This window comes from Mesorhizobium sp. M1027 (assembly GCF_040318745.1).
Classification (GTDB): Bacteria; Pseudomonadota; Alphaproteobacteria; order Rhizobiales; family Rhizobiaceae; genus Mesorhizobium.
In genome coordinates this window covers 1-57,671 of the sequence record NZ_JAMYMW010000013.1, presented here as the reverse complement: position 1 = coordinate 57,671, position 57,671 = coordinate 1, and the positions used below count along the sequence as shown (strand labels likewise).

Genomic DNA, 57,671 nt, shown 5'->3' with positions numbered 1-57,671 from the left:
GGCAGGCGCGTCGCGAAGGCGCTGCGTGCCATCGCCGAAATCGACGAAATCGTGCTGCCTGACGGCCTCGACTGCGATGAGGCAACGATCCAGATGGTCAGGGAGAAGACGCGTCACGCCGAAGGCGTCGTGGCCGTCGGGTCCGGCGTCCTCAACGACAGCTGCAAGCATGCAACCTTCCTCGACCAGCGGCCCTATGCCGTCTTCGGCACAGCGGCCTCGATGAATGGCTATGGCGCCTCGACAGCGTCGGTGACGTTGGCTTCGGGACTCAAGATCTCGCTGCCCTCGCATGCTCCGCGAGGCATCTTCCTGGACCTTGGCGTGTCGGCGGCAGCACCCAGTTGGCTCAGCGCCGCCGGGCTTGGCGACAGCCTCTGCCGCTCCACCGCCCAGATCGATTGGTGGGCTTCGCATCGGCTGTTCGGCACTTACTATTCCGAGGTGCCTTATCTGCTTCAGGCGGGCGATGAGGAACCGATGCTGGCCCATGCGCCTGGCCTTGCCAGGCACGACATCACCGCCGTCGGGCATCTCCAGCGCGTCCTGACGCTGTGCTCGATGGGCGTGTGCTTTGCCGGCGTTTCCCATCCCGGGTCCATGGGGGAGCACCAGATCTCCCATTGGGTCGACATGTTCGCGCAAGCACATCATCCAGGCACCACGCACGGCCAGCAGGTCGGGGTTGCCTCGCTGGTCATGGCGCGGCTGCAAGCGCAGCTGCTGGACATGGAAGAGCCGCCGCAGGCAAAGCCAACCGTCATCGACGAGGCGGCGATGCTGGCCCGCTATGGAGCGCAGCTTGGACCACTTTGCATTGCCGAGATGAGGAAGACAGCACTCGACGCCAGCCAGACGGAAATCTTCAACCGGAAACTCGCGGAAATCTGGCCGGCCCTGCGCCAGGAGGTTCGGCCAATGGCAATGCCGGTTGCCCGCATGGAGGCAGCCCTCAAGGCTGCGGGGGGGCCGGTCACCGGCGCGGAACTAGGCCTGCCGCGCGCGCTTTGGCACGATGCCATTCGCTATTCGCGAGAAATCCGCGGCCGCTGGTCCTTCGTCAATCTGGCCGCCGATGCAGGACTCCTGGAAGAATTTCTGGAGAGCGAATGGTGAGAGCGCATCCGATCGCCAATGGCTCGCATGGCGAAAATGGGCTCCAACCGGCAAGGGCAATCGAAGGGTAGCAATTTATGGCATCTGTCACCATCAGCAACATAAAGAAGGACTATGGTGCCCTCTCTATTATCGATGGACTCGATCTCTCGATCGAAGATGGCCAGTTCGTCGTTCTGTTGGGACCGTCCGGCTGCGGCAAGTCCACGTTGTTGCGCATGATAGCCGGTCTCGAGCCCATCACATCCGGTGAGATCGCCATAGGCGACAGGGTCGTCAACACGCTTCATCCCAAAGACCGCAACATCGCGATGGTCTTCCAGAATTACGCGCTTTATGCGCACATGACCGTCTTCGACAACATGGCCTTTTCCATGCAGTTGAAGAAGCGCCCAACCGAAGAAATCAAACAGAAGGTCGGGTGGGCGGCATCGATCCTCAATCTGACTCCCTATCTGGAACGGTACCCCCGCCAGCTTTCGGGCGGTCAGCGGCAGCGTGTCGCCATGGGCCGCGCCATCGTGCGGGATCCAACTGTGTTCTTGTTCGACGAGCCGCTGTCCAACCTCGATGCCAAGCTGCGCGTGCAGATGCGCACCGAAATCAAGGAGCTCCACCAGCGGCTGAAGACCACCACGGTCTATGTTACGCATGACCAGATCGAGGCCATGACCATGGCCGATGTCATCGTCATCATGCGCGACGGCCGTATCGAGCAGATCGGGCGCCCGCTCGATGTCTACGATCACCCGGCAAACCTGTTCGTCGCTTCTTTCATCGGCTCGCCCGCAATGAACATGTTGCATGGCGAGGTGGCATCCGAGCGCGACGCCTGGGTGGTGCGGACCGACGAGTTATCCCTCCCGCTGCCGCCAGGGGCTGCGGTCCGGCCCGGCCAAAAGGTGATCTACGGCATTCGCCCCGAACATCTTCGACCCGTGGCCGACGGGCGCGGCATTCCGGCCACGATTACGGTTGTCGAGCCGACCGGCCCCGAAATCCACATCTTTGCCAGCATGGGCAACACCGCGATCTGCTCGGTGCTGCATGACCGCATGGAGGTCTCTCCTGGAGCTGTAATCCATCTGGAACCGGCGCCTGAGCGAATCCACCTGTTCGACCAAGGCAGCGGCGAGCGACTGGACAAGGGAAGAAGCTGAATGGCCCAGGTCGTTATCCTCGGCGCCGGCGTCATGGGCTCTGCCATGACGCTTCCGGCCGCTCACGCGGGTAACCGCATCACTCTTGTCGGCACCCATCTCGACGAGGAGATCGTCGACTCGGTGGCCAGCACCGGTCGTCATCCGCGCCTCAACACCACACTGCCTGATGTGGTGGCCGCCAAGTCCTGGACCGAATTCGGGGCAGCGATGAACGATGGACCCGATCTGCTTGTACTCGGCGTCTCGTCGGCCGGCATTCCTTGGGCGGTCGAGCGCATTGCAGAAAGCATCAAGTTGCCGGTGCCGATACTGATGATTACGAAAGGACTTGCAGCAAGCGACGAAGGCGTGGAAATCCTGCCACATCTGCTTGCCCGCGAGATCGAGCAACGCACCGGCTTGTCTGTCCCGGTGATGGCCGTTGGCGGACCGTGCATTGCCGGCGAACTGGCGGCACAGCGCGATACGTCTGTGATCGTTGCCGGACACGATACCGACCAGGTGGCCGCGGCCTCCCGCCTTCTGCGCGCGCCTTTCTATCATGCGCGATCGTCATCCGATCTCGTCGGCGTCGAGATCTGCGCCGCTTTCAAGAATTTCTACACACTCGCCGTTGGGGCTCCCGTCGGAATGCTGGAGCGCGACGGCAAGGCGCCCAATGGTGCGCTCATGCACAATCTTGCCTCGTCACTTTTCTCGCAGTCCCTCGCGGAGATGGCGATTCTGGTCGATGCTCTGGGCGGAAAAATCGAAACAGTGCTGGGGCTGGCAGGCTCCGGCGATCTTTATGTGACCTGCCAGGCGGGCCGTAACGGTCGCATGGGGCGCCTGCTTGGCCGCGGCCTGCCCTATTCCGTGGCGAAGCGCGAACATATGAGTTCGGACACGGTCGAGGGAGCGCAACTGGCGCTGGACCTTGGTCCGACTTTGAAGAATATGATGGCCCGGGGTGTACTTCCCCATGATCGCCTGCCGCTGACGAGGGCCATCATCGACGCGGTTTGTCACGATGCTCCGCTGGTTTTGTCCTTCGACCGCTATCATCGAGGCTAGCGGAGCCGGGGAAACTCGATTGATGCCTCATATCGATGAGCACATGGCTCGGCCGAGCCCGCTCTGGACCCGCTGCCGCGGAGTGGACAGGATGATCTGATGGAGAAACCCGCACGAAAGAAGCGCGACGGCCGCCAAGCTGTAACGAGTTCGGTCACGGCTGATCGTGAGGAAGGGCTGCTCGTGCGCGCCGCCTGGCTTGCTTACGTCGGTGACCTCACGCAGGCGCAAATTGCCAAGTCTCTTGGCCTGACCCGCCTTCGCGTCAACCGGATGCTGGCGCATGCGCGCCAGCGGGGGATCGTTCAGATTCGCATCAATTCGAAGGTGGCGAACTGCATCGAGCTGGAGCACCGGCTGCGGGACGCCTATGGTGTCTCGGATCCAATCGTGGTTCCGACACCACCCGATCCTGCGCTGGTGCCACAGGTCATCGCAGCCGCCGCCGGTGAGGCCCTGTCGCTCAGAATCCGCGACGGGATATCGGTGGGCGTGGGATGGGGACGGACGCTCCAGCTTAGTCTGCGGTCAGTGACCGTACGCCCGGTCAAAGGAATGTCGGTCGTTTCCCTGCTTGGTGGGCTCACGCGCGGATCGGCGATCAACATCTATGAGATCGCTTCGCGGCTCGCGGCGCTTTTCGATGCGGAATGCTTCTACATCGCAGCACCGGTGTTCACGGACACGGAGGCCACGCGCGATCTGCTTATGCGCCAGTCCATTCTGGAAGACGCCTTCACCCATGCCCGCGACGTTGACGCCGCTTTCGTTTCGGTGGGCGCGGTGCACAAGGACGCCACCATCTTTCGGATCGGACTGGTAGGCGATGATGATCTCAAATCGCTCCGCGAAGCGGGAGCCGTCGGCGATATTTGCGGCCACTGGATCGGCGCCGACGGACAACTCGTCGATCACCCGCTGAACAATCGCGTTATCGGCCTCGCGCCGGAACATCTGCGCGACATCGACACTGTGATCCTCCCCTCCGGTGGCCTCGACAAGGTTCCGGTGCTGCGCGCCGTGTTGCGTCTGGGAGTCGTCGATGTGCTGATCACCGACGAGAAAACCGCTGAGGCGATCCTTGCGCAAAAGCCGTAGCGCAGACTGACCTCTACCAGCAGCGCGGCTCGCGACTGATCGCTTCTTCGCGTCACAGAACCTCGTGGATTTCCTCGATCGAAGTCTCGCCGATCCGCTTGTCGAGAACGATCTCTCCACGCGCCATGGCCACGACCCGGTCGCAGCATTCGAAAACATGATGCATGTTGTGGCTGATGAAGACGCTGGTGATGTTCTGGGCCTTGAGCGCGCGAACGAAGCCAATCACCTTTCGCGTCTCCTTCACCGAAAGATGATTGGTCGGCTCGTCGAGAATCATGACTTTCGACTTGAAGTGCATGGCCCGGGCGATCGCCACGCCTTGGCGCTGGCCGCCCGACAGTTCGCCGACCAGCGCGTCCGGCGACCTCAGATGCAGATCGACGTCGGCGATCGCCTTGACACTTTCATCACGCATGCGCTTCTGGTCCAGGATGCCGATGCCGAAAACCGAGCCCTTCACCGGCTCGCGTCCGATAAAAACGTTGCGGGCGATGGTCATGGTCGGCACCATCGAATTGTACTGGTAGATCGTCTCGATGCCGCGATCCATGGCGTCGCGCGGATTCGAGAATCGGACCGGTTCACCTTCGATCCTGATCTCGCCGCCATCGGGCTTTTGGGTGCCTGACAGGATGTTGATCAACGTCGATTTGCCGGCGCCGTTGTCGCCGACAAGGCCGAGCGCCTCGTCTGGATAAATGTCCAGAGTGACGTTCTTCAAGGCGTGGACGCCGGAATACCATTTCTGGAGTCCCTTGATCGCGATGATGGGTGCCGCCATGATCAGGTCTCCACCTTCATTGCCCTGCCCCGCTTTCGCAGCCAGGCATTCACGACGACCGCGAAGATAGTCAGGAAGCCGATTGCCATCTTGAACCAGTTGGCGTCAACCTGGCTCAGCACCAGTCCGTTGTCGATGACGCGGATAAGGGCAGCCCCTATGATGCCGCCGAAGATAGTGCCGATGCCGCCAGCCAGCGAGGCGCCACCGATGACGGCAGCCGATACGGCTTGCAACTCCAGCCCCTCGCCGATCGAGGGCAGCGGCGCGCCGAGCCGCATCACCTGAATGGTGCCGGCAAAGCCGGCGAGCACAGAACAGATCATGAAGCAGGCGACCTTCACCCGGGCCGTCGGGATGCCCATCGATTGCGCGGCAGGCAGAAAGCCGCCGGTGGCGCGCACCCAGTTGCCGAAATTCGTGCGCGACAGAAGCACCGTCGCCAGGATTGCCACGGCGACAAACCAGAAGAACGACATGCGAAAGAGGTCGCCCGGCCCCACATAGATCGTAAACAGCCATTTGGGCAGAGCGTTGGCCGGGATGACAGGAGGGAAGCCGCCGGAGATTACCACCGTCAGCGAACGCGCGATGAACAGCATGCCAAGCGTGGTGATGAAGCTTGGTATCGCGAAACGAATCGTTATGAACCCGTTGAAGAAGCCGATCAGGGCGGCGATCGCGAGGCCGGCGGCAAAGGCCGGCGCGAACGGCACGCCGGCCGCCAGCATCACCGCCATCGTCATCGGTGTCAGCGCAAAGACCGAGCCCACGGAAAGATCAAACTCGCCGCATATCATCAGCAGGGTCACGCCGATCGCGACCAGCCCCATTTCAGGCAGCAGCCCAAGCATTCCACGCACGTTCTGTGTGTTCAGAAATACGCCGTTCGAGCGTATCTGAAAGACGAGAAGGAGGAGGAGCAGGAACACGACCGCGGCAAGCTCCGGCTTCTCCAGATAAATCTTCATCAAGCGCTTCATCATTCGCTCCGGCTTGGGATTGTTTGCGCTGGCTTGCCGCATCGGCAAGGGGATGGCGGCAGTCTGTCTTCTACCGCCCTTGACCGGGAGATGCGGTGGCAGGATGAGGGGTGGAGCTAAAACGCCCAAAGGCCACGCGGCCTGCCCCCCACCCTTGCCCCTCCCGTAAAGAACGAGGAGAGGACGCCGGCTTCGCCGCCTACCGCACGCCTTTTGCGGCCAGTTCCTTGAGCTTCGGCACGTCTTCCTTGACGATGATGCCCTTGCCGGTGTCGATGTCTGCCGGCAGCAAACCGACGTTCTTGGCGAGATAGGATTCCATCACCGGCATGAAGCCCTGCATGTAGGGCTGCTGGTCGACCTGGACCTGGATATAACCCGCTTCCATCTGTTGCAGGACTTCCGAGACGATATCGAAGCCGCCCATCAGCACCTTGCCCGGCTCGACGCCGCGATCGATCAGCACTTGGGCCACGTAGGCATGCCAAAGGCCGGTGTCGAAATACACCGTGGTGTCCGGGTGGGCAGACAGATAGGCGCCAACTCGATCGGCGACGACGGCGCCATCTGTGCCGGTGTCGAGCCGTTCGATGACTACTTCGCGTCCGCCATTCGCGGCCTTGTATTCCTCAAGGAACTTCATGACACCGGTAGCGCGCTGTTCCGACCAGTTCTGACCGGGCGCGGAGACGCCGACGAGCGCCCTGATCTTGCCTTCCTTGGGGAAGAACTCGGACATCTTCTTGCCGAGTTCGTAGCCGGCGGGAATGAAGCCCTGGCCGACGAAGGCCTGGCGGGCATTGCCGGCTGCACCCTCGGTGTCGTCGACGTTGGACGCGATCACCGTGACGCCGGCAGCGCGGGCGTCGGCGATGATCTGGTCGAAAGCATTGTTGTCGACGATCGAGGTGATCAGCGCGTCCGGTTTTGCCGCGAGCGCCGCCTGCATGTTGGCCGATTGTTGCTCGATCGAGCCTTCGGTCTGCGTGAAGACCATCTGGCAATTGGCCTGGATCTTGGCGCAGGCGTCGTCAAACCCCTTCTTCACCGCCTGCCAGAACGGGTTCGACGCCGACGAATGATGCGTGAAGACGATGTTCATCGGCTCCTGTGCGCGCGAGCCGATTGTCGAGCCTCCAGCCAGTACTGCTCCCAAGGCTGCCGAGATAAGTAGCTTCTTCATGGTTCTCCTCCTCCGTAGAAAGCTGCTTCAGGTTCATTTTCAGAGAGTCGATGCGTCAGTCACCCGTCGAAGCGCCGTGAAGGCGCGATCGATCTCCGGGTTCAGTTCCATGCCGAGGCCCGGTCCGGGAGGCACGGTGATCATGCCGTTCTTCACCTGCGGCAAAGCGGTCACAAGGTCGCGGTACCAGGTCTTGTAAAAGGCCCTGACACTTTCCTGGACAAGCGCGTTCGGCGCATTCAGCGACAGGTGGGTCGATGCGCCGAGCACCACTGGACCGGTGCAGTCGTGTGGCGCGACCGGCAGGTGCCATGCCTCAGCCATGGCAGCGATCTTGCGCGCCTCCGAGAGCCCGCCGCACCAGCTGATATCGAGCATGATGACACCGGCGGCTCCAGTTTCGAGAAGGTCGCGGAAGGCCCAGCGGGAACCGAGCGTCTCCGAAGCCGATATCGGCGCCAGCGAAGCCTCGGCATAGCGTTTCAGGCTGGACAGGCTGTCCATCCTGATCGGATCTTCGTGCCAGAAGGACTTGTAGGGGGCAAGCTCGCGAGCGATCTGCATGGCCGGCAGCAGCTGCCACATTGAATGGAATTCAACCATGATGTCCATCTTGTCGCCGACCGCATTGCGGATTTTCTCGAATGGCGCCAGCGCGGAATTCAAGTCGGGCTGCGATATATACTGGCCGCGCGTTTTCTCGGCGGCCATGTCGAACGGCCAGATCTTCATGGCCGTGATGCCTTCCTCCAATAACGAATGCGCCAGTTCGTCGGCGCGGTGAAGGAAGCCGTTCAGATCATCATAGGCGTCGCCGGGCTTATCGAGCCCGTAGTTGGCCGTCGTCTGGCCCGTGGCCTTCTTGATGTATTCGGGTCCGGCACAGGTGTTGTAGGTCCTGATCTCGTGCCTGGTGAACCCGCCGAGGAGCTGTGCGATCGGCTGACCCGTGGCCTTTCCAAACAGATCCCAAAGCGCGATGTCGAAAGCGGAATTGCCCCTGACTTCCGCGCCCGTCGATCGGAAACCGAGATAGCCGACAAGATCGGCGGCGAGCAGGTCGATCTGCAAGGGGTCGCGACCGATCACGCGCGGCGCGACATATTCGTGCAAATAGGTCTCGACGGTCTCGGCCATGAAGAAGGTCTCGCCCAGTCCCACGAGGTCTTCGTCCGTGTGAACCAGGACCCAGAGAAGGTTCGGCCGCTCCTTGAGCCGCAGCGTTTCCAGTTTCGCGATCTTCATTGTGCCCCCGTCCTCAGGCGATGCCGGCCGCCAGCAGGGCCTTGACGCTCTCGTCAAAATGCCTCGCCATCAGGTCGCGAGCAGACTGGGGATCACCGGTCTCGATAGCTTCGGCGAGCTCGATATGGATCTGGATCATCTCCAACTGCTCGGCATCCGAAGGGCGGCTGCGCCAGCCGATCGGCCAGGTCTGGCGCGATACGCGCTCGAACGCGCCTACGATGAGGCTAAAAACCGGATTCTTTGCCGCCTTGGCGATTTCGAGGTGAAAGGCGAGATCGTGCTCCATGACCTGTTCCGGTCGCTGGAAATTCTCGCGCATGGCAAGCGCGTGCGCCCTGATCCTTTCCACTTCGTCGGCGGTTCTGCGCAAAGCCGCCAGCATGGCGGTGCGGGTCTCGATCGTGCGGCGCACGTCGTAGATTTGCTGCACCGTGATCTGCTCGGTGTGGACGCCATGCTCGATCACCAGCGACATGGCGCCATAGTCCAGCTCGGCGACGGTAGCCCGCCTGCCTGCCCTGAGGTCGATAAGCCGCATCGCGGCGAGCGAGCTGAAGGCCTCGCGCACCACAGTACGCGAGACGCTCAATTGCCTCGAAAGCGCGGCCTCGCTGGGCAGCCGGTCGCCTGGTCCGAGTTCATGCGTGCGGATGTGGCGCGTGATCTCGCCGATCGTATTGCTGACCAGGCTCGCTGCGTCGGAATGTTTTGCGGCTACCACCGTGCTCACGCGATCTCCAGTTCAGAAGGCAAACCTGTATGGCAGGTTTTGCAGATGTGTTGATAGTACTTAGAAAAGCTGTATGTCAAGCTCAAGTCATTGCCGGGAGACCGTCGGCATCGTCGCCCGGAGAGCGGTGATCCCACGCTTGCATATCCGCTGCTCTTGATGCGACAGACGGCGGTCGGCCGGGTGCGGCGCGCCTGCATGATCGGACAGGCAATCATCTCGCTTGGGCAGGCTGGACAGTCTCATCGTGAACCCCGGCGGGCGCCCGACCATGCCGTCGGAAAATATCTCAGCGGACTATTCCCTGATATTTCGATCGACGCACCCCATATGGGTGGACAGAGTGTCACTTGAGGATTTGCCTATGCTGATTTCGCGTTGGGGACGGTTTGCAGTTTTGTTCGCCGGATTGTTCCTGGCATTTTCCATGGTCGCTGTGGATCACGCCGATGCGCGCCGTGGCGGCAGCTTCGGCAGTCGCGGCATGCGCACTTTCCAGCCGGTCCCGCCGACCAGAGTCGCGCCGCAACCGGCCGCACCGGTCGAGCGCTCGATGACGCCTAATGCGGCAACGAACAATGCGGCCCGTCAGCCGCAGGCATTCCAGCGCCCCGGCTTCTTCAACGGCCTCGGCGGATCAATGATGCGGGGGCTGCTTCTCGGCGGTTTGATCGGCGTTCTTCTGGGCCACGGTTTCGGCGGCTTGGCCGGCATGTTGGGTCTTTTGCTCCAAGTACTGCTGATCGGCGGCGTGATCATGCTGGCGATCCGCTTTTTCCGCTCGCAATCGGCATACAACCCAGCGCCCGCTACGGCCGGTGCCTCGCGGGGCATCGGGACCTTTGGGCGAAACGCAGCAGCTGGGCCCGAGCCGAGCAACGCTACAGCTTTCCCCATTCCAGGCATCGGGTCAGGATTTGGCGGAACGAGCCAAGGCAATCCTTCCCAAGCCAGTGCCGATGAGATCGCACTCACGCAAGCCGACCTCGACACGTTCCAGCAACGGCTGACGGAAGTTCAGGAGGCATTCGGGCGCGAAGATCATGCTGCTTTGCGCCGGTTGGCGACGCCCGAGATGGTCTCCTATCTGTCCGAGGAACTTGCCGACAATGCCAAAAAAGGCGTCAGGAACGACGTGTCGGACGTCAACCTATTGGAGGCCGATATTGCGGAAAGTTGGCGGGAGGGTGACCGCGACTACGCGACGGCTGCTTTGCGCTATGAGTCTCGCGACGTAACCCGCGATCGCATCAGCGGCAAGATCGTTGAGGGTCAAGCCGATCGGCCGACGGAGACAATCGAACTGTGGACCTTTGCGCGCCAGAACGGCGCTGAGTGGAAGCTCGCCGCGATCCAGCAGCCTGGCTGATGTGCTGGCCTGATCGAATGGCTGCCAGGAGACTTGTCCAGTTTTGCCAGCTGCGCGCTTGAAGGCCGGTCAGCCGAGGTGAAGCAGCGAGCTCTATCGGCCCAGCGGCAGCTTCGAAGTCGAAAGCAGTTCGGCCTCATCCATCACTCCGGCCGTAATTTGCAATGATGCGACGCGAGCGCTTCATGCTCTATTGGGCTAGATGTCAGCGGCTTTCTGGCCGCGTCTTACGGAACCGTTGGCAACGCGATCGTCGGCAATGTCGATGTGCGCTCCACCACCTTCGTCGCGGCGTTCGGTTAGAGCCCACCCTGCCTCATGTTCGAGGTTTGGAAGCGTCGGCACTGCGCGAGCTTCTTTCAAAAAAATGGTAGGGCCCGCCGCCAAGCGCGAAGCCATCGTGCATCTGCAGGCCACAATGGGAGTGTCGGAGCGGCGGGCCTGTTCCTCTGGCGGCCATCGAGGCGTCGTTAGCCGCACTTTCCGCGCACCCCTGTGCGCCGCCACCAATCTCGCGTAGACATGCCTGCCGGCATCCGGCGCTGCGACGTGAGAACCTCATGCGAATCCTGTTGCCTGTGTTCTTCCTCTGCCTGACCAGCCTGTCGCCCGCCCGAGCCGCGTCGGGCGATTGCGGCGATGCCGCCGCCCTGGTGCAGCAGGCCTATCCCAAGGCCCAAAAGAGCGCCGACGGCGCGTCGTTCACGCTTGTACCCCATACGAGCATCGCCTCAACGCTCCCGGAGAGCGATGCGCCATTCGGCCTGGCCTGCAAGATCTGGCCGGCTCATGACGACCTGCTTTTGGTCGCGGTACCGCTGATCGACAGTGCTAACGGCGACCACCTGCATGTCGGTGACATCGAGCTACTGGTGGTCGATAGAAAGAGCCTGCGGGTGCGCCAGCGCCTGCTCCAGCCTGGACTGATGACCGATGATGCCATCGCGATCCGTAAGGTGGAATTCGACACCGGCCGCTATGCACTGGCCCCTGAGGTCACCGCCTTCGGCCTGCGCATCGAAATGGCAAACCATTCGCAGGCTACTCCCTTCACTGAAACCGACCTGCGGCTCTATACCGTCGCCAGCGATGCGCTGCGCTTGGTGCTCGACGGCCTCGTGGTGGCTGGCCATGGCGGCGAAGGCGATGCCAGTTGCGCTGGATCGTTTCATTCCAGCCAGGTCAGCCTGGCGATGAGCCCGGCGCGCCACCACGGCTATCGAGACATCATTGCGGTCGAGCGGTCGAATACCGACAATCCCTCCCCCGACCAGAATGGCGAATGCCAGTCCCATCCCGGCAAGCCTGTGAAGCGGACCTACCGGCTGCGCTATGGCGGCAGCCGCTACGCGGTTCCCGCGGCACTCAAGGTGATGGGGTTGTGACGCCGCCGCACACGTCCCTGCCTTGGTTCGTCAATGGGATCAATTCCAGTTGAAAGGGTATCGACCGTTAATTCTCTCGTGGTAGGAGCCGCTCAAGGGGGCTCTTCCCAAAGGAGCTGATGATTTGTGGTGGTCAAGATTCAAAAGGGGTTTTGCAGGAACGTGGGACGACAGACTTGACGGGCTATTCTCCGCAAAGGTCGACTACGCCGGAAAATCCATTCTCGATGTTGGCTGCAATATGGGGGTTGTCGCCTATGAGATATCCAAGCTGAAACCCAGTTCGATCCATGGGATCGACATTGCCAAGCCGCATATCGAGACTGCAAAGATGTTGTTGAGCGGCTCCCCGGTACATGCCCGGTTCGATCGCCTGAATCTTGGCAGCCGGCGCCTCGGCAATATCCTTCTACCGAAATACGATATCGTCCTGCTGCTGGCCGTCTATCAGCACATGCAGCGCAACATCGGCCCAGGCAAGGCGCGAAGGGTGCTTTCCAATATTGTGAGGCGCACCTCAAACGTCGTTGCCCGCGTTCCGCCTGGAACGGATGGCGAATTCATCGAAACGCTTTCTGACGAGGGGTTCCAGGTCAAGAGCACTCACACATCGCCCCTTGGTAGTCATGTGCTCGTGCTTGAGAAACCTGCCTTCGGAAATCGACAGCCATAGAGATTTCGCATCGCCAGTGGCAATCTGCCCCACTAACATCCCATGTGTCAGCAGCGGCACAGACCCGCTGCTGGCTGCAACTCAGCGCGTTGGGCGCCGATTCGCCGGGAGAACATCTCGCGGCTGGACTTCGCGCCAATGCCGTTGACGTTGGAGAGTCGCGGCTGCGGTGTTCTCTGCCGCTGCCTTGACAGACAGGATGCCCCCGTTGGCGTAGGTGACGAATTTGGCCGCCATGGCGAGAGCATCGCCGTCCCGCCTCGGGTCAGCGCGCCGCCGGTGTCGAAATTCAGCCATATGCGCTATCAGCTCGCAGGCGCCCGTCCAGCGCTCTGGCTCAGGGCGCCGGGCGAGTGAACAGGGTTCGGAATAGCTCCTCAGCACGCCGCAGTCCTACATCTGTCAGAACCACTGACTTCGCCTTGTTTGCCGGATTCGCGATCAGCCCCTTCTGGTGCAAGCGATCCAGAGCATTCCAATCCAACCCCTTCCAGGCGCGCCTCTCTTCATGCAGCGTCAGCCAAAGCAGGCCCATAACGGCATCGTCGATCTTGTCGGTGTCGATCTCCATGCAAGCAGTTTAACACGCGAAAGCGCCGCTGCCACGATCCACACCGTAGGGTTATTCCTCGCAACGGTTCGACCGAGAATAAATGTTTCACCGAGGCGTCGCATGCGCGACGGTGTCATTTGGGGGGACGAGCCGGGATGGGATCCGAGTTCATCATGGTGGCTAAGCGGCCGTGGCAGCCCTTGCCACTGGCAAATGAAATGCGGATTGGCGAAATCCTCGCCGTCGCTCTGGTTGCGCTGCAGGCGAGCGGCTGACCGTCCAGCGTGCGCGTCATGCTGCCGGCAGCGCGCAGTACCGCGTCACCCCGCCGCGGTGTCCCATTCCATAATGCGACCGAAGCGCGGACACGTTTCGCGGGACGCTTTCTTTTCCGACGTGCTCTCCGACCGAAGTCTCGACCTTGCTAGAGGTGAATTTTTGACCCCTGAGCGGTTATCTCGGAGCGCATTCCGGCCACAACCGACGTTGCGACATCCCTTCACTGATTCACTGTCCGTCTGCGGCAGAATGCGAAATCCGCTGTGAGCGTCGGGGCTTAGCAACAACCGCTCAAGGTCGGTCCGACTTGCAGGGCTGACGTGTTTTCATCGAGCCAAGACTGACTCTGGTACCGTGCCGGGAATGAGCTATAGTTCACATACTAAGACGGCCGGGCGCTTGCACAATGGCTGGACTGGGCGAACAGATTGCGCGTCAGCAGCGCACCATGGGACCGCTCCTGGTGGCGGCAGTGGTCATCGGCCTTATCGGTCTGCCCGTCGCAGCCTGGCTCGACCTCCGAGACCTATCGGAACGGATGCTGCGCAGGCAAGCCAGCGAAATCAGCCGCATCATCGACGAAATGCGCGGATTCTACGGCAGCGACGTCGTGGGACGCGTGCTGCAAGCAAACGGCGCCGTGACTGCGACGCACAACTACCGGGACGTGCCGGGTGCGATCCCTATTCCAGCAACCCTCTCGATTGAACTCGGCAAGCGCATCAGCGTTCACGACGGGTCCGTCAAATATCGGTTCGTCTCGGATCTGCCCTTCAAAGGTCGCGCCCCCCACCAGCTCGATGTATTCGAGCGGAATGCAATCTTGGCTTTGCGCGCCAACCCGAAGGAGCCGATCATCGAAGTCTCGGGTTCACTGTTTGACCGGCAGGTCCGCGCCGCGGCCCCTGTTGTAATGGGACAAGTCTGCGTGACCTGCCATAACTCACACCCGGACAGCCCCAAGACGGATTGGAAGGTAGGGGATGTCCGAGGGATCCAGGAGATATCAGTCAATCAGCCTATCGCTGCGAACATCCTCACTTTCAAGTATCTGCTCGTATATTTCGCCTTCGCGGCGGCGGCGGGCCTGACGTTCATTCTCCTGCAGCGTCGGCAGTCCGCGTTGATTCAGGGCATCAACAAGGAGCTTTCGGAGGCAAACGACTTCCTGGCCGCGATTTCATTGAAGATCGCCAAATACCTTTCGCCTCAAATCTACAAAAGCATCTTCAGCGGCCAGAAGGACGTCACCATCGCGACCGAGCGCAAGAAGCTCACGATCTTTTTCTCCGACGTCAAGGATTTCACCGCGATCGTGGAACGGCTCCAGCCCGAGGACCTGACGCTTCTCCTCAATGAGTACTTCACCGAGATGTCGGCGATCGCCCTCAAACACGGCGGCACTGTGGACAAGTTCATCGGCGACGCGCTTCTTGTGTTCTTCGGCGACCCCGAGACGCAAGGCGTCGAGGAAGACGCGAGAGCCTGCTTGCGCATGGCTGTCGACATGCAGCGTCGGGTGGAGCAGTTGAACAGGGTGTGGCATGACCGCGGAGTTGAACGGCCCTTCCGAGCTCGCATGGGCATCAACACGGGCTATTGCAATGTTGGGAACTTCGGTTCCGACGATCGGATGGACTACACGATCATTGGGGCCGAAGCGAACTTGGCGGCCCGGCTGCAGTCGATTGCCGAGCCCGGCGGCATCTGCCTCAGCTATGAGACTTACGCGCTCGTGCGCGACCTTGTCCGGGCGCGTCCGTTGGCACCGATTGCGATGAAGGGGATTAGCCGGGAGGTTGTCCCCTACGAAGTCGAGGGCCTCCTGGGTGAACTGGCCCAGCGCCCTCAGGTCATCAGCGAGCACACGACTGGCCTCGACTTGTTCCTCGATGTTGAGGCAATCGACGAGAATGGGGTCGAGCGGGCGAAGAAAAGACTTTCGGAGGCGCTCCTAGCCTTATCCATCCGAAGCAAGCCCGCCGCATTTTAGGTTCTTGAGCGTGATCCAATCTGGGACCGTGGCCAGCCACATAAGTCGGGTTCGAAGCCGCCCTCATGCGCCGCCGGTATTGACGCACCCGGCTGGTATCACGAAAAATACGACGAGGCCCGCAAGGACTTGATCATGACTGGTCGTGCCATGCTGCAGACGCCTTTAGCTTGATGTGGTCGCTGACGTCGCCCCCAGGCCGGATGGGGAGCGTTATCGTGGTGTTTACACGCCTCGGTCAGCACCTGAGATCGCGGTCATAAGTCACTGTAACACATTCGCTTTCACACATGGGGCTGGAACTGCGCTTACGTCGCGACAAGTCGTGCGAGAGGAACGCTGACAGGTCTGACGCGTTCCTTTGGTTGCGCAGTCATCGTCTAGCCAGATCCAGCCGCCTTGCCGCTGGCGATAAAATGCGGGTTGGCGAAATCCTCGTCGTCGCTCTGGTTACGCTTGCCGTAGGCGAGCGGCGCACCATCCAGCGTGCGCGTCATTCCGCCGGCAGCGCGTAGCACCGCGTCACCCGCGGCCGTATCCCACTCCATAGTGCGGCCGAAGCGCGGATAGACGTCCGCCTCGGCGCCGGCGACAAGGCAGAATTTCAGCGACGAGCCGACCGAGACGATCTCGGCCGCGCCAAGCGCGCGGATATAGGCGTCGGTCTCCGGCGTGTTGTGGGAGCGGCTGGCAACGACGGTCAGCGGCATCATACCGGCCCTTGCCGAAATCGGTTGGCGATCGACGATCACATAGTTGTCATCAATCTTGATCGTTTCCGCTTTGCCCGGCCGGCCGGAAAAGAAGCGGCCGGTGCAAGGCGCGAAGACAACGCCGATCTCCGGCACGCCATCGCGAACCAGCGCTATGTTGACAGTGAAATCGGTCCTGCGGTTGACGAACTCCTTGGTGCCGTCGAGAGGATCGATCAGGAAGAAGGCGTCACCGAGATCCGGTGCCATGATGCCGGCCGAAGCTTCTTCCTCGGCCACGCACGGAATCTCGGGAAATGCGGCGCGCAGCCCGGCAAGAATAATCTTCTCGCTCTCGCGGTCAGCCTCCGTCACCGGCGAACTGTCCAACTTGCTGTCGACCGCACAGCCGGCACGAAAGACGCGCATCACCTCGCGTCCCGCCGCCAAGGCAAGGTGCTCGAAGACGGCGAGCATTGCTTCGTCGTCAGATACCGCCGCCGCTGTCATATTGGTCTTCGGCAATGTCCCGCTCGTTCAGCCAGTGTTCCAGGGCGTCCACCATCTCCTCGGCCGATCTGCCGAGTGTCTTGAGATGGATTTCGGGCTTTTCCGGCACCTCATAGGGTGAATCGACGCCGGTGAAATTCTTGATCTCGCCGTTCAACGCCCGCGCATAGAGGCCCTTCGGATCGCGCCTGGCACATTCCTCGAAAGGTGTGTCGACAAACACCTCGATGAATTCGCCATCGGCCATCAATTCGCGCGCCATGCGCCGCTCCGCGCTGAACGGCGAAATGAATGACACGATGACGATCAGCCCGGCGTCGGCCATCAGGCGCGCGACTTCGGCAACGCGGCGAATGTTCTCGACACGATCGGCGTCCGTGAAGCCGAGATCGCGGTTGAGTCCGTGACGGACGTTGTCGCCATCCAGAATGTAGGTATGACGGCCGGTGGCGAACAGTTTCTTTTCAAACAGATTGGCGATGGTCGACTTGCCCGAGCCCGAAAGCCCGGTGAACCAGAACACGGCCGGCCGCTGGTTCTTCATATCGGCACGCGCGCGCTTGCCGACATCGAGCGACTGCCAGTGGATGTTTTCGGCGCGGCGCAGCGAATGCAGGATCATGCCGGCACCGACCGTGGCATTGGTGATACGGTCGATCAGAATGAAGGCGCCGGTGGTGCGGTTTTCGGCAAACGGATCGAAGGCGATCGGCGACCGCGTCGAGATGTTGCAGATGCCGACTTCGTTCATTTCAAGCGACTTGGCCGCCTCATGGGCAAAGTCGTTGACGTTGACCCGGTACTTCAGGTCGGTGATGGTGGCACTGGTCTGGTCGGTTTCGGTGCGCAGAATGTAAGAGCGGCCGGGCAGCAGCGCATGTTCGTCGAACCAGACGATGTTTGCGGCGAACTGGTCGGCGACCTGCGGCCGCGCCGCCGGCGATACTAGCATATTGCCGCGCGAGACCTCGACCTCGTCGTCGAGGACAAGGGTGATGGCCTGGCCGGCAATAGCCTGCTGAAGATCGCCGCCATGCGAGACGATGCGCCTGACACGGGAGGACTTGCCGGATTTCGCGACGACCACCTCGTCGCCCGGCGCAACCGATCCGGACGCTATGGTGCCGGCGAAGCCGCGGAAATCGAGGTTGGGACGGTTCACATATTGGACAGGAAACCGGAACGGCAATTCGACCGCGGCCTCGTCGACCGAGACGATTTCGAGATGTTCGATCAGCGTCGGGCCGGAATACCAGTCTGTCCTAACGGAACGGCCCGTAACGTTGTCGCCGTAGCGGGCCGACATCGGGATGGGCACGATCGTCCGGAAACCGAGCTCACGTGAGAACTGCCCGTAATCAGCGACGATCCGTTCAAAAACTGCTTCGTCGAAGCCGACAAGATCGATCTTGTTGACGGCGAGCACAATGTGGCGGATGCCAAGCAGCGAGGCAATGATCGAATGCCGCCTGGTCTGGCGCAGTACGCCCTGGCGGGCATCGATCAGCACGATGGCGAGATCCGCCGTCGATGCACCTGTCGCCATGTTACGCGTGTACTGTTCGTGGCCGGGCGTGTCGGCGACGATGAACTTGCGCATCGGCGTGGCGAAGAAGCGATAGGCGACGTCGATGGTAATGCCTTGCTCGCGCTCGGCCTCGAGGCCGTCGACCAGCAGCGCGAAGTCGACGTCGTCGCCGGTGGTGCCGTGCTTGCGCGAATCGCGCTCGAGTGTGGCTAACTGATCCTCGAAAATCTGCTTGGTATCGGAAAGCAGGCGCCCGATCAGCGTCGACTTGCCGTCGTCGACCGAGCCGCAGGTCAGGAAGCGCAGCAGCGACTTTCGTTCCTGCGCCGCCAGATAGTCGCGGACGCCGTCGGTCGGGGCGAGGCTCTTGGCCATGATGTGGCGCATACTCAGAAATACCCCTCGCGCTTCTTCTTTTCCATCGAGCCGGCTTCGTCGCGGTCGATCAGGCGACCTTGCCGCTCGGACGTGCGCGCGGTGAGCATTTCGCCGACTATCGCCTCCAGAGTGTCGGCGTCCGAGTCGATCGCGCCGGTCAGCGGATAGCAGCCGAGCGTGCGGAACCGCACCATCCGGTTCTCCACTGTTTCGCCGGGCCGCAGCTGCATGCGCTCATCATCCCTCAGGATAAGCATGCCATCGCGCTCGACCACCGGCCGCTCCTTGGCCAGATACAGCGGCACGATCGGGATGTCTTCCTGGAGAATGTATTGCCAGATGTCGAGCTCGGTCCAGTTCGACAACGGGAACACCCGGATCGATTCACCGGCAGCGATGCGGGTGTTGAAAATCTTCCACATCTCCGGCCGCTGGTTCTTCGGATCCCAGGCATGCTGGGCGTTGCGGAACGAGAAGATGCGCTCCTTGGCGCGCGACTTCTCCTCATCGCGTCGCGCGCCGCCGAAGGCAGCGTCAAACCCGTATTTGTCGAGCGCCTGCCGCAGCGCCACCGTCTTCATCACATGCGTATGCGTGTTGGAGCCATGGTCGAACGGGTTGATGTTGTCGCGCACGCCGTCTTCATTGACATGGACCAGGAGGTCGAAGCCGAGCTTTTGCTGCATCTGGTCGCGAAAGGCGATCATCTCGCGGAATTTCCAGGTCGTGTCGACATGGAGAAAGGGAAAGGGCGGCTTGGCCGGATAGAACGCCTTCATAGCCAGGTGCATGAGCACGGACGAATCCTTGCCGACCGAATACAGCATTACCGGCTTGGCAAAGGCTGCGGCCACCTCGCGAAAAATATGGACGGATTCGGCCTCAAGCCGCTGAAGGTGCGTAAGTGCGATGTTCATGGACTGCGAGCGTTCTTTCGTACCGATCCACGGAAGGGGCAGACTGCACTTCCGGACAATCTATTCGTGCGGGCGTTCTAGCAGATCGTTCCTGTCCAGAACAATGCAAGACAAGCCGGCGGCGGATGGTTCGGGAATGAATTTTCCATACAGCCGATAAATTCGGGAAATTTCTGCTCAGCGAGCGATTGCACTTGGTAGAGGAAGGAAAATGTTGCCTGAGCCTCGGAACCCGAGAGCCAGGAACCGGCTCCCCTCACAGCGGTCCGCCACGTTCTGGCGACACCAGCCGTGGCAACGATGTCATTAAGACGAAGTGCCGATGGGGACAAGCAACTTGTCACCGTTGTGATCGATCTCCATCATCTCGCTCTTGCGGCTCAAGCGTTCCGCAAATCCTTTGTGGAAGATGATGGCGTTCATATAGGCAAAGGTCATCGCCAGCGCACCGGTTCGCAACGGATAGTCAACCAGCGAGTGAATGAGAAGAAAAGATACCGAGAGGAATGCCGCTTTCTGCAGTGGGTCACGGCGAACCCTAGCCAATGCAGCGAAAAGCAGTACGAAATAACCTGCCATCAGCAGGATAGCCAGAACTCCACCTTCGAAGGCTATTTCAAGATATTCATTATGGGCATGATTGACGTATTGCCTGAAAATCATGCCCTCCCTTTCGTATATCTGATAGGCCTTTTGAAAATTCCCAAATCCGACGCCCGTCGCCCAATTGTCCTTGATCCCCTCTATCGTCGTTCGGGCAAATTCTCCGCGCCCGAACGTCGGATCGATTGCCTCCACGTCGATCTTCGTCCACGCGCCTATTGTGTAGATCGAAAGCCCAACAAAAATAAGCAGAACGCTGAACCCGCTCGCCCTTGAACGAGCTGAGAGGAAGACCCCAGACAATACGGTGATCGCCAGCCCGATCAGAACACCGGCACGCGAACCGGCTGCTAAAAGCAGCAGCAAAAGTGTGACCAGTCCAAGCGACCCGGACAAAAGTCGCCCACGGAAGAGACCATGATAAACGACGAAGGGAATCGAGACAAAGAGCAAGGCCGCAAAATGATTCCGGTTCGCAAAAAGCCCGGCATTGATCGTAAAAGGCAACAGCCCGACAATAGCGACGTCGTCGGAGAGCGAATATTGAATCGCTCCCGCCAAACCATTGCAGATAACACCCATGAAGAAAAACGGAAGGAGCGCGCTGACCTGCTCGGCACGCAAACGCAATACGGCCAAAAAAAACGCTGCGGCGGCCAGCAGATAAAGCAGGCATTCGACCGTGCGGCCAACCCCAACGCTGATGAAGCGAAAACGGCTTTCTCCAACCCAGGGATGTCCGAGCAGCAGTTCCGGCCGCAACCCATTGAATATGGCTGCCGGCAATGGGACGATTTGCAAAACCGCCAGCGCCACGGTGAAGACCGGCAGCAACAGAACAGGCCGGGGGATTCTCTGGTCGGCGGTTTGCGAAAAGACGGCCGCCGCCGAAACTATCGCCGCGACCTCGATCAGAGTGTCTGTGTAAAGGCCGCTCGCAGTACCACCACCGATCAGCAGCGATACAAACAAGACCGTGCCGAGGAGATATTTATCCCATTCCGACGGCCGGTCGTTCAAGATGGAAGTCTCTCAACGCTCAATTTGTGCATTATCAAGGTGCCGACATATCGAAATCGCCAGCTCTCGGCAATGGCGGCGGTCTCCAGCCTCAACACTTGCATTCGACATGTGTCCGGACCAACCGAAAAATCTTGGCTCATGGTCTGGCGATTGAATGTGCCTTCGGGAATATTGAAGCGCGCGATTTCACTGCCGGGACATCTAATTGACCAGAATAATTCCTTCGGAAGCTTGAGATTTCTCGCTGATGCAACCAGGGAAATCCTATAGGATCCAGGAGGCAGCTCGATATACTGCTGCAGAGCGGAATTCTTCACCGGCGTGTTCAAGAACCGGACTGTCGCCCCGCCCTCACCCTCCACCGCATCCTGGGATGTCGCAAACGTCACCTCCAGGCCGGACTGATCATGGACCTGCCAATCAAACGGCCTGCCGCTGGGGATCGGTTCGAATGTGCTGTTGAAGACGTAGCCGGCTAACTTACGCTCCTGGTCAGACAAGGTGAAAAGAAACAGCCGATACGCTTGTTCAAATTCCCTTTGACGGATGTAACCGTTGATCACAATGGCTAACTCACCCAATTTCGGTCGCGCGTTCGGTCCAGTCAAATCGAGCAGCAGTCGGTTTGCGTAGTCGAGTCCCTTGGGATTATTGGCCAGTGCAACGAAGAGGCTGGGTCTCCAGGGCGTCTCCGCCGTAATAGCCGTCAGCATGGCCTGATATCCGTCGGGATTCGAAAGGATCGCCGGCAGGCCATCGGCGATCGCCGGAAATTGGTCTGGCCATCGTCGCAGCAATATGTCGATTTCGCCGACGGCCTTCGACAAATCGCTCATCTCCGTCGAATGGCCAATAGACCTCTGGAGCGCATGGATTTCCGTTTTGGATAACTTACGAGCCTGGTCGAACAACTCATAGGCTTCGTCTTTCTCGCCTTGTCGATATTTGATCTCGCCGATCAGGCTGTAGAGACGTGCGTCGGCCAAGTTGAAACGAAGCGCATCCTTGGCCTTAGCAAGCAAGGCTTCGAGATCCGGAGTGCCATTCGCATCGCTCAGATCATCGGTAATCTCGCTTATCAGCGCATCGACGTTCAGCGGATCCAGCGCTAGAGAAACGACTGGTGTTTCCGTTTCAAGTAGCCGACTTAGCCCGATCGACGAAGCCGCTAACACTAGAACGGATGCGACGAACCAAACGCTTGAACGCCGGAGATTTTGCATAAGCGGGCTGGTCTGCTCCATCATCCACTTTGCCCTCAATCTTCGCTGTATCCGCCCCATAGTCGTAATACTGGTAGTTCATGTACTTGTAGGCGTAGTTGTAGTCGAACTTGTTTACCGCGAATTTTGACATCGCGGCTCCAACAACGTTGGCACCAGCGGCTCGCATACGCTTCAACGCTGCCTTCGCAGACTTGCGTGTCACCTGATTGGTGGAGATGACCATCAATGTACCCTCGGCAAGCCGGCTGAGGATGGGCGCGTCCGAGAGGCCGACGATCGGCGGCGCGTCGATGATTACAACATCGAAGCGCTTCCCGAGATTGGTGATGATCAGAGCCATCTTCGGTGACGAGAGCAGATCCGCGGGATTTGGCGGAATCGTCCCAGAAGTCAAAACGGTGACGTTTGGATACTTTGTCGCCCTGAAAATGCTCGCCAGATCCTCTTTGCGGACAGTGTTGGTCAGCAAATTGCTCAGGCCGATTGTGTTGTCGAGACCGAACAGGCGATGAAGATTCGGTTTCCGAAGGTCCCCATCGACAATGAGAACCCTTGCACCGAGTGCTGCAAAGTCCTGCCCGAGCTTGAACGATGTCGTCGACTTGCCCTCCGCGGGCTCCGAACTTGTCACCAGCAATGAACGCGGTGCTCCTTCGGCGCCGGAGAACTGCAATGACGTTCGAAGCGAGCGGTAAGCCTCTGAGAGCCCGGATTTCTGATCGGTGATGCTGGCTATGAGTTCGCGGTCGTCGACGAGCGGCAATATGCCGAGCATCGGCAGCCCGAGTTCCTTTTCGATCTGCTCGGGATTGGTGAAGGTGTTGTTCAACAGCTCCATGATGTAAATTATCGTCGCGGTCAGGACAAGGAAAAGAAACAGCGCAATAGCAAGATTGATGCTGAGACGTGGAGAGTATGGGCGATCTGGGAGCGCAGCAAAATCAACGATGGCTGCACTCTGCGTCTTCAATTCCGAGCTGACGCCGACTTCGTTGAGCTTGGAAATAAGACTGTCGTATTGCGACCGGTTTGAATCAACCTCACGCTTCAAGATCGTGTACTTGATGTTCTTATCGTTGAACACGACCTGTTGCTTTTCCATTTCAGCAAGCTTGCTCTTGAGGTCAGCTTCCTTGTTCTGCGCCTCCTGATATTTCAAGCGTAGCGAATCCGTAATGGCCAGAACGCCATTGTTGTAGAGCCGCTGCAACTCTTTGATCTGTGCCTGAAGTTGCTGCATTTCAGGAAAGCCGGGCTTCAAAATACCCAGCTTCTGTTGGTACTGGCTCGTCAAGTCCGCAAGCTTGTCGCTCAGCTTCTGCAGGCCTTCGCTTTCCAAGACCGGCCCGAGGCTTGAGCCGCGGCCTTTATCGATCTGGTCCACCGCCCGTCCTGCATCGAGACGGTCCTGGATTGCTTTCGCAAGTGCCTCGTTCAGAGCCTCGATATTCGAGCCTATCAAGGACTTGTCGTCGCCGGTTACCGTGATGCCGGCATCCTTGGCGTAGGCTACCAGTTCCTCTTCCGATTTCTGGAGCTTCTGCTTCACCTGCAAGACTTGCTCCTGGATGAACTGGCGCGCCAGGTCGGACGTTTCACTGGTCTGGTCGAGGCGCTGATCTATAAAGCTTTGCGCGACCTGATTGGCGACATCGCTTGCGTATTTCGGGTTCTGATCGGCGAAAGTGATCGACAGCAGACTCGTGTTGGTGACCAGATTGACCGTGAGTTCATTCAGAATGCGCTTTATCGCGATCTCTTCACGTTCTTCGGGCGTCTTCTGTTCGATGGAAGGTGACTTGGAGATTCCGAAGGCACGATAAAAGATATTGGAGAGCGAGAAGTTCGGCGTAGGGAAGAGGAAGTCCGGTTTTTCGCTCAGACCCAATTGGAACACGACGCGCTGTGCCAATGCGCGGCTTTTGAGCTTTTCACGCGCGGTGAGAAAGGCCCGTACATCCGCATTTTCAGAAACGACCTCGATGTCCTGGAAGACCTTGGCGGAAGGCACCAGCACTTCCAATTGCGTCGTCGCCTGGTATTTTGGCGTCTGCATCATCGTGACGATGACGCCGGCGACAAGCCCGGCCGCCACCATCATGACGAACAGCCACCGATACTGGACGACGTAGAAGAACAGCTTGAGCGGATTGAATCCCTGTTCCTGCTCCGAATGGTCGCGGCCATAAGGGCTATAGTTGTGCCCACCGTCATAGTAGAGGTCGGCGGACACGGCCTGGCCATGTCCTGGACCTGCAATTTGGTGCTGCCTGTTGCGATCGAGCATGGCGCGAGGTGTTCCTAGATTTCGACTATATTCTGCTCGGCTGCGACCTATAACCCCGGGACCACGGCAATTCGGGCTGCACTTGAGGCTATGCCGAGCGCGTCCTTGAGATTGTTCACCGCTATCTTCGCGCTTGATGCGAAGACGACGACCTTGTCGCCACCGTAGATGCGCGGGTTACGGGCCTTGCCGGCACGAATGGCTTCCACATTGTAATTGGCGACCAGCGTATTCGTGCCGATGTTACGGTAGATGAAGACCTTCTTTGCGTCTCCTATCGGACTGAAATTTCCTGCCAGAGCGATTGCGTCCAGAAGCGAAGAATTGCTCGACACCGGATATATGCCGGCCTTGTTGACCTCTCCGTCAACGGTTATGCGTTGCCCAATCGATTCCTTTACGAAAACCGTCACGTCGGGCGACTGCAGATAATTGGAACCGTAGGCAGTTTCGATTTCCTGCTCTAGTTGGCGAACGGTTTTTCCTGCCGCGGTGACAGTCCCGATAAGCGGAAGCGAAATTTGTCCGCCGGCGTCGACTTGAACGGTTCTGTTTAGATTATCGACCTGGAACACATTGACCTCCAGCACATCGTTCGGAGACAAAGGCTGCTCGCTGCCGTTCTGGGTGTTTTGTGGCGCAGGCAGGTCTTTTACCACCTGCAGAGCGCCACCGCTACCAAGTGGCGTCGACGATGACGTCAATTGCAGCGCATCGACCGAACTCGACGAAGACGGTGTCGTCGACGAGGTACTCGTGCAGGCCGACATTGCTAAAGAAGCGAGCACGACGAATGTAGTGCCCACATGGCTTCTTGCGAAACGAAAAATGCCCATCATCACGCTGTCCCGCCCTTGAACAAGCGACCAAATCCTCCAAAACGGCCACTGTTGGCGGCGTTTGGCTTTTTCGGACGCGCTTTTCCAACCGGCTCGATGGGCCGGTTCGCCAATATTTCGCCTGGACGTTTCAACACCATGTTGCGGGCCTCGTCTTCCCCGCACCGCTTGGCAGCAGCAGTAACCGCCTGCGAAAGCCCAGGACGCCGGCGCGTAGCGCTATGAGTATCCGATGCGATGATATCCACCCTGCCTTCGTCAATCAGCTTTTCCGAATAGTAAAGCGCCGTACGTCCAAAAGCACCAACAATCGAATCCGCGGTAAGCTGGATGAGGCAGCCGACCGCATTCAATCTCTCGATAACGTCGTAATTCGTTTTGATCCAGGTCAAACGCTCCGGATGGGTAAGAATCGGGATAAAGCCGGCATTTATCAGGCGTAGAGCAAGATCCTCCATTCGTGGAGGTAGAACATGATGCGGCGGCTCGAACAGAAAATAGCGGGACCTGTTTAAGGTCGGCACGCTGCCCGCCGCCAATTGGTCCGGAAGATCCGGCGCTATGTGAACGTCTGCACCGACATAGAGAGCAAGTGGTATGGCGGCGTCGCACAGCGCCTGGTGTAACTCTTGAACCGCCCGAACGATGTTCGATGTTCCGTTTTCATATACGCCGGGCGTCACGTGCGGTGTGCAGGCCATGTGGGTCGTTCCGTCGGCCACCGCCAATCGAGCCATTTCCACCGATTCGGCAAGATTGGGTGAGCCGTCGTCGAGGCCAGGCAAGATATGGGAATGCAGATCGATCATGGGCGTTTGTGACTACAACGAAGCAACATGGCGGCGTCATCGCAAAAAACCGCTGATGCGTCACCCGCAGGGCTGCGAGCGACGCGCTTGTCAAGCTCATGCAATAGGATGAATGCCAGGTCCCAGCTACTGGCTGACAGAGTCGTCATCATGCAGGCCGATGATCACCGCCGCACCACCGACATCAGCGCCGCCCAACAGAACTGGAGCAAGGCAAGCCTTACGCCTGAGGTATCCAGCGCTCCGCTCATGCCGCCTACAACTGGATCTACTTTGATCGTCGCCACAATGTCGAGCCTGCAGTTCACGCCGACACGCCGCAAAACCGAAGACCTCGGCCCGGTCGCGTACAAATGCCCGGATGGACAGGCGCTCCGGTCCTCATCCCGTCATATCCGCCGGCCTCAGACATCCGCACGTCGCCTTAGGCCTAAGCCTCTCCGATCATTACACCAACGTTTAGCCCAAGGCACCCCTGTCAGCAACAACAGGCACGCAGCAGAAGCACTCTGCGCCTCCGCCGCCATTATCCCGCTATCTACAGCCAGCTCAGTTGCTGACGCCGTGACCTTCGTCCGCCGTTGCAGCCAGAACACCAGCCCCAAGAGCCATACCGCCAAAAATGAAGAGCGGCGTGTTGTTGTTTGTGTTAGCATTACCCGTCTGAGCGGTCTTCTCAGAACCGAGCACATTGAGGCAAATCTTGTTCTCGACGCGCGAGATATCGAGCGTCGAATTCGCCGGGACGCTCAGATTACAGCCACCGACCTGAACCGAAGCCGAGCCTTTGGCGCCAACCACGATACGGCTGCCGAAATCAAGCGCGCCGCCCGCTTGCGCCGGGCCATAGCCAGCCACCTGCGAGATCATTACGTCGCCATTGACGTGGCCGAGCGATCCAATCGGATTTGCGCCGTTATAGGCGGTTGCACAGGTGCACGACCCATCCTGCGCGAAAGACGACACCGGGGCGAAGCCGGCCAACACAACAACTCCGGCCAACGCACTTTTCAAAACTAGGTTCATCCGCATCAATCCTTCTGTCCCACGTTACCTGAGGCCCACCCAACCGCTAAGGTACTCAAAAGCGCGTAACAGCTTTCTGCGCCAATTCCAACCCATTTCGCAAATGCGAGATAATTTTTGGTTTCGGTGTGGTTGATTGAACACACCATTAGAATATCGAAATGTATCATCTTTACTGTCGGCCACAATAGAGCGCGTTTGCCAGCGAGCCGATCCGGCGTTCCTTGGGGCGCTGGCGTCAGCTTCGTTTCGACGGCTACGCCACGGGTCCGCAGGAGCTACGAGCCCGGCGCGTAAGACTTGTAGGTCGAGCCCGCCTGCGCGGGCTGCCCTCACAGAATGCCTGCCTCGACGAGCTTTGCAGCCCGATCCGTGCCGTCGGAGATGAGGCACTGCACTACGGCGGCGTCACGGAATTTCGGCGCGACATTGCCGTCGCACGGTGTCCCCAAGCCTACGGATTTGCATGTCAAGGCAAGTCCTTGATAGTCCCGGCGCACGGCCTCGGTGACCATTGCGCGCATTGAGGGGGCTTGGTAATGCGACGCCGCGCAGCACGATCTTGCGATCACCGACCCGCAGATCGTCGATTGATTGGACGGCGAGCTTGCCGTTGAACGATGTGAGCACCTGCAACCGGCTTCGGCGCCGGCGCGCGAATATTCGTTCCCTTGTTGATGACGATGAAAAGAAAGCCGCCCGCAAACGCCAGCGCTATGAACGCAAATACGGCCATCTTCCCGATCGACAATTCCCCACTGCCGATTCAGTTAATCAACGCGCGGCGGTTTTGGTCTTTTCAAACAAGGCAAGCAGTGCTGCCGCATAATCCCGTCGGCGGACCTGTTGCCGGCCTTGCAGCACGGTGACACTGTCGCGGACAACAGTCGGGCGTTGCCCGATTTCAAGGAGATGCTGCGCCAGGATTTCGGCGTTGTCCGGCGGGAAGAAGAGCGCGTCGGGAGCCTGCTCGCGATGCAGCCGGATGTCGGACAGCAACATGGGCGCGCCCAGCGACTTCGCCTCTTCAACGGTGGTCGACCATCCCTCGAAATGGGAGGGGTTTATCAGACAGTCCGTTGCACCTATCAGGGCGACGACGTCGTCATAGGGGATCAATCCGAGGTGTCGAAAATGGCTCTCAACCCTATACGTTTGCGCAAGGCCCATCAGACGCTTGAACAAGGTCGGGTCGCGTGGGTCCGTCGTGCGTCCGGTGAGGACTATCGGCGGCAACGAGCCCAACGCCCCAAGCCGGTCTATATGCCTTAACGCCTCGACGACCAGCCCGTGATTCTTGTGCATCCAAAACTGGTTAGGCAGGAAAAAGAAGCGCTCGGGCAGATCGTGCGCCCGGCGTGCAGCTTCGGTGCGCGTCATGACGGCGCCTGGATCGAGATCGATGGCGAAGCGCACCACGGCGGTCTTGCCGCGCGAGGCCGGGTAGAATGTTTCGCAGTCGGCGAGCGCGTCCTCGCTCGAGAGCATTATCGTGCGATTGCCGGACGTCTGCAGACGGAAGCCGAGATCTCTGCGCCACCAGGCTGGAAGCGGAAAGAGATGCGGCAGGCGACGGTGCTGAAAGTCAGGTATCCAGGAAATGACGGGCAGCGGAAACCGATTGCCGAACCACTGAGCGACCTCAAAGACAACATCGATGTCTTGTGCAACGACAATATCCGCGAATGCGCGATCACTTCCCCCAGCAAGTGCGATCAGCCCTCGCTTGCCAAGCCCGGCGCCCGTGACCCGGTCGTCGACGATAGCCGGCGCGGCCAACATGTGATCAAAGGATGCGCCTGCGCTCGCGTGCTGCTCGGGCGTCAAAAACAGCTTCGCCTGAACCTTACCGCCCAACTCGGAGGCGATGACGCTCAGCATATTGCGCAGATAGGACTCGCCGCCTGACCAGGATCCGCGGCCGATGAGCGTGAAGCCGACGGTGATCAAGGCGCGAAGCGTCGCAGACGGCCGACTGGTTCGGCGAGAATTTCGGCACGATACCAATCGACATAGCCGGCAATGCCCCTGCTGAGCGGCACCTGCAACTGGAGCCCGTCCGGGACGCCGGAGGGATCGGAGATCAAATTGACAGGGTCGCCGGGTCGGGACTCTCCAGAAAACGAGAGGCGATAGTTCCCTCCCCAGGCTTCCAGGACCATCCCGGCAATCGTGCTGACGGACGCGGCGGCGCCCGCACCGCCATTATAGACAGCGAAGCTTGCTGCATTGGCGGGCAAGACGCGATGGATCAATCGCACGACATCCGAGACATGGTGCCAATCGCGCATTTCCGCTCCGGTGCCACCAAGCACAATGTCGGTTTCGCCGGCCGCGAGCCTGCCGCAGAGGTCCCAGAGAAGTTGCTTGCGCAGCCCCTCGCCATAAACGGAGAAAAGCCGGGCTACCGAGACCGGCTGCCCGTATGACGCACAATGTGACCGGCCAAGCTCCTCAACCATGCGTTTGTGGTAGCCGTAGGGGGAGTAGGGATCGAGCGTGGCGTCGACCCTGATCGAGCCGATATGCCCGCCGCCATAGACCGCAGCGGAAGATGCAAGAACGACAGGTGCATCGGGTGCGTGACGGCGCAAGAAATCGAGGACACAAGCCGTGGAGCCGACGCTTTGTTCAAAGTCCTTCAGCGGCTCGGCGATCGACTGGCCAACCGTCGCACCGCCCGCAAGATGATATACGGCCGCCGGGCGACCATATGCGGCCAGAGCAGCGCCCATCGTTTCCGCGGTCACGCCGCCGGAAAAAAAAGCGCCGCCAGTTGCGATGGCGAAGCCAGGCGCTTCGCTTCGGCCGAAGCCGAGGACAAGGTGGCCTTGCTGGGCAAGAAATCGCGACAGATGCAGGCCGATGAAGCCGCCGGCGCCAGTCACCCAGACAGGCTTAGACTCTTTTGATTGCGTCAAGAAGTCAGTCCTTCCCGTGTTTGTGGCAAAGGAAAGAGACCAGGCGCCCAGGCCGACGATCAAGTGATGCCGCGACACTGGCGACTGCACCAAAAGGCACAGGCGAAAGTGCCAAGCGAACAAGCGGGGAAAACGGACCAAAGATCTTGGCGAGCCTCTCGCGAATCTCAGATGGTGTCATCGGGTCATAATTCACGACAGACTGGAACGAGATCAATTCGCGATCGATCATCAGCCCTGCCCCTTCGAGCGCAGCGCGGTAGTCTGCTAGCGTGAAGGCATTCTCCCCGCCGTAGAGATGATGCAACGGATGAGCGCGCAGAAACGGCTCCAGCTGTTCCGGTCCGGAAATCACATGGTCGCGCAACGACAGGAACGTCGCGCCATCGCGGGAGAGCCGCGCAACTTCGCTGCAGAAAGCCGGCAGGTCATGGGCATGATGAAGCACCTGCCGTGCGACGACCAAATCATAACCTGCGGCGGACAACGGGATCGCCTCACCGAAGGCTTCGATCACATCGATGTGCGTGCCGGTCTTTTCGGCAAGCGTCCGGATCGCAGCGGCACCTACCAGCGCACTTGGATCGGGCTCGACGGCGGTTACCGACCAGCCTTCGCGCGCCAGGGCATAGGAGAGGATACCGTTGCCAGCGCCGAGGTCGAGGGCACGGCCTGGCTTGCGCGGGATCATGCTGCGGACCTCGTCGAACTCCGCGCTTTCGCGATAGCGCTGTGCGGCCACGACCGGATCGTCGAAATAGGCAGCGCGGGCGAGCTCTTTCATCGAAGGCTCGCTCATGCACCAGCGGACGGCGTCTTCCCAAGTCATGGCCGCTTCAGGCATCGAGAGAAACCATATGCTGGATCATCTCCCTGATTTTCCGGCGACATCTGCGTGAGGTGGCGCGTTCTTGATCACAATGATCTCGCTCTCCCGCCAGATCAGATTGCCCACGACGGCCGCCGCCAAGGCATAGCTCGACGAGTGAGATAGCGCTTCGGTCATAAGCCCGCATGCTTCGCCCTTTCACCGTTCCAGGATAGTTTTCAGCGTCGGTGAGAAGCACGGCTCAAGCCTCTGTCACTTTTGCAGCAACGCGTCGATCACGCTTTGGTCAGGAGGTTGTTCTGAGCGTTCAGCTACGCTACCGTTTCCGGACTCGTCAAGTTCAGATCACGAGAATTCGAACCGAGTGAATTTCGACCACAAAACTCGCTGGCGAAACCGGATACCGAGCGGTGGCGACAATTCGCAAGCCTTCAGCTCGCCGCAATCTCGGGACCTTCCGGGAAAGGTTCGCCGGCAGGAAGCGCGGGCCTAGCCGTTCCGTCGGATGGACCGGTCGACTCAACCGTCGCCATGAGAGCCCCTCAATTGATAACCATAGATGACGAATGAAAGCGCGATTGAAGAGAGGCATTGGCGTCGCATGATTCCCAATGAAAAGTTCTCCCTGTCCCGTCGCCGTCTCGTGACAGGAACCTTGGCGCTTGGTGCCGCGACTGTCTTTGCTGCCGGGTCGACCGCCTCCCCCGTCGGTAATACCGGGTACCCCCGGGCCAGAAACACGACAGCGACCGGCGGCCTTGTCGTCTTCGGCGACGATGGTACGGACGTCGCCGCTTGCGTTCGCGCCATGGCCCGGATTGAATCCATGGGAGGTGGCACCCTAATGTTCCGCCGCAGGGCCTATAACTGGTCCTCGACGGACCTGAAAGCGCTGGGCCATCCGGGGATCGCGATACCGGCCAACTGCACCATCGACGGCAACGGATCGATCATCAACATTACCGGATCGGAACATACCTTCTACGTTTTTAGCGCTGTCGACGTCTCCAACGTCTCCGTCGCCGATCTGACCGTCATCGGCAATAGCATGTCGAACGGCTACAACAACGGCGCCTTCATGAAGTTCGCCCTTAGCCCGGCCGCAACGGCCAGCATCGATACGTTCACGATGGACACTGTCGAACTTCAGAATTTTAAGGCGCCGTGGTGGGTCTTCGTCTGCAATGAAAATCCTTCCAGTCTCGAGGTGCGGCATATACGCATCAACGGCGTGCGGGGCATTTCGCGGCCGGGCAACTCGCTCGACCCGGCGAACCGTGGCGCCAATTCAGCCGTCGTCAACATCAGCAGCGTGGCGTCCGAAGCCGCCGATGCAGCCCGGGCGATCGTTCGTGACGCCATCGTCACCGGCTTCTACGCCGAAGCGACGCACATCAAGCAAGGCATCATCTTCGACAACAATGTCCACGACAGCGAGATCCGCAGCGCCGTCGTCCACAATGCCGGACTGATGGGAGGCCATGACGACACCGGCTGCTACGCGCTGCAGATCTATGGCGCCAACAACCGCAACATACACGTCACGGATCCCGTTCTGATATCGCCGCGTGACAATGGCATCTACGCGGCCAACGGCTCCGGCCTGGTCATCCAGAACGCGGCGGTGCGCGGACAGACCAGCACCGCCGACTGGACATTACCCAAGGCCGGGATCTCAATAAACAGCGTCCGAAACGTCGTGATTTCAGGCGGAACGTTCAACAACAACGTGACGGACCTCTATCTCGGAATCCGCGGCAGTGGAGCCAATGTCCGTGTCGAGGGCGTGCAATGCGCCGGGGCGTCCAAGGCTGGTATCTTGTTGCAAGGCGCTAGCGCTGAGGTCGGCGGAGTGACTATCACCGGGGCGCGGGTCGCCGCTGATGCGACGGCGCATGCACTCCTTTCCCCAAACGACACTATTCACTGCGTCAACGACGTGCATATCGCCGATTGTAACTTCGCCACCAAATCCCTCACCGCTGTGGCTGTGTCCGCCTCACCCACGCCGGCTCGAAACTGGAGTTTCAGCAACGTGATTTGCACATCGCGTGGGACACCGTTCCAGGCCACTCAATTTGGCGGGCGGATGACGATCCAGCGTATGCGGCTGGTGCTGTTGGATGGCGGTACGGAGGGGTACAGTGCTTTCCGCTGCTTCGGCGCCGGCGCTATGATCGTGGACGGCTTGACCATCGCCGACCAAAAAGTCGGCAGCACGATGGACACGCGGGGTTTTATTGGATCGTTGACGAACATCCACGCTGAGAATTCCCACACCCACCCCGTCGCAGCCTCGGTGGGGACCGTCCGGCCGACATTCCGGGGCTTTCCAGGCGCCCGCATTCAGAATCTAGCGCCGGGTGCGGGAGGGCACCGAGAATGGCAGTGGCAGCACGGAGGATGGGTAGAGACGGGGTGAGCGAACATGTTCCCCTACTACCTATAGCAATCTGTCAGCAAGCCTCCTTGTCCTTCTGCCATGTGAGGCCGTACGAGTAGAACGATGGGGTTGCTCGTGCGCCGGCCAGCCGACCAGGGAACGCCAGCCAGGTCACCAGAAAAACAAGCCTCGCCAAGGGGATAAGAGCCTGGCCTTCATCAGGAAAGTCGGGACGGCATGGCGTGATCCCGATAGGCCACCCCCTGCTTGCGTGACGCGTGAGGCTGCGGCACGCCATAGGCTATCATCATAACCATAATCAGACCGCCGCCGGTAATGAGACTGGTGAAAAGGGACGAGTTCCCCAAGGACATAATAAACGGGATGGAGACGGTCGCCGCAAACGGCAGGCGGTCTGGCGTCACGACCTTGTTCGCAAAGCTGAGAAGGACGCCGAGGACGGCGCCCATCATGACCACACCCGCCATACCATAAGCTGCTACTCCGTCCGTGGCCCAGAAATTGGCGTTGGCATTGAATCCGGTTCCTCCAACAAGACTGGAGCCAACGACATATCCAAGCGGCGCCTTGTAGGGATAGTCAACGATCATGTTGATGATGTTGACATGCGACCAGTACGTCAGCGGACTGCGGGAAAACACATCCGCATACACGCCCGTCATCGCACCTTGAATGCCGAGAGTCCGCATATAAATCAAGGCGACGGCATCCAAGGCGGCCCCCACGGGCTTGTAATCGGTAGCGACAAGAATCGCAAATGCGGACGACGTCAGCGCGGCAAAGCCGAATGCAAGACGAGATGTTGAAATCTCACCTTTTCTGAGCACGAAAAAGTAAAAGCCGAACGTCACGAGCAGGATCACCAGCATCATCTTTCCGGCGAAGGCCATGAAGACTACGATCTGTCCTGCAAGCCCGATCGCTATCGCCCATCGCCGCGTTCGGTCGAACAGCCCGATCGCCAGCAGATAGGGGTTCATCGCATTCGACAACCACCCCGTCAGATAGAGTGCTAGTGTACTAGCCTGCACGGAGCCAAACTTGGCGCGCTGGTCGTAGATTTCGTCCATGCCGGAGAATGACATCATTCCCCTGTAAGTCGCGATATAGAAAGCAATGGCAGCCAGATAGAACGCGAGGAAGAAAAAGAAAAAAGTGGTTACCGAAACCTGACGAATGAGAGAATACGACTTGAAATGGAGTACCTTCGGGATATAGAGCACCAGGAAAAATGACGCAGCCACTGAAACAATCAACCATGAGGCGTCAAATGACGTATATCCTTGCCTTGCAACGATGAGAATCGAGGGGATAAAAATCGTCAGATATAGCATCCAGCAAAAAAAATCAGAATACCTCTTAATTGAAATCGGAAGAATTAAAGAAAATGCAGCTATTATGCAATAAGCAAGAACGGCATCATTTGCGCTGTAGACATAGCTAAATCCGAGATAAAAGAAACTGACAGATGCCCAATCGATATAGACATCCACAAACATGATGACGTAGACAGCCACCCAGAGCGGGACGAACATCCGCGCGTAGCTAATATTCTCCGATCTCAGGTATTCCAATTGCCCCGTCCTTATCGAGCTGATATGCGGCGTAGGTCCCGTATCGTCCAAGCCTTACCGCCGCCAAAAAGGTGCGTCCATAGCTAATTCGCCCTCCCGCCCCTCCTTCCTGGCGCTCGACCTGCTGCGCGGGGCATCGGCGCTGGTCGTCATGATGGCACATCTGCGGGGCTATTCGCTGCCCGCCTACGGCGCGCTGCCGGCCTCCGACCAGGGTCTGATCACTGCTTTGTTTTACGCCGTCACTCGTCCCGGACATCCGGCGGTGATGGTGTTTTTCGTGCTGAGCGGATTTCTCGTCGGCGGGCAAGTCATCCGCCATGTGCGGGACGGACGCTTCGATCTCCAGCGCTATGCCGTCGATCGGGCGACCCGGATATTCCTTCCGCTAATACCAGCCCTGTTGCTGACGGCCCTTGTCGCAATCAGCGTTGGCTCCGCCTTTCCGATCCAGGACGTTGTCGCGCATATCGCCGGCCTCAACGGCATCGTCGTCCCCACCGTACGGGCTAACGCACCGTTGTGGAGCCTTGCCTACGAGATCTGGTTCTATGTGCTGATGGGCTGTGCCGGATACGCGTTTTCGCGACGCTCTCTGCCCGCCTGGTCGTTCTTCGGGCTGGGCGCCGCCGCCTTGGTCTTCAGCGTCCTCGAAGCTCAATACTTGCTGTTTTGGCTGCTTGGAGCGCTCGTGGCCGCCTACCCGCCGCGATCATTGTGGGTCGCATATACCGGGGTAGTAGCCTTCATAGGCGGGATTTTTGTTTCGCAAATGATGTCGGATGGCGGGCCTTGGGCCGGATACGCAACAGGCCCGGCCGATGCGATCATGTGCGCCGGGCTCGCCGCACTCCTTCCGGCCCTCTGTCACGAGCAGGCGAATCGCATCCTCGAGCCCGCGGCGTGGCCGATCCGAAGCTTGAGCGCGATGTCCTACTCGCTCTACATCTTTCACTATCCGGTGCTCGTCTACCTGACCGCCAACTACATGCCCGCGGCACCAGGGTTGGGTGATGGAGCCATCACATCACTGGTCGTCAAGGGTGCCGTCTGCTTCGCAGTGTGTTTGGTTTTCTATCTGCTCTTCGAGCGAAGGACGGTCGCTTTCCGCAACCGGATCAACGGAACGGTTTCGGCCTAGCGTCAAAGCCTGTATCGGAGCTTGTCGACGCCCGAGAGAAACAGATTTCGCATCATTGCCGCCCACTCCGCCGACGGCCAAGATCGCAATGGATATGTGTGGGGCGCGCTGCTACAGGCCTACAGACGGTTCGGCGATCGAACCATCGCTATACCAGCTCGAGAAACCGCTCAAATTGGCGTTTCTTGCTGTACTCTTCACGAATTGCGCGATGCCCGGCCCAGCCGATCGCGTCCCAGCTTCCATCGTTCAACTGCCGTTCGATTCTTTCCGATGCGTCCTGCGGCTGCTCGTAGACGGCCATAGTTTCTCCGTCGCGCATGGGTGCTGGATAACTGCCGGAGTCGGAAACCAATAGAGCTCCGGCCCCCATGGTTTCGAAACAACGCATATTGCCACGGTCTGGGCCTGCCATGTCGATCGAGGCATTGACCACGACCTTGGCTCGTCCAAGCTGTTCGTACATTGCGCGCCCGAACACGGGAGGCGCACTGACGTTGCGGATCGCGGGCGGGCGGCGCACCGCTTTCAGAGGACCGAACCAGCCAAGCGGCGTCTCCGCAAGCGGCGTATACCGTGACAGATCCAAATGGAAAACAACGCGGCGGCGGCCGGCAAGACGTGCAACCGCTTCCAGTATCTGCCTTCTGCGTTGGTGATGGCGGCTGTAGCCGCCGAAGAAAAGAACATCGATGTCCCTGTTCCGATTCTCGGCCACACTGTCGAGTTCCGGATCGTGAGCTGGAATAAAGTGAGCCGTCGTGGCGCCCTGCTCTTCCCAGAGCTGCCGCATCGACGGAAAATTGCAAAGCACGAGATCATAGCCGGAAAAGTCAATCTTGCCTGGCGCGGCGCGCCAGGCAATCTTGCGTTTCACGTGCCCAGGCAAGCGGCTCACAAAAGCGGCATCGTAGCGGAATGGATCGAGATTGTAGAAGACATCCGTCTTGTGATGCTCGATCTGGGCAAGAAGGATGTCGGCCAGCGGCGTATCGTTGCCCAGGCCGTTTTCGCGTGCCCACGCCCGCTGCAGCGATTCGTCGTCGCCATTGGTAAAGAACGCCTCCGGACTGTGCTCAAGAATCGGCAACAGAATATGTGCCGCGCCGTAGCGATCGTTCAGAAACACGCCCCTCTGCTGCTCGAAGCTGCTGATCCCCGCCACGAGGCCAGTAAGGCGGGGCCTATAGCTTGAGGCAATCCCAGAATTCTGAAAAAGTCGCATGATTCCGTTCTTGCTATTGCGTGGGTTTTGTAGCGCTGATGACGAAGCCGGAACAGAAAATGCGCCAGTTCAGCAATGCGCAGAGATTCTCGAACAGAGCGACGGAAAGGTACGCGGGCAAGAAGAAGGCAAAATAGTCGCTGGCACGGTAGAACGACTTGGCGTCCACCTGCTCGAATCCCTGACTGCGAAACAGTTTTGTCATGTCCGAAGGGGAGCAATGGTCGAAAAACGCCGGATAGCCCGTAACGCCGACTGCCGCTGGCCTGAGGTATGGGATCAGCCATCTCTGCATAACGGGTCCGACGATCCGCAATGCCACCGAATAGGGATGCCACTTCGACGGGACATAGTGGTGCATTACGCCGCCCGGCCGGAGCGCCAAAAACATCGAGCGCGCCGCCGCCCTGTTGTCGGGTACGTGCTCCATCAAGGTGATCGAAATGAGCATGTCCGCTTCGACATCAACGGGCTGCTCGATCGACTGGACGACAAATTGGTCGTAGATGCGATAGCAGTCCGGTTTTTCCTCGATGTCGAGACCGATATAGGTGAAACTGGTACTTCGCTCCAGAAGCGGCCTGTCGATACCGCCGACCTCGAGGATGGCCGACGGCTTTAGGCGCGCAACATCCTCGGCAATGCGCCGCTCAAGCTCCGCCTTGTAAGACGGCGCACCGAAAACTCTGGGAAAGCGGCGTTCGAGCCATGCTGCGGCGTCCCTGTTCCAACCAATAAACGACCTGAGAATCACCGCACCCCTTGTCTGCAAACCGGTAAAGACCGGACATCGAAAATCATAGTGCTGTTACGGCTTGCAATGGCTACGTTAGTTCGCCTTGCTTTTCTCGTCGCATGAACTGGTCCTTCACGTGATTCACGAAGGCGTCAGGAAGGGACGCATTATCGCGGAAACTCGTTTCGCGGGTTGGATCGTCATTTACCACGACAATCGCTTGGTTTGGGTAGGTGATCCGCGGAACCTGCCCAAAAAAAGCAGCCCACAGGTTGAAGTTCGAGCCGGCTCCGATGATCGCACTTGCCTGAGCCATTTCCAGCATGTGCGTTACCGACTCCGCGTCATTCGCCCGGAGCACGTCCGGGAGACGAAGGAGTGGCACAAGCTCGGTATCGTCCCCATCGGAAAAGACACGGGCTGGCATGCTCGTGCCCAAGGCCTCACGAAGAGCAACAAGGCTGTCGCAGTACCAGTCGATCGGAAGCCGTTGATTATGGGTCTTGGCCTCCACTCGATTCACGTCGAAACGGGAGAAGTCGCCAAGGCGGACATGGACAGCCACGAAGGGCGCGGCCGACGCTTCCGGCAGGTACTTTTTGCGGGTAATCCTGCGAAAGGCGTCGTAGAGCACGCGCCCATGGCCGCGGACTTCATGGAAATGTTTTTCGAAGTTTGACGCCACGGTGTTCTTGAAGACAACGACTGTGTTTCTGCCGTCAAATGCCATTGACGCAGCTGTATCCGAGGGAATCTTGCGTGCCGCTGCGAGAAGCACGGTGCGCCACGGCTCGCCCACATAGCCGTGATTGGTGAAAAGCTTGAAATATTCGCGCCGGTCCCGCTCACGGCGCAAATAGGGACCTATGCGCGGGCGGAACCAGCGCGGTCCGAGCATCTGTGCATCGTTGTTTCGACACCATGTCTCACAACGCGCCCAGGCGAGCATGCTGTGACCAAGACCGAAACGGCCGATATCTGGATAGCCATAGAGATGTGCCATGAGCGTCTGCCTTCTCAGTGCCAAAACTCAGTCGATGTCCGGCAGACGGCGCCGAACCGATGGTTGAATTGCTCAGCGAAGACGGGGCTCACCCTCATTGTGTCGTTTTTCCGTTCTCTGTTGCCTGCAAGCTGACCATTCTCGTCGCACGATCAGCCAACACAAGGTGAATGGCATAGGTTACAGCGGTGGCAAGCGCGTACCAGACCATGACAGTGGTTGGATTGTCGACCCCTACCCAGCCGAGTCCGCCGAAGACACACAAGGTGAAAAGAAACCGGCATATTTCCCAAGTGAATTGAAGCGACTGGCGGTCAATAACGACAAGCGTCATGGTCAACGCCGTGGCGACGAAGCGCACATACGCGATTGGAAATCCAATCACACAGAGTTTGCCGGCCATGGTCCAATCCGCCCCGAAGACTAGCGGAACGAGGCTTGGCGAAAGTATCATCCCGAGCACTGTCGGCAACAGACCGATGGCAAGAAGCTGAAAGAGCGAACGTCGAAACGCCCTGTTCAAGCCCTGCTTGTCGGTACGATAGAGTGTTGACAACTCGCCAGTGAAGACCTGCGAAACGGCCACCGCGATGACGCCAACCGGCATCAAGATAAATCGCTCCAGGAGGGCGTACTGCCCCGCGACTTTCAGGTCGAACAGCGCAACAAAGGCGAATGGCGCGACCGCAGCGCTAAGAGATGACAAAAGTGTTCCCGGAAAAGTGAGGAGGCCAAATTTCTGGAAACGAATGGCCGTAAACCTCATCTCGGAAAAAGAGATTCGAGAAATCAGAGTTCGCCAGAGTTTGCCGCTCCCAAAGAGGACGGTGATTGCCCCGAAGGCTCTACCGAACACATCGGCAAGAACGAGACCAACTCCAATGAAAGGAAGAAAGGCAAATCCAAGCGCGCCAAATGAGAACCCCACCGATTGCAAGATCTTAGACCGTGCGCTTAGACCATAGTTACGCTCGCGGATTGGCAAGAAGGTGAGCATTTGGTAGATCCCCGCTACGGCCATCGCGACGGGTAAGAAGAAGATAATGCCGTGCAGAGATGGCAGGGCACCCGGGATCAACAAATTGGCAACGCCGGCAAGAAGAAGGGTCGTCATGCTGGTCAAGATGCAGAGCCGAAATGTCAATTTTAACAGATTTTCAAAAACCCTTCCCGGTCGCGCGCTCAAAATTGCAACCTCGTAGCGAAATGCGACAAACATAACCGCCACATTCAGTATCGAAATATAGATCTGATATCGGCCGAACGCTTCAGCATCATAGAGCCGCGTCAGGGCAGGAAGAGCAGCAACGGCAATGGCCTGCGCAATCACTGACCCCGACAGCACGGTCAGGATGCTTCGAAACATGCCAAATCGCCAATTGTAAAAATCGAGACAATTTTCCCCTGACACAAAACATGGCCGGCAAACGGCCGAACGGTCGCGGAGAGAAAATTTCCTAGGCCAGGCCGTTCCGTAACGAGGTTCAGGACATAAACTCCGATCGGCTTATTCTTGCGATTATCCATCGGTGGGGTTCTGCGCCTTGTGGATGTCGTTGGTTGGTTCGCGCACGGCCACGGTGTATCGCGAAACTCGGTGATCGCAAGTCTCGATGCATATACATCTCGGGGCGCACCCGCTAGGCACCCCGCGCCCATGGTGTTCAATGAGCTACAACGCCTCGACGACTCGCCACCGAGATTGCAGCCACCTAAGCGAGACTATCGTTGCCAGAGTGCGGCTTCGAGAAAAATTGTCCGAGTTTGCGCATTGGCTTTGCAACAAGCGCGTAGTCAAGAGGACCCGATCCGAGCCAGCGGCGGCGTGCCCGCAGCGCTTCCAGATTGTGCCCGATATGCGAGGCAAGGCTTCGCGTGCTGGCCCCGCCTACCATCATATCCACAAGCACGTGGCTAGTCGCAGCGATTCGGAAACCGTGGAGTTCAACGGCTCTCAACATCCAATCATAATCCGATGCCACTTTGAGGCTGAGGTCGAATGCACCTACCGCGTCCGCAACCCGTCGCTTGACGTAGAACGTTGGATGGGCCGGCATCCATCCGGTTCGAAAACCCTTGGTGGGTCGGGCCGCGGCACGCCAACGGCGTACCACGCGCTTGGTCAGATGGTCTTCGACAAAATCCAGGTCGCCATGCACGATGTCGGCCTGTTCGAGCCCTGCCGAGATCCGTCCCAGCGCGGTACTATCGTGGAAGCAATCGTCTGAATTCAGCACTCCAACCGCATCTCCGGTATAGAGGCGCAGCCCCTTGTTGAGCGCATCATACATCCCGCTGTCGGGCTCGCTGACCAGGCGGATCTGGTCCTGTGGGTACGATTGGACTATCCGCAGCGTATCGTCCGATGAATGGCCGTCGATGATCACCAGTTCTTTGTCGTAATGATTCTGGACTAGGAAGCTGTCAATCGTATGCCTGATCGTCGCCGCGGAGTTCCAACAGACGGTCAAGACCGAGATTTTCATATCAACCCGGTCCGACGCCACTTACTGTGCCGCAACGCGAATGCGATCCTCATCGAGGCGCCGATGTTCGGATTCCCGTCTTACCGTTTCGAGGTCGGACTGGACCATTTCCTGGACCATTGTCGCCAGCGACGTTGTTGCCTTCCACCCGAGAACGCGCTCCGCCTTCGAGGCGTCGCCGATCAGAAGTTCTACTTCGGTGGGTCTGAAATAGCGCGGGTCCACCTCGACCAGAATGGCGCCGGATTTCGCATCGATGCCTTTTTCATCTATGCCGGAACCAACCCACTGGATCTCGGTCCCAACCTCATTGAATGCAAGCTCGACGAAGCGACGGACCGAGTTCTTCACGCCGGTTGCAAGGACATAGTCGTCGGGTACGTCGTTCTGAAGAATTCTCCACATACCCTCGACATAGTCGCGGGCATGCCCCCAATCCCGCTCCGCTGACAGATTGCCGAGATAGAGTTTGTCTTGAAGGCCGAGGCTGATCGCGGCAGCTGCGCGCGTGATCTTGCGGGTGACGAAGGTCTCGCCGCGCATCGGGCTCTCGTGGTTGAAAAGGATGCCGTTGGAAGCATGGATGTTGTAGGCTTCGCGGTAATTCACTGTGATCCAGTAGGCATAGATCTTGGCAGCCGCATAGGGCGAGCGGGGATAAAAAGGCGTCGTCTCCCGTTGCGGGATCTCCTGCACCTTGCCGTAGAGCTCGGACGTCGATGCTTGATAGAAACGCGTCTTTTTTGTCAGGCCAAGCAGCCGGATCGCCTCGAGCAGACGCAACGTGCCGATCGCGTCGGCATTCGCCGTGTATTCCGCGGTCTCGAAGCTCACCTGGACATGCGATTGTGCGGCGAGATTATAAATCTCGTCTGGCTGCACTTCCTGGACGATGCGGATGAGGTTGGTGGCGTCGGTCATATCGCCGTAGTGCAGCGACAGCCTTACGTCCTTTTCGTGGGGATCCTGGTAGAGATTGTCGATGCGACCGGTGTTGAACGACGACGACCGCCGCTTGATACCATGGACATTGTAGCCCTTTGCCAAAAGAAGTTCCGCCAGATAGGCGCCATCCTGGCCGGTGATGCCGGTAATGAGTGCGGTTTTCCTAGTCATTGTGCTTCTCCGGGGTCGGTAAGACGATATTCTCAACGCTGATCAGCGTAGCTTTGGACATTACAAAATACCCACTTCAAAAACTGAAGATGTGAGGCTTGCGAGCGGCGGCTTGGTTACGTCGACTACTGATCTTTGTCGCCTTGTCAACGTGCGCCAAAGCCCGTCAGCATGGTTCGGATGGTACGAAACACGATCAGCACGTCGAGCCAAGGGGAGAAATTCTTGATATAGTAGAAGTCGTAGTGAAGCTTTTCCAAGACATCGTCAACAGCCGCGACGTGGCCTTGGTTGACTTGCGCCCATCCGGTAATGCCAGGCCGCACGATGTGCCGGTATCGATAGAATGGCAGCTCCGCCTCGTACCACTTCGAGAGCACGAGCGCTTCCGGCCGCGGACCGATCCAGCTCATCTCGCCGCGCAAGATGTTGAAGGCCTGCGGCAACTCGTCGATCCTGGATTTTCTCAAGAACTGCCCCAAACGGGTGATGCGTGCGTCGCCGGCCTTCGTAATGGCCGCTTCCTTCTCGTCGACAGCTATGTCGCCGAGCTTCATCGTTCGAAACTTGTAGACCTCATAGGGATGGCCTCTATAGCCCATTCGCTTCTGTCTAAATAGCGCCGGTCCAGGCGAATCGATCTTTACAGCGATCGCCACGAACAACAGCAATGGCGAGAAAACAACAAGTACCAACAATGCAGAGGCCCAGTCTATCGCCTGCTTTATTTTCAGGTAAGCCTGGTTTGGATTCAAGGAGCCTAGAGTATTTTCAGAAAGATGCTCGATCTCCACCCTGCCTGTGAGCGACTCGCTTATTTGCTTGACATGATAGACCGGCGTTCCCGAGAGCGCGCTATCGGCAATATACCGCTCCCATTCATCTGAAAGGTCGGCTCGAAGATCGGCCACCACGCCGCTTGCGTACTCGACGACCGTGTCAGGTGAATGAATTTTGTGCCAGCTAACGCCTGGTATGCTCTCCAGCCTGTTGACGTCTCCGCCGGGAATTATCGCCAGTCGGTGTGCGTCGAGCCGCCGGGTGGCCAAGCTCAAACCAAAATACCACAATGTCGATTGAATGAAGCTCGCCGCCGCCTGGAACCGGCTGTAATCGAACCTGAAGAAGAAGATCGTCGCGAACACCAGGCCGTAGGTCAGGGCGAAGGTTGGCAGGATGTAGCCAGCCGCTGCAACGCCCGGAAAATTGCCGATGCGCTTGTAAAAGAAATAACCGGTCGTGTGAGCAATAAATGCCGCAAAGATCGTGACCTGCAGGTTCGGTGTCCGGATCACCTCCTGATCGACTGACAGGCGGATCAGCGCCGGCAGCAAAATCGCGAATGTCAATCCGCCAAGCAGCTGAAAGCGCATCCGGAGCAGCAGATGTCGTTTGCTGGGTAAATGGATGGTGGTGGCGATCAATTTGAATCCCGCGAATCAACCCGGACGTTCACCTGACAACAAGCCGCTCTCGGCCGACGCTCGAATAGGCTATGCCTTCCCTAACGACGTCCTCGCCGCGGTAGACGTTTCGCAGGTCGACCATCACCGGCATCGCCATGAGTGCACGGAGCCGCTTGAGATCCAATGACCGAAACGCATTCCACTCGGTGACGATGACGATTGCGTGCGCGCCGTCGGCCACCGCGTAGGCGCTTTCCCCGAATTCAATGCCCTCGATCATTTTGCGCGCCTGCTCCATGCCGGCCGGATCATAGGCCTTGATTGCAGCGCCGGCATCCTTGAGGGCCTGGATGATGGCCAATGAGGGCGCATCGCGCATATCGTCGGTGTTCGGCTTGAACGTAAGGCCCAGGATACCGATGGTCTTGCCGCGAACCGAGCCGCCGCAGGCCTCGACCACCTTGCGCGCCATGGCCCGTTTGCGCTGGTCATTTATCGAGACCGTCGTTTCAATGAGCCGCACCGGGCTTGCCGCGTCCTGCGCGGTCTTGACCAGCGCCAGCGTATCTTTCGGGAAACAGGAACCGCCATAGCCCGGCCCGGCATGAAGGAACTTTGCGCCGATGCGGTTGTCCATGCCGATGCCGCGCGCGACGTCCTGCACATCGGCTCCCAACCGCTCGCAGAGATCGGCTATTTCGTTGATGAAGGTGATCTTCATGGCCAGAAACGCATTACCGGCATATTTGGTAAGCTCTGCCGTACGCCGGCTCGTGTAGAATATCGGCGCGACATTCAGCGAGAGCGGACGGTAGATCTCGCCCATGACGGCTTTGGCCCGGTCGGCATCGGTGCCGACAATGATGCGGTCGGGCCGCTTGAAGTCCTCGATCGCCGATCCCTCGCGAAGAAATTCCGGATTGGAGACCACCGCAAAATCGGCAGTGGGATTTTGCTCGCGGATGATCCGTTCCACCTCATCGCCGGTCCCGACGGGAACGGTCGATTTCGTCACCACGACCGTAAACCCCTTGAGCGCGCGACCAACTTCGGCGGCCGCGTCATAGACGAAGGACAGGTCGGCATGGCCATCGCCACGCCGCGATGGCGTGCCCACGGCAATGAAGACGACATCCGATTGAGAAATAGCATCCGCCAGATTGTCGTCGAAACGCAAGCGGCCTTGCGCAGTGTTGGTGGTGACGAGGTCGTCAAGCCCTGGCTCGTAGATCGGTATCTTGCCGAGTTTGAGTATGGCAAGCTTTTCCGCATCCCGGTCGACGCAGCAGACCTGATGGCCAAAGTCGGCGAAGCAGGCGCCCGAGACGAGCCCTACATAGCCGGCACCAATCATTGTTATTCGCATACCGCGTACCCTCAATCAGCGCCGACGAGACGATCTCGCCAGACAGCGCCTAGTCCCACCGAAGAACGGCTACCGCACTCCCGGGTGAAAACCCGAGAGCCGATCCTACAACATTTGCATCGCCTCGCCGCACCTTGATGCTTACGGCTATGCGATGGCGACGAGATCCCTGGTATCCAGATCGACAGGTATCTCGCCATTCATGATGGCAACCAGAACCCGAGCTCTTCCGGCTGGATCGAGCCGGTCAAGGCGACCGATCATTTCGGCGAAAGGGCCGGAAAGGATCCGAACCGAAGCGCCGGCTGCGAGGCCGCCGCTGAAATCGAGCAGGCCATGCCTGCCGGTCAATGCAATGAAGCGCTCTACCAGACCGGAGGGGACAGGCAAAGGCCGGTCCCCCTGCATGACGAGGGAGCGCACACCGAATGTTCCATTAATCGAGCGCCAACGTTGCAACGCGACGTCCAGGGCGATGAACATGTAACCGGGGAAATAAGCCGCAACTCGTGTTTCGAGCCGCCTGGCATGACGCACGGTCTTCTCGCAGCGAGGCACAAAGGGCTTGAACCCCTGGATCCGGAGATGCCGCTCGGCAACGTGCTCCTTTCCGGGAAAGACGCTGGCCGCATACCAGCGGGTTGCCGGCGCGGCGGTCGGCTCAGGCGACGGGATTGTTGCCTTGCTCGTTGTTTTTTCCGCGCTACTCACGTGTCTCCCTTCGGCGGTCGGCGGCATGATCTCAGGTCAACGGTTACGACAGTGTGTGGATACCAGCAAACAACCAAGCCACTAGAGTCAAGGCGGTTGGGTTAAGAATTTCCTACACATTGCCCAGAAATTTAGCTGTGCCTAAATAATCACCGAGCCGCTTTCTTTTTCAGCTGGCTGAGATGCTATGTCGAGCAATTTATTTCCATACGGAAGTGCTTGGTTACGCTGGTCGTGACGAATCGCCCGTTGGTTCTGGTACTTAGTCCGTCGACTTGAAGCTAATGTGACGGAAGGCGTCGCGTACAAGCCTGCCGCCAGCGACAAAGATCCTGCACGGTCATACCAAGTACGGCGAAAACCATTCGGCAGGTTTTCGCGCAGAACGGGTTACTATCGAGTCATGGGGGTTCAGGCAATAACATGGCGACAGCGATGCAACGTGCAGGTCCGTTTTTGATTTAAGTTCCGCTCGACCGGCTTCACGAACGCTTCAGCAGCGACCAGACAGCTGGCACCAGGCTCGCGGCCAGCGCAACCTTGATCAGATCACCGACGATAAAGGGAACCACCCCGAACTGCCAGGATTTTTCCGGGCCGATCAACAGCGCCAGCCAGGCAAAGCCCATTGCCATCATGACGATCTCGGCCACCAGCATGGCATTGAAGAGCTTGATAGGATGGCGATCCCAGCCACGGTCGGCAGCCCAGCCGACGATCGCGGCCATGACGACGAAGCCGGCTAGATAACCGCCGGTCGAACCCAGCATGTAAGCGATGCCGATGCCTTTTTCCGGCGTGCTCTGGAAGACCGGAAAGCCCATCGCGCCCTCAGCCATGTAGAGAAGCAGCGTTGCGACGCCGAGGCGCATGCCGAAGGAGGCAGCGATCAGGAAGACGGCGAGCGTCTGCATCGAGATATCGACCGGACCGAGCATGACCTTGGTCTTGGCCGACAAGACCAGCAGCAGCGTTCCGGCGAACGCCAGCAGAAGCTGTCCCGCCAGGCGGGCTGCGCCTTTTTCGGGCAAAGCGAGAGAAATGAGCGGACGCATCGTCGTTGCAATTGCCATGGTCTTCCCCGTTCCGGATCGCCGCCGAACGCGGCCTTGCGTTTTCCTATATTGGCTTCCGTGCTAAGCGGCAATCGGTTTTGCCCTCGCCCCAAAAAAGGTCGCGACGTTCGCATGGCACTGAAATTCGACACACACTTCGACCCTGCCTACGGCCAGGGCGTAGCCGTTGCACCCGACGTCCTTCGGATCACCGCCAGGAACCCAAGCCCGTTCACCTTTCACGGAACCAACAGCTATATCGTCGGACGTGAGACACTGGCGGTGATCGATCCCGGACCGGATGACGAGGCACATCTTAGAACACTGCTCGAAGCGATCGGGACCAGGCCGGTCAGCCATATCTTCGTCAGCCACACGCATCGCGACCATTCGCCGCTGGCGGCGCGGCTGAAGCAGCGTACCGGTGCGGCGGTTCTGGCGGAAGGCCGACATCGTCCGGCGCGGCCGTTGCGTACGGGCGAGGTCAGTCCGCTCGATGCCAGCGCCGACACCGACTTTGCTCCTGGCATCGCGCTGCCAGACGATATGGTGATCGACGGCGACGGCTGGGCGATCCGGACGGTGCTGACGCCCGGCCATACCGCCAACCACGCAGCCTTTGCGCTGGAGGGAACCGGCATCCTTTTCTCGGCCGACCACGTCATGGCGTGGGCAACCACGATCGTCGCGCCGCCGGACGGCGCGATGGCGGACTACATGACATCGCTCAACCGGCTGATCGAACGCGACGACCGGCTGCTGCTGCCCGGCCATGGCGGGCCGGTGACCGAGCCGCGCAACTTCATGCGCGGATTGAAAACGCATCGCAAAATGCGCGAACGGGCAATTCTGGAGCGGATCAACAGCGGCGATCGGGCAATCAAGGACATGGTGGAGGTGATCTATCGAGATACCGACCCGCGCCTGCATGGCGCGGCCGGCCTGTCGGTACTTGCCCATCTGGAAGACCTGGTGGCGCGCGGCCTGGTCCACACCGACGGCGCGCCGGCTATCGACGGCATCTATTCGCCGGTAAAGTAGTACCCTCCCGACATCATTCCGCCGGCGCCACGCCCACCTGGCCGGCGACTTCCTGGTCGAGTTCGGCAAGAAAATCGGTGATGCGCGCTGCATTGTCGCCAAGATCGTGGCGGCCGTAACGCGAGGCCGAGCGCATATCGACGATGACCACGTCGCCGTCGTCGGTCACGCGGATGGCGACATCGGCTGGAAGGCCAAGCAGCAAGCTCTTGGCCAGCGCATCGACCGTCACGTCGCTTTGCCCTGCTGCCTCGGGAAACGGCGCCATGAGTTGCCAGCCGCGCCGATCGAGCACGGTTTTGACCGCCTCCAGAACGCGATCGAAAGGCAAGGTGTAGCTGCGTCCGGTAACGAGCGGATAAGCTTCGATTTGCAGGCGCTGCTCGCCGGGCGTCGGCGGCAAAAGCTCGTTCATGTCCTTTGATCGGGTAGAAATATCGAGCACCGGCGGGTCGTCCAGATCCGTCGAGATGTCGCGCAGCGGCGGATAAGTCGCCGCCCAATAGGCCGCGACGCCGTAAGGAATGAGCACCAGAAGCGCCAGCAAGGCGCCGGCGGTCAGGTCGTGGCCGCCCCGATCGCCGAAATTCCACAATCGCGCAAAGGCAAATCCGGCAAACAGAAGCGCAAATGCGGCCAGCAAGGCGACAATGCCAAGCACCCATAGGAAAGCTGGGGTCTCGACGAAGTCATAGCGATGGCCGATGAGAGCGGTCAGCAGCAGGACTGCCGAAAACGCGCCGGCGCGCCGCGACCAACCGGCAGCCCTCGACGTTTGTCGCTCCGGAATTCCCGTCATTGTTTTCCGCGCTGCCCCAACCCGAACAAAGGCATAGTGCCTTTCAGCGGCGGCTTGAAGGCGCAAAGACGCCGCATCTCCGGTCAATCCGTCGGCAGGTGATAATTCTGGAACTGCTGGCGCAAGGTAATCTTCTGGATCTTGCCGGCAGCGGTGTGTGGGATTTCGCCGACAAAGGCGACGTCGTCCGGCATCCACCACTTCGCCACCTTGCCGTCCATGAAAGCGAGGATATCCGTCTTGGTCGGCTCCCTGCCCGGCTTGCGGACGACCACGAGCAAAGGCCGCTCGCCCCATTTCGAATGCGGAATGCCGATGGCGGCGGCCTCTGCCACATCGGGATGGCCGACCGCGACGTTCTCGAGCTCGATGGTCGAGATCCATTCGCCGCCCGACTTGATCACGTCCTTGGCGCGGTCGGTGATCTGCATATAGCCGCAGGGATCGATGTGCGCGACGTCCCCGGTATCGAACCAGCCGTCTTGATCGAACTGTTCGGATCCGATGCCGCCATAGTAGGCGCGCGCGACGGCCGGCCCGCGGACCTTGAGCCGGCCGAAGGTCTTGCCGTCCCATGGCAGTTCGTTGCCGGCGTCGTCCGTCACCTTCATTTCGATGCCGAACGGTGTAAAGCCCTGCTTCTGCTGGACGCCGAGGCGGGCCTCGCCCTTCAGCCCGGCGTAGTCCGGCTTCAGGGTGCACAGCGTGCCGAGCGGCGACATCTCGGTCATGCCCCAGGCGTGGACGACCTGGACATCGTAATTGTCCTGGAACTTCGTCGTGATCGCGCGTGGACAAGACGCGCCGCCTATGACGACTTTCTGGAGATAGGGAAGTTTCTTCCCGGTCTCTTCCAGATGCTGGAGGAGCATCATCCACACCGTCGGCACAGCGGCGCTGAAGGTCACCTGCTCGGTGTCGAGCAGCTCGTAGAGCGAAGCGCCATCCATCTTGCAGCCGGGCATGACCAGCTTGGCGCCAATCATCGGCGCGCTCTGGGCAAGGCCCCAGGCATTGGCGTGAAACATCGGCACGACCGGCAGTATGGTATCGCGCGACGACAGGCCCATGGCGTCGGGCATCGCCTCGATCATGGCGTGCAGCACGTTCGAACGATGGCTGTAGAGGACGCCTTTCGGGTCGCCCGTCGTACCCGAGGTGTAGCACATGCCGGCGGCCGTGTTTTCATCGAATGTCTTCCAGGCGAAGTTGCCGTCGGCTTCAGCAAGCCATTCTTCATAGGCAACCACATTGGGCAGCGCAGTCTCCGGCATATGCGCCGTGTCGGTCAGCACAATAACCTGCTTCAGCGACTTGACCGCACCGGCGATCTTTTCGAGCAGCGGCAGGAAGGTCAGGTCGACGAAGATCGCCTTGTCCTCCGCATTGTTCATGATCCAGGTGATCTGCTCGGGAAAGAGCCGCGGGTTGAGCGTGTGATAGATCGCGCCGACACCCATGATGCCGTACCAGGCCTCGATGTGGCGCGCGGTGTTCCAGGCCAGGGTCGCGATGCGGTCGCCAAGCCCGAAACCATCACGCTCGAGCCGCTCGGCGACCTTCAGGGCACGATGATGGATTTCGGCATATGTGCTGCGCACGATCGGCCCCTCGATCGAGCGCGACACGATCTCGCGTCTGCCGTGCTGCCTCTCGGCGTTGTCGATCAGCTTATGGCAAAGCAGCGGCCATTCCTGCATCAACCCGAGCATCTTGTTCCTCCCGTTATTTTTTTGCGCCATTGTGGGACGAACCGGCGGATTGTCCAGCGGTGACCGGGCTGGAGCGGTGCATAGGGCGAAATGAGGCCGAATTCGCCACAATCCGGCCATCCTCGGCGTTAACGTTGATTAACGGGCGGGGCGCGATTGGCTAATGAAAGAGGTGTCGCATGGACGCGCAGCTCGACGACGAAGCCCTCGAAAATACGCTTGCTGAAAGTCTGGCCGATCTGGTTGCAGCAGATGTCGCGCAGGCCGATCTGGTGCCCGACGCCAAAACCGTTTCCGAAGATGAATTCGTCGAGGTCGTCGGTGGCGCCCTCGAGGCGGTCGGCGGCACGCTCTTGTTCAAGATGTGCGTCGAGAACCAGGGCGAAGCCCAGCACGTCGCTGCCGCCTGCGTCGGCGATGGCGGCAATCGTCAATTCCTGCTGCTCACCTTGCCGACCAGCGGTGGTGCGCTGAAGGTCGAGACCACCTCGAAAAGCACCAATCCGGTGGCCGGCATTGCCGCCGCCTATGCCGGGCTGATGGACGCATTCCAGGCCGCGGCCTGATTTCCAGGCGGGCTACCGGAGGCGAGCGCAAGACTTGCCAACTGCGGGCGACCCCGCCAGGTGGCAGGCAGCTCTTGCGCGAGGCTCTTGCCAGACACATCTTGGGTTGAGGCAAGGAGATCCGACATGGACCAGATCGCAAACCCGGCACCCGGCTTTCAACGCAATCCGGACAAGGTCATTACCGTCAAGCCTTATAAGGGCACCGTGACGGTGCGCGCCGGCGATACCGTCATCGCCTCGTCCAGCAAGGTCAAAGTGCTGACCGAATCGCCCTACCCTCCGGTTTTCTACATTCCGTTCGACGACATCGACTTCAAACAGCTTGGCAAGACCGAACACTCGACCCATTGCCCCTACAAGGGCGATGCCAGCTATTGGAGCGTGCTGCCCGCCGGCGATGCCGGCAAGGACGCGATGTGGGCCTATGAACGGCCCTTCGACGAGATGGCCGGTATCCGCGATCACGGCGCGTTCTATCCAAACAAGGTGACGATCGAGGCCACGCCCGGCTGATCAGTCGGTGGTGCCTTCATCGCCGACGCCGTCGGCCTCGTCGAGCCGCACGAAGGTGAGGCCCTTCGCCTTCAGCGCCAGAAGTCCCTGCACCACGCCTTCGCCGGCCGCATGGGTCGGCTGGTTGATGTGAGCGATGATGACGTCGCCGTCCTTTGCCGCGGCAATGCGCCGGGCGGTCTCTTTTGGACCGAGCAATGAGCCGCCGTCGCCGTTGATCGAGAATCCGGCGATCTTGAAACCAAGCTTGCGTATCATCGCGATTGCCGACGGGCTGTATTCGGCGGTTGCGCCGCGAAACCATTTCGGCGCGGGTTCGCCGGTCGCGGCAAGAGCGGCAGCACCTGATTCGACCTCGGCCAGCACGGCCTGCGGGCTGCCGGCACTGCGAATGCCGTAGATCTTTTGCGGCGTGTCGACGGCCGGGACGTGGCGGCCGCCATGGTTTTCCAATTCAAACAGTTCGGGATGCGCCCGCATGATCTCGACGGCGGCGGCGTTGTGTTTCAGCCAGATGCCGGTGACGAAAATGGTGGCGGGAATCTTGTTTTCCACCAGCGCCGAGAGAATCCTTGTATCGGTCCGCCCGCCGCAGGCATCGAGCGTCAGCGCGACGCGGCCGCCGCCCGCCTCGGCCTTGATGTGCAGCGTCGGTTCGACGAGCAACTGGGCGTTGCTGGGAGAAGCAGCCCACAGCGATATCGCAATGGCGCAAAAATGCTTTTGGAACAGGCGCATTGACTATTTCCAGGTCGCCGGATCAAAGTTGAAGCGGCGACCCCAAGACCGGCATCAAGGCGGAAATCGGGACGATGCCCCTGCAAAAGCGTCGGCAGCGGCAATTTGACCACCGGCCTGACCTTTGGCAAGCACGAGGTCACAATGCGTGCTCGACGTCCTTAACCGTACGTGAAAGGATCGCGCGCACCGCGTCGACAACCGCTTTAACCTCTAGTCGCCAGACGCAGCAAGCCTTGCTCGGATCGGGACCGCGGCACAGGTCCCTGGCTATGCACTCGCAAGGCATGGAGGGCCGCGGCGTAACACTGGCCACGCCGACAGGACCCCAGACGGCGGGGTCGGTCAGGCCGAAGAGGCCGACAACCGGCGTTCCGGCGGCGGCCGCCATGTGCATCGGGCCACTCTCGTTCCCCAGAAACAGGCGTGCCTGGCCGAGGACCGCCAGCAGCGTTGCCAGCGACAGCGCCCCGACCAAATTGACGACCGGCGAAACGGCCTTGGCGACGATGCGCTCGGCAGATGCCTGTTCACCGGGGCCGCCGACAAGCAGGAAGTCCAACCCGGTCTGTCGCGAGAGCTCGTCGATCGCCAGCGCAAAACGTTCCGGTTGCCATTGCCGGCCCCGGAAGCTCGCTCCCGCATGAACGGCTATGAAGGCGTTACGCCGCAGATGATGCCGGTCGAGAAGCGCCAATGCCTTGGCGGTCTCCTGCGGCAGCGGCTCAATCGTTGGGACCGGCGCACGCAACTCTACGCCAAGCGCCTCAAGCGGCGATAGATAGCGGTGGAGATAATGCCGGCCACCAAAGCCAAACGGCTTGGCCAGGACGTTGGCGGGCTGGCGTTCCAGCCAGCGCAACGGTTTTTCAGGAGGATCATATCCGACGCGGGTCTTGGCGTTGATGAATCTCACGATGATGCGTGAGGTTCTGGAATCGGCCAGGTCGATGGTCAGGTCAAACCGGAACCGGCGCAGAGCGCGCACCATCGCGTAAAGTTCGCGGCCACGCTCCAGTGGGGTGCCACGCATCCGGGCGCGCCGGAACGCCACCACGTCCGAGGCGATGCCATGAGCCGTCAGGAAACTGGCAAAGCTCGCCTCGCAAAGGAACACGATCCTGGCCTTTGAATATTCGAGGCGCAGGTTTCTGGCGAGCGCCGAGGCGAGGACAAGATCGCCGATGAATTTCGTCTGGAGGATGAGAATCGAGCGGACGTGCGTGGGCGGGTTCTGCAGCATCTGTTTCTGGCACCGGGGCGGGTTCGGGGGCCGGAAACTGGGCAGAAACGATGTCGGGATTTGGAGCCGTCACCGCACGTTCGCGTGAATTTGGTTACAAATCGGTAAGGTCAGATGCCGGTGGACTCCAACTCCTATCCGCGGCCGTTCTTTGCAACCTTCACTGCCGCCTGTGCGGCGGCCAGCCTGGCAATCGGGACCCGATAGGGCGAGCACGAGACATAGTCGAGGCCGACCTCCTCGCAGAAATGGATCGACGCTGGATCGCCGCCATGTTCGCCGCAAATGCCGAGCTTGATCTGCGGCCGCGTTGCCCTGCCTTTTTCGGCCGCCATACGCACCAGTTCGCCGACGCCCTCGATATCGAGCGACACGAACGGATCCTGCTCGATGATGCCTTTTTGCCGATAGGTCTCGAGGAACGAGGCCGCGTCGTCGCGCGAGATGCCGAAGGTGGTCTGGGTCAGATCGTTGGTGCCGAAGGAGAAGAATTCGGCCGCCTCGGCAATGACATGAGCGCGGATCGCGGCGCGCGGCAGTTCGATCATAGTGCCGGTCAGAAAGGTGATCTTGACGCCGGTTTCCTCCATCACGCTCTTGGCGACGGCATCGATGCGCGCCTTGACGAATTCGAGCTCCTTCGCCAGCCCGACCAGCGGCACCATGATCTCCGGGACCACCAGCGCGCCGGCCTTCCTGCCGGCCTCGACGGCTGCCTCGAAAATGGCGCGCGCCTGCATCTCGGCGATTTCGGGATAAGAGACCGCAAGCCGGCAGCCGCGATGGCCGAGCATCGGATTGAACTCGTGCAGCGCTTCGGTGCGCCGCCTGAGCTTGTCCGGCGATACATTCATGGCAGCGGCGACCTCGGCCACCTCCTCCTCGGTCTTCGGCAGGAATTCGTGCAACGGCGGATCGAGCAGGCGGATCGTCACCGGCAGGCCGGCCATGATCTCGAACAGCTCGAGGAAATCCGAGCGCTGCATGGGCAACAGCTTGGCCAGCGCCGTTCGCCGGTCCTTTTCCGTATCGGCCAGGATCATCTCGCGCATGGCAACGATGCGGTCGCCGTCGAAGAACATGTGTTCGGTGCGGCAAAGCCCGATGCCTTCGGCGCCGAAGGAGCGCGCCATGCGCGCATCGAGCGGCGTCTCGGCATTGGTGCGCACCTTCATGCGACGCACGCTGTCGGCCCATTCCATGATGGCGGCGAAATCGCCCGAGAGTTCCGGCTGCAGCATCGGTACCGCGCCTTTCAGCACCTGGCCGTTGCCGCCGTCGATGGTGATGATGTCGCCCTTGCGGAAGGTCGCGCCCATCGCCATCAGCGTGCCGGCTTTGTAGTCGACGCGCAGCGAGCCGGCTCCTGATACGCACGGCTTGCCCATGCCGCGCGCCACCACGGCGGCGTGGCTGGTCATGCCGCCGCGCGTCGTCAGGATGCCTTCGGCCGCATGCATGCCGTGGATGTCTTCGGGGCTGGTCTCGATGCGGACCAGGATCGCCTTGCGGCCTTGCGTCTTGGCTTCCTCGGCGTCGTTCGAGGAAAACACGATCTCGCCGGTCGCAGCGCCCGGGGAGGCCGGAAGGCCGACGCCGATGATATCGCGCGCCGCCTTCGGATCGATTGTCGGATGCAGCAACTGGTCGAGCGAGGCCGGATCGATGCGGGCGACGGCCTCCTCCTTCGAAATCAGTCCATCCCTGGCCATGTCGACGGCAATCTTCAGCGCGGCCTTGGCAGTGCGCTTGCCGGACCTGGTCTGCAGCATCCACAATTTGCCGCGCTCGATAGTGAATTCGAGATCCTGCATGTCGCGGTAATGTTTTTCCAGACGGTCGGAGATGCTGACGAAAACCTGGAAGGCTTCCGGCATCAGCTTCTGCAGCGACGGCTTGTCTGAGCCGGCGGCAATGCGCGCCGCCTCGGTGATGTTCTGCGGCGTACGGATGCCGGCGACGACATCTTCGCCCTGCGCATTGACCAGGAACTCGCCATAGAGCTGCTTTTCGCCGGTCGAGGGGTTGCGGGTGAAGGCAACGCCGGTGGCCGAGGTGTCGCCCATATTGCCGAAGACCATGGCCTGGACGTTGACCGCCGTGCCCCAGCTTTCGGGGATCTCGTGCAGGCGCCGGTAGGTGATGGCGCGGTTGTTCATCCAGCTGGAAAACACCGCGCCGATGGCGCCCCAGAGCTGCTCGTGCGGATCCTGCGGAAAGGGCTTGCCAAGCTCCTCCTCGACCTTGGCCTTGTAGAGCGCGATCACGCCTTGCCATTCGATGGCTGTCAGCTCGGTGTCGAGTTCATGGCCGAGGCCACCCTTCTGGTCTTCGAGGATTTCCTCGAACACCTCATGGTCGAGGCCCATGACGACATCGGAATACATCTGGATGAAACGGCGGTAGCTGTCGTAGGCAAAGCGCGCATCGCCTGAATCGGCGGCCAGTGCTTCCACCGTCTCATCGTTAAGGCCGAGATTGAGCACGGTGTCCATCATGCCTGGCATCGAGGCGCGCGCCCCTGAGCGAACCGACACCAAAAGCAGTTTCGAGGGATCGCCGAAACGGCGTCCGGTCAGCCGACCGATATGGTCGAGCGCGACCGCAACGTCCGCCTCCAGCGAAGCCGGGTACGTGTGGCCGTTGGCGTAATAGGCGTTGCAGACCTCGGTGGTGATGGTGAAGCCCGGCGGCACCGGCAGGCCCAAGCTGCACATTTCGGCAAGGTTGGCGCCCTTGCCACCGAGCAGATTGCGGTCGCCGGCACGGCCTTCCGCGGCGCCGTCGCCAAAGGTGTATACCCATTTGGTCATGCTTGCTCCCCGGTTGCAGGAGATTGGAAAGGTTTGGCAAATTGAGCGATATGATGCTGCAGTGCGAAAGGCAAGGCATCGGCCAAGCCGGCCGGCCTCTACAATCGATTAAGGAAAAGCGGCACAGAAAAGACTTGCTTTTGGAAAGCTTTGTTGTAGAACATAACGAGAACAAAAGGCAGAACGATGAGAATGGCCGGAAAGCTCGATTATCTGCAAATGCCGGCGACAGGCGGAACGCTGGACAGCGTGAAGGCCTTCTACAGCGCAGCCTTCTCATGGTCGTTCACCGATTACGGGCCGACCTATTCAGCTTTTGCCGAAGGGCTGGACGGCGGTTTTCAGGCGGATGGCCAAGATGCGCCGGCAAGCCGCTGCCCGTGATCTATTCCGAAAGGCTGGAGGAAACACTAAGCGCCGTCGAGAATGCCGGCGGCACCGTCGTCAAGACGATCTTTTCATTCCCCGGCGGCAGGCGGTTCCATTTCGTCGATCCGGCCGGCAATGAAATGGCGGTTTGGGGTGAATAGGTCCGTTCAAAGTGACGACTGCAAAACTGGCGGGTCGGTCGCGCATAGTCGATATGTCGGCATTGAGCTTTCTCGCGGCTCGTCCTATAAGGCCGCGCGCACAGCGGGCACGCTCCGGCTGTTGGGGCGTCGCCAAGTGGTAAGGCATCGGTTTTTGGTACCGACATTCCCAGGTTCGAATCCTGGCGCCCCAGCCAAGCGTACGGGGGGTACGACCCGGAGACATGGGTAACAGAATGTACCTAAGACATGGGTGACAACCTCGTGCCGAACGGGTTGTCGATGGTCTGCA

General features: G+C 59.7%; 48 protein-coding genes, 1 tRNA gene and 2 pseudogenes (1 of these 51 running past the window's edge). 16 read left to right on the top strand and 35 right to left on the bottom strand.

All coding sequences use genetic code 11. The annotated features are described in order from the left end of the window. The 4 genes from NKH50_RS23340 to NKH50_RS23325 all read left to right on the top strand — a co-directional run. Positions 1-1,116 carry the 3' portion of an iron-containing alcohol dehydrogenase gene (locus tag NKH50_RS23340; RefSeq protein ID WP_352881239.1) on the top strand. Its footprint begins 210 nt before the window's first position, so 1,116 of the gene's 1,326 nt are visible here — the last part of the coding sequence; the start codon falls outside the window, past its left edge; the stop codon is at positions 1,114-1,116. Positions 1,117-1,193: 77 nt separating this feature from the next. After that, on the top strand, positions 1,194-2,276 hold the full coding sequence (locus tag NKH50_RS23335; protein ID WP_352881237.1) for an ABC transporter ATP-binding protein: 1,083 nt from the start codon (positions 1,194-1,196) through the stop codon (positions 2,274-2,276). Next, positions 2,277-3,332, top strand: coding sequence for a hypothetical protein (locus NKH50_RS23330; protein ID WP_352881235.1), 1,056 nt, complete (start codon positions 2,277-2,279; stop codon positions 3,330-3,332). Positions 3,333-3,431: 99 nt separating this feature from the next. Further along, a complete protein-coding gene (locus NKH50_RS23325) occupies positions 3,432-4,430 on the top strand; it encodes a sugar-binding transcriptional regulator (protein ID WP_352507685.1) in 999 nt (332 codons plus the stop codon). A gap of 52 nt (positions 4,431-4,482) precedes the next feature. On the opposite strand, the gene NKH50_RS23320 is transcribed toward NKH50_RS23325, so the two are convergent. From NKH50_RS23320 to NKH50_RS23300, 5 genes are all read right to left on the bottom strand, one after another. Beyond that, complete coding sequence (locus NKH50_RS23320) at positions 4,483-5,214, bottom strand: ATP-binding cassette domain-containing protein (protein ID WP_254819755.1); 732 nt, start codon at positions 5,212-5,214, stop codon at positions 4,483-4,485. A gap of 2 nt (positions 5,215-5,216) precedes the next feature. Further along, positions 5,217-6,197, bottom strand: coding sequence for an ABC transporter permease (locus tag NKH50_RS23315; RefSeq protein ID WP_023678771.1), 981 nt, complete (start codon positions 6,195-6,197; stop codon positions 5,217-5,219). A 199-nt stretch (positions 6,198-6,396) separates the two neighbouring features. Then, on the bottom strand, positions 6,397-7,380 hold the full coding sequence (locus NKH50_RS23310) for a sugar ABC transporter substrate-binding protein (RefSeq protein ID WP_352881232.1): 984 nt from the start codon (positions 7,378-7,380) through the stop codon (positions 6,397-6,399). Positions 7,381-7,419: 39 nt separating this feature from the next. Further along, a complete protein-coding gene (locus tag NKH50_RS23305; protein ID WP_352881230.1) occupies positions 7,420-8,625 on the bottom strand; it encodes a mandelate racemase/muconate lactonizing enzyme family protein in 1,206 nt (401 codons plus the stop codon). Positions 8,626-8,638: 13 nt separating this feature from the next. Then, a complete protein-coding gene (locus tag NKH50_RS23300; RefSeq protein ID WP_502895628.1) occupies positions 8,639-9,358 on the bottom strand; it encodes a FadR/GntR family transcriptional regulator in 720 nt (239 codons plus the stop codon). 367 nt (positions 9,359-9,725) lie between these two features. Here NKH50_RS23300 and NKH50_RS23295 point away from each other — a divergent pair, with 367 nt between their 5' ends. The 4 genes and pseudogenes from NKH50_RS23295 (at position 9,726) to NKH50_RS23280 (ending at position 12,785) form a co-directional block, all read left to right on the top strand. Further along, positions 9,726-10,727, top strand: coding sequence for a Tim44 domain-containing protein (locus NKH50_RS23295; protein WP_352752819.1), 1,002 nt, complete (start codon positions 9,726-9,728; stop codon positions 10,725-10,727). Positions 10,728-11,056: 329 nt separating this feature from the next. Next, a pseudogene (locus tag NKH50_RS23290) lies at positions 11,057-11,172 on the top strand (IS3 family transposase); the annotation flags it as partial. Between the two features lie 115 nt (positions 11,173-11,287). Continuing rightward, the gene (locus NKH50_RS23285) at positions 11,288-12,112 is read left to right on the top strand and encodes a PA3715 family protein (RefSeq protein WP_352881228.1); all 825 of its coding nucleotides are present in this window, start codon (positions 11,288-11,290) and stop codon (positions 12,110-12,112) included. Between the two features lie 124 nt (positions 12,113-12,236). Next, complete coding sequence (locus NKH50_RS23280; RefSeq protein WP_352752823.1) at positions 12,237-12,785, top strand: class I SAM-dependent methyltransferase; 549 nt, start codon at positions 12,237-12,239, stop codon at positions 12,783-12,785. Positions 12,786-13,122: 337 nt separating this feature from the next. Here NKH50_RS23280 and NKH50_RS23275 read toward each other — a convergent pair whose 3' ends face one another. Next, entirely contained in the window at positions 13,123-13,356 is a 234-nt protein-coding gene (locus NKH50_RS23275) for a DUF6429 family protein (protein WP_352752825.1), read from the bottom strand. Positions 13,357-14,023: 667 nt separating this feature from the next. Here NKH50_RS23275 and NKH50_RS23270 point away from each other — a divergent pair. Continuing rightward, positions 14,024-15,610, top strand: a complete 1,587-nt coding sequence (locus NKH50_RS23270) for an adenylate/guanylate cyclase domain-containing protein (protein ID WP_352881225.1) — start codon at positions 14,024-14,026, stop codon at positions 15,608-15,610. A 380-nt stretch (positions 15,611-15,990) separates the two neighbouring features. Here NKH50_RS23270 and cysQ read toward each other — a convergent pair whose 3' ends face one another. The 13 genes from cysQ to NKH50_RS23205 all read right to left on the bottom strand — a co-directional run bounded on the left by cysQ (position 15,991) and on the right by NKH50_RS23205 (position 31,168). Beyond that, positions 15,991-16,779, bottom strand: coding sequence for a 3'(2'),5'-bisphosphate nucleotidase CysQ (cysQ, locus tag NKH50_RS23265; protein WP_352702058.1), 789 nt, complete (start codon positions 16,777-16,779; stop codon positions 15,991-15,993). Between the two features lie 10 nt (positions 16,780-16,789). Beyond that, the gene (cysN, locus tag NKH50_RS23260) at positions 16,790-18,727 is read right to left on the bottom strand and encodes a sulfate adenylyltransferase subunit CysN (protein WP_352701490.1); all 1,938 of its coding nucleotides are present in this window, start codon (positions 18,725-18,727) and stop codon (positions 16,790-16,792) included. A 2-nt stretch (positions 18,728-18,729) separates the two neighbouring features. Next, complete coding sequence (gene cysD / locus NKH50_RS23255) at positions 18,730-19,635, bottom strand: sulfate adenylyltransferase subunit CysD (protein ID WP_352701491.1); 906 nt, start codon at positions 19,633-19,635, stop codon at positions 18,730-18,732. A gap of 306 nt (positions 19,636-19,941) precedes the next feature. After that, positions 19,942-21,258, bottom strand: a complete 1,317-nt coding sequence (locus tag NKH50_RS23250) for an O-antigen ligase family protein (RefSeq protein ID WP_352881223.1) — start codon at positions 21,256-21,258, stop codon at positions 19,942-19,944. Continuing rightward, complete coding sequence (locus NKH50_RS23245; RefSeq protein WP_352881221.1) at positions 21,255-22,436, bottom strand: tetratricopeptide repeat protein; 1,182 nt, start codon at positions 22,434-22,436, stop codon at positions 21,255-21,257. The genes NKH50_RS23250 and NKH50_RS23245 overlap by 4 nt, the downstream gene beginning before the upstream one ends. Beyond that, complete coding sequence (locus tag NKH50_RS23240) at positions 22,396-24,774, bottom strand: GumC family protein (protein WP_352701494.1); 2,379 nt, start codon at positions 24,772-24,774, stop codon at positions 22,396-22,398. The genes NKH50_RS23245 and NKH50_RS23240 overlap by 41 nt, the downstream gene beginning before the upstream one ends. 47 nt (positions 24,775-24,821) lie before the next feature. Beyond that, on the bottom strand, positions 24,822-25,613 hold the full coding sequence (locus tag NKH50_RS23235) for a polysaccharide biosynthesis/export family protein (protein ID WP_352701495.1): 792 nt from the start codon (positions 25,611-25,613) through the stop codon (positions 24,822-24,824). Then, positions 25,613-26,422 carry a tyrosine-protein phosphatase gene (locus tag NKH50_RS23230; protein ID WP_352881218.1) on the bottom strand — a complete coding sequence of 270 codons (810 nt, stop codon included), beginning with the start codon at positions 26,420-26,422 and terminating at the stop codon, positions 25,613-25,615. The genes NKH50_RS23235 and NKH50_RS23230 overlap by 1 nt, the downstream gene beginning before the upstream one ends. A 549-nt stretch (positions 26,423-26,971) precedes the next feature. Further along, the gene (locus NKH50_RS23225) at positions 26,972-27,448 is read right to left on the bottom strand and encodes a hypothetical protein (protein WP_352701497.1); all 477 of its coding nucleotides are present in this window, start codon (positions 27,446-27,448) and stop codon (positions 26,972-26,974) included. A gap of 568 nt (positions 27,449-28,016) precedes the next feature. Next, positions 28,017-28,184, bottom strand: coding sequence for a hypothetical protein (locus tag NKH50_RS23220; RefSeq protein WP_352881216.1), 168 nt, complete (start codon positions 28,182-28,184; stop codon positions 28,017-28,019). 38 nt (positions 28,185-28,222) lie between these two features. Then, positions 28,223-29,398 carry a glycosyltransferase family 4 protein gene (locus NKH50_RS23215; RefSeq protein WP_352701498.1) on the bottom strand — a complete coding sequence of 392 codons (1,176 nt, stop codon included), beginning with the start codon at positions 29,396-29,398 and terminating at the stop codon, positions 28,223-28,225. Beyond that, positions 29,395-30,369: an NAD-dependent epimerase/dehydratase family protein gene (locus NKH50_RS23210; protein WP_352701499.1), complete on the bottom strand. Its 975-nt coding sequence runs from the start codon at positions 30,367-30,369 to the stop codon at positions 29,395-29,397. Before NKH50_RS23210 ends, NKH50_RS23215 begins: the two co-directional genes overlap by 4 nt. 4 nt (positions 30,370-30,373) lie before the next feature. After that, entirely contained in the window at positions 30,374-31,168 is a 795-nt protein-coding gene (locus tag NKH50_RS23205; protein WP_352881213.1) for a class I SAM-dependent methyltransferase, read from the bottom strand. Between the two features lie 589 nt (positions 31,169-31,757). Between NKH50_RS23205 and NKH50_RS23200 the strand changes: the two genes are divergently transcribed. Then, a complete protein-coding gene (locus NKH50_RS23200; protein WP_352881211.1) occupies positions 31,758-33,620 on the top strand; it encodes a right-handed parallel beta-helix repeat-containing protein in 1,863 nt (620 codons plus the stop codon). A gap of 179 nt (positions 33,621-33,799) precedes the next feature. On the opposite strand, the gene NKH50_RS23195 is transcribed toward NKH50_RS23200, so the two are convergent. Beyond that, complete coding sequence (locus NKH50_RS23195) at positions 33,800-35,176, bottom strand: hypothetical protein (protein ID WP_352701502.1); 1,377 nt, start codon at positions 35,174-35,176, stop codon at positions 33,800-33,802. Here NKH50_RS23195 and NKH50_RS23190 point away from each other — a divergent pair. Further along, entirely contained in the window at positions 35,151-36,317 is a 1,167-nt protein-coding gene (locus NKH50_RS23190; protein WP_352881391.1) for an acyltransferase family protein, read from the top strand. The genes NKH50_RS23195 and NKH50_RS23190 overlap by 26 nt on opposite strands. Positions 36,318-36,465: 148 nt before the next feature. On the opposite strand, the gene NKH50_RS23185 is transcribed toward NKH50_RS23190, so the two are convergent. The 10 genes from NKH50_RS23185 to NKH50_RS23140 all read right to left on the bottom strand — a co-directional run bounded on the left by NKH50_RS23185 (position 36,466) and on the right by NKH50_RS23140 (position 47,439). Beyond that, positions 36,466-37,482: a glycosyltransferase family protein gene (locus tag NKH50_RS23185; RefSeq protein ID WP_352881209.1), complete on the bottom strand. Its 1,017-nt coding sequence runs from the start codon at positions 37,480-37,482 to the stop codon at positions 36,466-36,468. Between the two features lie 73 nt (positions 37,483-37,555). Continuing rightward, a complete protein-coding gene (locus NKH50_RS23180; RefSeq protein ID WP_352646154.1) occupies positions 37,556-38,296 on the bottom strand; it encodes a methyltransferase domain-containing protein in 741 nt (246 codons plus the stop codon). A gap of 70 nt (positions 38,297-38,366) precedes the next feature. Continuing rightward, the gene (locus NKH50_RS23175; protein ID WP_352881207.1) at positions 38,367-39,281 is read right to left on the bottom strand and encodes a hypothetical protein; all 915 of its coding nucleotides are present in this window, start codon (positions 39,279-39,281) and stop codon (positions 38,367-38,369) included. A gap of 94 nt (positions 39,282-39,375) precedes the next feature. Further along, complete coding sequence (locus NKH50_RS23170) at positions 39,376-40,647, bottom strand: lipopolysaccharide biosynthesis protein (protein ID WP_352701504.1); 1,272 nt, start codon at positions 40,645-40,647, stop codon at positions 39,376-39,378. 346 nt (positions 40,648-40,993) lie between these two features. Further along, on the bottom strand, positions 40,994-41,767 hold the full coding sequence (locus NKH50_RS23165) for a glycosyltransferase family 2 protein (protein ID WP_352701505.1): 774 nt from the start codon (positions 41,765-41,767) through the stop codon (positions 40,994-40,996). Between the two features lie 21 nt (positions 41,768-41,788). Further along, complete coding sequence (gmd, locus tag NKH50_RS23160) at positions 41,789-42,883, bottom strand: GDP-mannose 4,6-dehydratase (protein ID WP_352701506.1); 1,095 nt, start codon at positions 42,881-42,883, stop codon at positions 41,789-41,791. Positions 42,884-43,029: 146 nt separating this feature from the next. Further along, a complete protein-coding gene (locus NKH50_RS23155) occupies positions 43,030-44,307 on the bottom strand; it encodes a sugar transferase (protein WP_352701507.1) in 1,278 nt (425 codons plus the stop codon). Between the two features lie 28 nt (positions 44,308-44,335). After that, on the bottom strand, positions 44,336-45,655 hold the full coding sequence (locus NKH50_RS23150) for a UDP-glucose dehydrogenase family protein (RefSeq protein ID WP_352881204.1): 1,320 nt from the start codon (positions 45,653-45,655) through the stop codon (positions 44,336-44,338). 147 nt (positions 45,656-45,802) lie between these two features. Then, a complete protein-coding gene (gene nusG / locus NKH50_RS23145) occupies positions 45,803-46,393 on the bottom strand; it encodes a transcription termination/antitermination protein NusG (protein WP_352881202.1) in 591 nt (196 codons plus the stop codon). 455 nt (positions 46,394-46,848) lie between these two features. Next, entirely contained in the window at positions 46,849-47,439 is a 591-nt protein-coding gene (locus tag NKH50_RS23140; RefSeq protein ID WP_352478465.1) for a biotin transporter BioY, read from the bottom strand. 114 nt (positions 47,440-47,553) lie between these two features. Here NKH50_RS23140 and NKH50_RS23135 point away from each other — a divergent pair, with 114 nt between their 5' ends. Continuing rightward, entirely contained in the window at positions 47,554-48,462 is a 909-nt protein-coding gene (locus NKH50_RS23135; RefSeq protein WP_352881200.1) for an MBL fold metallo-hydrolase, read from the top strand. Positions 48,463-48,475: 13 nt separating this feature from the next. Here the strand turns inward: NKH50_RS23135 and NKH50_RS23130 are convergent, their stop codons facing one another. Together NKH50_RS23130 and NKH50_RS23125 are read right to left on the bottom strand one after the other, a co-directional pair. After that, positions 48,476-49,261 (bottom strand): DUF1499 domain-containing protein, encoded by a 786-nt coding sequence (locus NKH50_RS23130; RefSeq protein WP_352881198.1) that lies wholly within the window; start codon positions 49,259-49,261, stop codon positions 48,476-48,478. 83 nt (positions 49,262-49,344) lie between these two features. Further along, complete coding sequence (locus NKH50_RS23125) at positions 49,345-50,973, bottom strand: fatty-acid--CoA ligase (protein ID WP_352881197.1); 1,629 nt, start codon at positions 50,971-50,973, stop codon at positions 49,345-49,347. Between the two features lie 179 nt (positions 50,974-51,152). On the opposite strand from NKH50_RS23125, the gene NKH50_RS23120 reads away from it, so the two are divergent. Both NKH50_RS23120 and NKH50_RS23115 read left to right on the top strand, forming a co-directional pair. Then, complete coding sequence (locus NKH50_RS23120; protein WP_352750848.1) at positions 51,153-51,539, top strand: hypothetical protein; 387 nt, start codon at positions 51,153-51,155, stop codon at positions 51,537-51,539. 126 nt (positions 51,540-51,665) lie between these two features. Then, on the top strand, positions 51,666-52,055 hold the full coding sequence (locus NKH50_RS23115; protein WP_352881194.1) for a DUF427 domain-containing protein: 390 nt from the start codon (positions 51,666-51,668) through the stop codon (positions 52,053-52,055). Here the strand turns inward: NKH50_RS23115 and NKH50_RS23110 are convergent, their stop codons facing one another. The 3 genes from NKH50_RS23110 to ppdK form a co-directional block, all read right to left on the bottom strand. After that, positions 52,056-52,793: a polysaccharide deacetylase family protein gene (locus NKH50_RS23110; protein WP_352820444.1), complete on the bottom strand. Its 738-nt coding sequence runs from the start codon at positions 52,791-52,793 to the stop codon at positions 52,056-52,058. A gap of 139 nt (positions 52,794-52,932) precedes the next feature. Next, positions 52,933-54,036, bottom strand: a complete 1,104-nt coding sequence (locus NKH50_RS23105) for a glycosyltransferase family 9 protein (RefSeq protein ID WP_352881192.1) — start codon at positions 54,034-54,036, stop codon at positions 52,933-52,935. Positions 54,037-54,170: 134 nt separating this feature from the next. Further along, positions 54,171-56,849, bottom strand: coding sequence for a pyruvate, phosphate dikinase (gene ppdK, locus NKH50_RS23100; RefSeq protein ID WP_352881190.1), 2,679 nt, complete (start codon positions 56,847-56,849; stop codon positions 54,171-54,173). Positions 56,850-57,035: 186 nt separating this feature from the next. Here ppdK and NKH50_RS23095 point away from each other — a divergent pair. Together NKH50_RS23095 and NKH50_RS23090 are read left to right on the top strand one after the other, a co-directional pair. Next, positions 57,036-57,379, top strand: a pseudogene (locus NKH50_RS23095) (VOC family protein). A 122-nt stretch (positions 57,380-57,501) separates the two neighbouring features. Next, positions 57,502-57,576, top strand: a tRNA-Gln gene (locus NKH50_RS23090). The last annotated feature ends 95 nt before the right edge of the window (positions 57,577-57,671 follow it).

Coding starts and splice junctions, on each gene's coding strand:
- NKH50_RS23275 (WP_352752825.1), bottom strand. CDS start 13,356: ATGGAGATCGACACCGACAAGATCGACGATGCCGTTATGGGCCTGCTT.
- NKH50_RS23105 (WP_352881192.1), bottom strand. CDS start 54,036: ATGCTGCAGAACCCGCCCACGCACGTCCGCTCGATTCTCATCCTCCAG.
- ppdK (WP_352881190.1), bottom strand. CDS start 56,849: ATGACCAAATGGGTATACACCTTTGGCGACGGCGCCGCGGAAGGCCGT.
- NKH50_RS23135 (WP_352881200.1), top strand. CDS start 47,554: ATGGCACTGAAATTCGACACACACTTCGACCCTGCCTACGGCCAGGGC.
- NKH50_RS23205 (WP_352881213.1), bottom strand. CDS start 31,168: ATGAGCGAGCCTTCGATGAAAGAGCTCGCCCGCGCTGCCTATTTCGAC.
- NKH50_RS23270 (WP_352881225.1), top strand. CDS start 14,024: ATGGCTGGACTGGGCGAACAGATTGCGCGTCAGCAGCGCACCATGGGA.
- NKH50_RS23220 (WP_352881216.1), bottom strand. CDS start 28,184: ATGGCCGTATTTGCGTTCATAGCGCTGGCGTTTGCGGGCGGCTTTCTT.
- NKH50_RS23140 (WP_352478465.1), bottom strand. CDS start 47,439: ATGGCAATTGCAACGACGATGCGTCCGCTCATTTCTCTCGCTTTGCCC.
- NKH50_RS23330 (WP_352881235.1), top strand. CDS start 2,277: ATGGCCCAGGTCGTTATCCTCGGCGCCGGCGTCATGGGCTCTGCCATG.
- NKH50_RS23240 (WP_352701494.1), bottom strand. CDS start 24,774: ATGCTCGATCGCAACAGGCAGCACCAAATTGCAGGTCCAGGACATGGC.
- NKH50_RS23225 (WP_352701497.1), bottom strand. CDS start 27,448: ATGAACCTAGTTTTGAAAAGTGCGTTGGCCGGAGTTGTTGTGTTGGCC.
- NKH50_RS23170 (WP_352701504.1), bottom strand. CDS start 40,647: ATGTTTCGAAGCATCCTGACCGTGCTGTCGGGGTCAGTGATTGCGCAG.
- NKH50_RS23165 (WP_352701505.1), bottom strand. CDS start 41,767: ATGAAAATCTCGGTCTTGACCGTCTGTTGGAACTCCGCGGCGACGATC.
- NKH50_RS23335 (WP_352881237.1), top strand. CDS start 1,194: ATGGCATCTGTCACCATCAGCAACATAAAGAAGGACTATGGTGCCCTC.
- NKH50_RS23200 (WP_352881211.1), top strand. CDS start 31,758: ATGACGAATGAAAGCGCGATTGAAGAGAGGCATTGGCGTCGCATGATT.
- NKH50_RS23315 (WP_023678771.1), bottom strand. CDS start 6,197: ATGAAGCGCTTGATGAAGATTTATCTGGAGAAGCCGGAGCTTGCCGCG.
- gmd (WP_352701506.1), bottom strand. CDS start 42,883: ATGACTAGGAAAACCGCACTCATTACCGGCATCACCGGCCAGGATGGC.
- NKH50_RS23120 (WP_352750848.1), top strand. CDS start 51,153: ATGGACGCGCAGCTCGACGACGAAGCCCTCGAAAATACGCTTGCTGAA.
- NKH50_RS23305 (WP_352881230.1), bottom strand. CDS start 8,625: ATGAAGATCGCGAAACTGGAAACGCTGCGGCTCAAGGAGCGGCCGAAC.
- nusG (WP_352881202.1), bottom strand. CDS start 46,393: ATGCCGCCGACCGCCGAAGGGAGACACGTGAGTAGCGCGGAAAAAACA.
- NKH50_RS23130 (WP_352881198.1), bottom strand. CDS start 49,261: ATGACGGGAATTCCGGAGCGACAAACGTCGAGGGCTGCCGGTTGGTCG.
- NKH50_RS23310 (WP_352881232.1), bottom strand. CDS start 7,380: ATGAAGAAGCTACTTATCTCGGCAGCCTTGGGAGCAGTACTGGCTGGA.
- NKH50_RS23320 (WP_254819755.1), bottom strand. CDS start 5,214: ATGGCGGCACCCATCATCGCGATCAAGGGACTCCAGAAATGGTATTCC.
- NKH50_RS23125 (WP_352881197.1), bottom strand. CDS start 50,973: ATGCTCGGGTTGATGCAGGAATGGCCGCTGCTTTGCCATAAGCTGATC.
- NKH50_RS23235 (WP_352701495.1), bottom strand. CDS start 25,613: ATGATGGGCATTTTTCGTTTCGCAAGAAGCCATGTGGGCACTACATTC.
- cysN (WP_352701490.1), bottom strand. CDS start 18,727: ATGCGCCACATCATGGCCAAGAGCCTCGCCCCGACCGACGGCGTCCGC.
- NKH50_RS23325 (WP_352507685.1), top strand. CDS start 3,432: ATGGAGAAACCCGCACGAAAGAAGCGCGACGGCCGCCAAGCTGTAACG.
- NKH50_RS23115 (WP_352881194.1), top strand. CDS start 51,666: ATGGACCAGATCGCAAACCCGGCACCCGGCTTTCAACGCAATCCGGAC.
- NKH50_RS23110 (WP_352820444.1), bottom strand. CDS start 52,793: ATGCGCCTGTTCCAAAAGCATTTTTGCGCCATTGCGATATCGCTGTGG.
- NKH50_RS23285 (WP_352881228.1), top strand. CDS start 11,288: ATGCGAATCCTGTTGCCTGTGTTCTTCCTCTGCCTGACCAGCCTGTCG.
- NKH50_RS23175 (WP_352881207.1), bottom strand. CDS start 39,281: ATGGCACATCTCTATGGCTATCCAGATATCGGCCGTTTCGGTCTTGGT.
- cysD (WP_352701491.1), bottom strand. CDS start 19,635: ATGAACATCGCACTTACGCACCTTCAGCGGCTTGAGGCCGAATCCGTC.
- NKH50_RS23150 (WP_352881204.1), bottom strand. CDS start 45,655: ATGCGAATAACAATGATTGGTGCCGGCTATGTAGGGCTCGTCTCGGGC.
- NKH50_RS23230 (WP_352881218.1), bottom strand. CDS start 26,422: ATGATCGATCTGCATTCCCATATCTTGCCTGGCCTCGACGACGGCTCA.
- cysQ (WP_352702058.1), bottom strand. CDS start 16,779: ATGCTCGCCGTCTTCGAGCACCTTGCCTTGGCGGCGGGACGCGAGGTG.